This window comes from Paraburkholderia dipogonis, from assembly GCF_042680985.1.
In the GTDB taxonomy this organism is placed as follows: domain Bacteria; phylum Pseudomonadota; class Gammaproteobacteria; order Burkholderiales; family Burkholderiaceae; genus Paraburkholderia; species Paraburkholderia phytofirmans.
Genome location: NZ_JBHUFR010000018.1, coordinates 171,391 through 212,931 on the forward strand (window position 1 = coordinate 171,391; position 41,541 = coordinate 212,931).

Annotated in this window: 39 protein-coding genes and 2 tRNA genes (1 of these 41 only partly in view); 27 read left to right on the forward strand and 14 right to left on the reverse strand. The window is 64.9% G+C overall.

Going from position 1 to position 41,541, the window contains the following annotated elements; all coding sequences use genetic code 11:
* Positions 1-189: 189 nt before the first annotated feature.
* The 5 genes from moaA to ACFSNN_RS24405 all read left to right on the forward strand — a co-directional run bounded on the left by moaA (position 190) and on the right by ACFSNN_RS24405 (position 4,157).
* Positions 190-1,299: a GTP 3',8-cyclase MoaA gene (gene moaA / locus ACFSNN_RS24385; protein ID WP_134458209.1), complete on the forward strand. Its 1,110-nt coding sequence runs from the start codon at positions 190-192 to the stop codon at positions 1,297-1,299.
* A 10-nt stretch (positions 1,300-1,309) separates the two neighbouring features.
* Positions 1,310-1,924 (forward strand): molybdenum cofactor guanylyltransferase MobA, encoded by a 615-nt coding sequence (gene mobA / locus ACFSNN_RS24390; protein ID WP_134458207.1) that lies wholly within the window; start codon positions 1,310-1,312, stop codon positions 1,922-1,924.
* Positions 1,925-2,004: 80 nt separating this feature from the next.
* Positions 2,005-3,306 (forward strand): molybdopterin molybdotransferase MoeA, encoded by a 1,302-nt coding sequence (gene moeA, locus ACFSNN_RS24395; protein ID WP_134458205.1) that lies wholly within the window; start codon positions 2,005-2,007, stop codon positions 3,304-3,306.
* Positions 3,307-3,393: 87 nt separating this feature from the next.
* Positions 3,394-3,669, forward strand: a complete 276-nt coding sequence (locus ACFSNN_RS24400) for a hypothetical protein (RefSeq protein ID WP_006053283.1) — start codon at positions 3,394-3,396, stop codon at positions 3,667-3,669.
* A complete protein-coding gene (locus ACFSNN_RS24405) occupies positions 3,669-4,157 on the forward strand; it encodes a GNAT family N-acetyltransferase (RefSeq protein ID WP_134458203.1) in 489 nt (162 codons plus the stop codon). The genes ACFSNN_RS24400 and ACFSNN_RS24405 overlap by 1 nt, the downstream gene beginning before the upstream one ends.
* Positions 4,158-4,242: 85 nt before the next feature.
* On the opposite strand, the gene ACFSNN_RS24410 is transcribed toward ACFSNN_RS24405, so the two are convergent.
* From ACFSNN_RS24410 to pncB, 5 genes are all read right to left on the reverse strand, one after another.
* Positions 4,243-5,691, reverse strand: coding sequence for a DNA recombination protein RmuC (locus ACFSNN_RS24410; protein WP_134458201.1), 1,449 nt, complete (start codon positions 5,689-5,691; stop codon positions 4,243-4,245).
* Positions 5,688-6,677 carry a 2-hydroxyacid dehydrogenase gene (locus ACFSNN_RS24415; RefSeq protein ID WP_134458199.1) on the reverse strand — a complete coding sequence of 330 codons (990 nt, stop codon included), beginning with the start codon at positions 6,675-6,677 and terminating at the stop codon, positions 5,688-5,690. Before ACFSNN_RS24415 ends, ACFSNN_RS24410 begins: the two co-directional genes overlap by 4 nt.
* A 42-nt stretch (positions 6,678-6,719) precedes the next feature.
* The gene (locus tag ACFSNN_RS24420; RefSeq protein ID WP_134458197.1) at positions 6,720-8,150 is read right to left on the reverse strand and encodes a sodium:proton antiporter; all 1,431 of its coding nucleotides are present in this window, start codon (positions 8,148-8,150) and stop codon (positions 6,720-6,722) included.
* A 74-nt stretch (positions 8,151-8,224) separates the two neighbouring features.
* Positions 8,225-8,887, reverse strand: coding sequence for a LutC/YkgG family protein (locus ACFSNN_RS24425; RefSeq protein WP_134458195.1), 663 nt, complete (start codon positions 8,885-8,887; stop codon positions 8,225-8,227).
* A 141-nt stretch (positions 8,888-9,028) separates the two neighbouring features.
* On the reverse strand, positions 9,029-10,225 hold the full coding sequence (gene pncB, locus ACFSNN_RS24430) for a nicotinate phosphoribosyltransferase (protein WP_134458193.1): 1,197 nt from the start codon (positions 10,223-10,225) through the stop codon (positions 9,029-9,031).
* A 301-nt stretch (positions 10,226-10,526) separates the two neighbouring features.
* Here pncB and fdxA point away from each other — a divergent pair, with 301 nt between their 5' ends.
* The 8 genes from fdxA (at position 10,527) to ACFSNN_RS24470 (ending at position 15,343) form a co-directional block, all read left to right on the forward strand.
* The gene (fdxA, locus tag ACFSNN_RS24435; RefSeq protein WP_020069367.1) at positions 10,527-10,850 is read left to right on the forward strand and encodes a ferredoxin FdxA; all 324 of its coding nucleotides are present in this window, start codon (positions 10,527-10,529) and stop codon (positions 10,848-10,850) included.
* A 117-nt stretch (positions 10,851-10,967) separates the two neighbouring features.
* Positions 10,968-11,043 (forward strand) — tRNA-Asn (locus ACFSNN_RS24440).
* 77 nt (positions 11,044-11,120) lie between these two features.
* A tRNA-Asn gene (locus ACFSNN_RS24445) sits at positions 11,121-11,196 on the forward strand.
* A 223-nt stretch (positions 11,197-11,419) separates the two neighbouring features.
* Entirely contained in the window at positions 11,420-11,896 is a 477-nt protein-coding gene (locus tag ACFSNN_RS24450; RefSeq protein ID WP_134458191.1) for a CreA family protein, read from the forward strand.
* A 98-nt stretch (positions 11,897-11,994) separates the two neighbouring features.
* Positions 11,995-12,825, forward strand: a complete 831-nt coding sequence (locus tag ACFSNN_RS24455) for an AraC family transcriptional regulator (RefSeq protein WP_134458189.1) — start codon at positions 11,995-11,997, stop codon at positions 12,823-12,825.
* 375 nt (positions 12,826-13,200) lie between these two features.
* On the forward strand, positions 13,201-13,962 hold the full coding sequence (locus tag ACFSNN_RS24460) for an AzlC family ABC transporter permease (RefSeq protein ID WP_134458187.1): 762 nt from the start codon (positions 13,201-13,203) through the stop codon (positions 13,960-13,962).
* Positions 13,959-14,282: an AzlD domain-containing protein gene (locus ACFSNN_RS24465; RefSeq protein ID WP_106283783.1), complete on the forward strand. Its 324-nt coding sequence runs from the start codon at positions 13,959-13,961 to the stop codon at positions 14,280-14,282. The genes ACFSNN_RS24460 and ACFSNN_RS24465 overlap by 4 nt, the downstream gene beginning before the upstream one ends.
* A 284-nt stretch (positions 14,283-14,566) precedes the next feature.
* Entirely contained in the window at positions 14,567-15,343 is a 777-nt protein-coding gene (locus tag ACFSNN_RS24470) for a DUF4088 family protein (protein WP_012433913.1), read from the forward strand.
* A 169-nt stretch (positions 15,344-15,512) separates the two neighbouring features.
* Here ACFSNN_RS24470 and ACFSNN_RS24475 read toward each other — a convergent pair whose 3' ends face one another.
* The 3 genes from ACFSNN_RS24475 to ACFSNN_RS24485 form a co-directional block, all read right to left on the reverse strand.
* Entirely contained in the window at positions 15,513-17,657 is a 2,145-nt protein-coding gene (locus ACFSNN_RS24475) for an ATP-dependent helicase (protein WP_134458185.1), read from the reverse strand.
* Positions 17,658-17,894: 237 nt separating this feature from the next.
* Positions 17,895-18,158: a hypothetical protein gene (locus ACFSNN_RS24480; protein ID WP_134458183.1), complete on the reverse strand. Its 264-nt coding sequence runs from the start codon at positions 18,156-18,158 to the stop codon at positions 17,895-17,897.
* 102 nt (positions 18,159-18,260) lie between these two features.
* Positions 18,261-18,707: a hypothetical protein gene (locus ACFSNN_RS24485; RefSeq protein WP_134458182.1), complete on the reverse strand. Its 447-nt coding sequence runs from the start codon at positions 18,705-18,707 to the stop codon at positions 18,261-18,263.
* Between the two features lie 314 nt (positions 18,708-19,021).
* On the opposite strand from ACFSNN_RS24485, the gene ACFSNN_RS24490 reads away from it, so the two are divergent.
* From ACFSNN_RS24490 to fumC, 5 genes are all read left to right on the forward strand, one after another.
* Positions 19,022-19,240: an RNA-binding S4 domain-containing protein gene (locus ACFSNN_RS24490; RefSeq protein ID WP_011489423.1), complete on the forward strand. Its 219-nt coding sequence runs from the start codon at positions 19,022-19,024 to the stop codon at positions 19,238-19,240.
* 280 nt (positions 19,241-19,520) lie between these two features.
* Entirely contained in the window at positions 19,521-20,933 is a 1,413-nt protein-coding gene (locus ACFSNN_RS24495) for an MATE family efflux transporter (RefSeq protein ID WP_134458180.1), read from the forward strand.
* A gap of 321 nt (positions 20,934-21,254) precedes the next feature.
* Positions 21,255-22,214, forward strand: coding sequence for a ketopantoate/pantoate/pantothenate transporter PanS (panS, locus tag ACFSNN_RS24500; RefSeq protein WP_134458178.1), 960 nt, complete (start codon positions 21,255-21,257; stop codon positions 22,212-22,214).
* A 322-nt stretch (positions 22,215-22,536) separates the two neighbouring features.
* A complete protein-coding gene (locus tag ACFSNN_RS24505; protein WP_134459122.1) occupies positions 22,537-24,156 on the forward strand; it encodes a phospholipase D family protein in 1,620 nt (539 codons plus the stop codon).
* A gap of 15 nt (positions 24,157-24,171) precedes the next feature.
* On the forward strand, positions 24,172-25,572 hold the full coding sequence (fumC, locus tag ACFSNN_RS24510; protein WP_134458176.1) for a class II fumarate hydratase: 1,401 nt from the start codon (positions 24,172-24,174) through the stop codon (positions 25,570-25,572).
* Positions 25,573-25,710: 138 nt separating this feature from the next.
* Here the strand turns inward: fumC and ACFSNN_RS24515 are convergent, their stop codons facing one another.
* From ACFSNN_RS24515 to ACFSNN_RS24530, 4 genes are all read right to left on the reverse strand, one after another.
* The gene (locus ACFSNN_RS24515) at positions 25,711-26,217 is read right to left on the reverse strand and encodes an acyl-CoA thioesterase (protein ID WP_012433922.1); all 507 of its coding nucleotides are present in this window, start codon (positions 26,215-26,217) and stop codon (positions 25,711-25,713) included.
* A gap of 146 nt (positions 26,218-26,363) precedes the next feature.
* Positions 26,364-27,668 carry a GlxA family transcriptional regulator gene (locus ACFSNN_RS24520; protein ID WP_134458174.1) on the reverse strand — a complete coding sequence of 435 codons (1,305 nt, stop codon included), beginning with the start codon at positions 27,666-27,668 and terminating at the stop codon, positions 26,364-26,366.
* On the reverse strand, positions 27,668-28,924 hold the full coding sequence (locus ACFSNN_RS24525; protein WP_134458172.1) for an MFS transporter: 1,257 nt from the start codon (positions 28,922-28,924) through the stop codon (positions 27,668-27,670). The genes ACFSNN_RS24520 and ACFSNN_RS24525 overlap by 1 nt, the downstream gene beginning before the upstream one ends.
* A gap of 117 nt (positions 28,925-29,041) precedes the next feature.
* Positions 29,042-29,185, reverse strand: coding sequence for a hypothetical protein (locus ACFSNN_RS24530; RefSeq protein WP_012433925.1), 144 nt, complete (start codon positions 29,183-29,185; stop codon positions 29,042-29,044).
* A 224-nt stretch (positions 29,186-29,409) separates the two neighbouring features.
* On the opposite strand from ACFSNN_RS24530, the gene ACFSNN_RS24535 reads away from it, so the two are divergent.
* Together ACFSNN_RS24535 and ACFSNN_RS24540 are read left to right on the forward strand one after the other, a co-directional pair.
* Positions 29,410-30,129: an ArsR/SmtB family transcription factor gene (locus ACFSNN_RS24535; RefSeq protein ID WP_134458170.1), complete on the forward strand. Its 720-nt coding sequence runs from the start codon at positions 29,410-29,412 to the stop codon at positions 30,127-30,129.
* A gap of 182 nt (positions 30,130-30,311) precedes the next feature.
* Entirely contained in the window at positions 30,312-32,942 is a 2,631-nt protein-coding gene (locus ACFSNN_RS24540; protein ID WP_134458168.1) for a DUF6600 domain-containing protein, read from the forward strand.
* Positions 32,943-33,048: 106 nt separating this feature from the next.
* Here the strand turns inward: ACFSNN_RS24540 and ACFSNN_RS24545 are convergent, their stop codons facing one another.
* Together ACFSNN_RS24545 and ACFSNN_RS24550 are read right to left on the reverse strand one after the other, a co-directional pair.
* Positions 33,049-34,020 carry a thymidylate synthase gene (locus tag ACFSNN_RS24545; protein WP_134458166.1) on the reverse strand — a complete coding sequence of 324 codons (972 nt, stop codon included), beginning with the start codon at positions 34,018-34,020 and terminating at the stop codon, positions 33,049-33,051.
* Positions 34,021-34,283: 263 nt separating this feature from the next.
* Entirely contained in the window at positions 34,284-35,678 is a 1,395-nt protein-coding gene (locus ACFSNN_RS24550; protein WP_012433929.1) for a sigma-54 dependent transcriptional regulator, read from the reverse strand.
* Positions 35,679-36,212: 534 nt separating this feature from the next.
* On the opposite strand from ACFSNN_RS24550, the gene ACFSNN_RS24555 reads away from it, so the two are divergent.
* From ACFSNN_RS24555 to ACFSNN_RS24585, 7 genes are all read left to right on the forward strand, one after another.
* Positions 36,213-36,710, forward strand: coding sequence for a hypothetical protein (locus tag ACFSNN_RS24555; RefSeq protein ID WP_377689200.1), 498 nt, complete (start codon positions 36,213-36,215; stop codon positions 36,708-36,710).
* 88 nt (positions 36,711-36,798) lie between these two features.
* Positions 36,799-37,326, forward strand: coding sequence for a hypothetical protein (locus ACFSNN_RS24560; protein ID WP_134458164.1), 528 nt, complete (start codon positions 36,799-36,801; stop codon positions 37,324-37,326).
* A complete protein-coding gene (locus ACFSNN_RS24565; protein ID WP_134458162.1) occupies positions 37,323-37,958 on the forward strand; it encodes a hypothetical protein in 636 nt (211 codons plus the stop codon). The genes ACFSNN_RS24560 and ACFSNN_RS24565 overlap by 4 nt, the downstream gene beginning before the upstream one ends.
* Before the next feature lie 26 nt (positions 37,959-37,984).
* The gene (locus ACFSNN_RS24570; protein ID WP_134458160.1) at positions 37,985-39,376 is read left to right on the forward strand and encodes a hypothetical protein; all 1,392 of its coding nucleotides are present in this window, start codon (positions 37,985-37,987) and stop codon (positions 39,374-39,376) included.
* Positions 39,377-39,474: 98 nt separating this feature from the next.
* On the forward strand, positions 39,475-40,188 hold the full coding sequence (locus ACFSNN_RS24575) for a C39 family peptidase (RefSeq protein WP_134458158.1): 714 nt from the start codon (positions 39,475-39,477) through the stop codon (positions 40,186-40,188).
* A 7-nt stretch (positions 40,189-40,195) separates the two neighbouring features.
* Positions 40,196-41,023, forward strand: a complete 828-nt coding sequence (locus ACFSNN_RS24580) for a peptidase C39 (protein WP_134458156.1) — start codon at positions 40,196-40,198, stop codon at positions 41,021-41,023.
* Positions 41,024-41,157: 134 nt separating this feature from the next.
* On the forward strand, positions 41,158-41,541 hold the 5' portion of the coding sequence (locus ACFSNN_RS24585; RefSeq protein ID WP_465263559.1) for a hypothetical protein. The gene runs 1,026 nt beyond the window's last position; the window shows 384 of its 1,410 coding nt (coding positions 1-384); it begins with the start codon at positions 41,158-41,160; the stop codon falls past the right edge of the window.

Here is a 41,541-nt window from a genome sequence, read left to right on the forward strand (position 1 = left end):
AAGCCCGCCCTCACCGGCGGGCTTTTTGTTTTCATGAGCTCGCGCCGCAGCTCAGGCGAGCCGCGGTATGCCACTCCCCGTATACCCCGACACGGCCCGGGGTGCCCGCGCTGCCGGAATCATTTCCGATAGAATGAATATCTAGCTTTGATTTCAAGCACTAACCGACGTAATTCATCGAAGCAATTCATGTCCCGACGCATCATCCCTGTTGCCGATCTCAGCGCCGTGCCGGTTATCGCCGGCCCTGTGCAGACGCCCAGCGGCGCGCTGCACGACACGCTCGCGCGGCCGCTGCGCGACCTGCGCATCTCGGTCACGGATCGCTGCAATTTCCGGTGCGTCTATTGCATGCCTCGCGCGGTGTTCGACAAGGACTACACGTTTTTGCCGCACAGCGCCTTGCTGAGCTTCGAGGAAATCGAACGGCTGGCGCGGCTGTTCGTCGCACATGGCGTCGAGAAAATCCGTCTGACGGGCGGCGAACCGCTATTGCGCAAAAATCTGGAATTCCTGATCGAACGCCTCGCGCAACTGACCACGCCGGCGGGCCGTCCGCTCGATCTGACGCTGACCACCAACGGTTCGCTGCTGGAACGCAAGGCGCGCAGCCTGAAAGACGCCGGTTTGACACGCGTCACGGTGAGCCTCGACGCGCTCGACGACACCTTGTTTCGTCGCATGAACGACGCGGATTTCGCCGTCGGCGACGTGCTGGACGGCATTGCCGCGGCGCACGCGGTGGGCCTCGCGCCGGTCAAGGTGAACATGGTCGTCAAGCGCGGCACCAACGACAGCGAAATCGTGCCGATGGCGCGTCACTTTAAGGGCTCGGGCGCGGTACTGCGCTTTATCGAATACATGGACGTCGGCACGTCGAACGGCTGGAACATGACGGAAGTGCTGCCGTCCGCCGACGTTGTCACGCGCATTGCCGAGCACTTCCCGCTCGCGCCGCTCGAAGCGCACAGCGCCGCCGAGACCGCGCAGCGCTGGGGTTACGTGGACGGCGGCGGCGAGATCGGCGTGATTTCGAGCGTGACGCGCGCGTTTTGCGGCAGCTGCACGCGTGCGCGCCTGTCGACGGAAGGCAAGCTCTATCTGTGTCTGTTCGCCTCGTCGGGGCACGACCTGCGCGCGCTGGTGCGCAACGGCGCGAGCGACGCCGCCATCGCCACTGCCATCGCCGAAATCTGGCAGGACCGCGGCGACCGCTACTCGCAACTGCGCGGCAGCGCCTCCGCCGATTCACGCGCGCGGGATGGCCGTCGCGTGGAAATGTCGTATATCGGCGGCTGAGCGGCGGCGCATGAAGCCGGCGCGCGAACACATCACCGGACTGTTGCTCGCGGGCGGCCGCGGCATGCGCATGGGCGGCGCCGACAAGGGCCTGCAAATGCTGCACGGCGAACCGCTCGCCGCGCATGTGCTCAAGCGCCTCGCGCCGCAAACCGGCGCGCTCCTGATCAACGCCAATCGTCACCTCGAGACTTACAACACGCTCGGCGCGCCGTTCGGCGCCACGGTGGTGACTGACACTCTGACTGGATTTCCGGGCCCGCTAGCCGGCCTGCTCGCCGGGCTGCGCGCAGCCGCGACCGGGTACGTGCTCAGTGCGCCCTGCGACTCGCCATGGCTGCCCGTCAATCTGGCCGAGCGCCTCGCGTACGCGCTGGACTCGAACGCAGCCGACATCGCCACGGTCAACACCACCGACGCGCACGGCCAAACATCCTTGCATCCCGTCTTCGCGCTCTTGCGTTCAAACCTCGCGGACGATCTGTCGGCCTTTCTGGAAGCCGGCGAGCGTAAAGTTCGCGCGTGGTACGCGCGCCACAAGACGGTGGAAGTCGTCTTTACCGACGAGCGCGCGTTTTACAATATCAATTCGCTACAAGAACTCGCCGACCTCCAGCGTGATTGAGGCCCCGGTTGAAATCCCGCTCCGGCCGCACGGCAACCGCCGCTCCCGCACCCGCCGCCGGTCGCGACGCCCAGCTCTTCATGACCACGTCTAACGAATTTTCCCGCTGCGTCGCGCAGTACGATCCTCACGCGCTACCTGTCCCGGCCGCACAGGCGATTGTTCGTCAGTGGGCCGCGCCGGTCGCTGCGGTTGAACGCGTGGCCTTGCGCGACGCGCTCGACCGTGTGCTCGCGGGCGATATCGTGTCGCCGATCGACGTCCCTTCGCACGACAACTCCGCCATGGACGGCTACGCGTTCAACCGCGCGGCACTCGCCACGGGCGCGGCCGCTGTCGAACTGGCGATCGTCGGCAAGGCGCTGGCCGGGCATCCGTTCGCGGGCCGCGTCGAGACCGCGCAATGCGTGCGCGTCATGACCGGCGCCTGCATGCCAGCCGACTGCGACACGGTCGTGCCGCAAGAACTCGTCGAGCGCGGCGCCGATTCCGATTCGATCCGCTTTGCGGCCACCGCCGTGTCGGCCGGCGCAAACCGGCGCCTCGCCGGCGAAGACCTCGCGCGCGGTCATGCCGCGCTGCGGGCGGGCCGCATCATGCGCGCGTCGGACCTCGGTTTGCTGGCCTCGCTCGGTATCGGCGAAGTCAATGTCAGGCGGCGTCTGCGCGTCGCCTTCTTCTCGACCGGCGACGAATTGCGCTCGCTCGGCGAGCCGCTCGATCCGGGTTGCGTGTACGACAGCAACCGCTACACGCTGTTTGCCATGCTGCGGCGCCTGAACGTCGACACGCTCGACCTCGGCGTGGTGCGCGACGAGCCCGCCGCGATGGAAGCCGCCTTGCGCAGCGCCGCGGCGAACGCCGACGTGGTGCTGACCTCGGGCGGCGTGTCGGTCGGCGAGGCCGATTTCACCAAGCAACTCCTGCAAACTTTCGGCGACGTCGCGTTCTGGAGTCTCGCCATGCGCCCGGGGCGCCCGCTCGCCTTCGGCCGCGTCTGGTCCGGCGAGCGACCGGGTGCGGGGCTTCCCGCGTTATTCTTCGGTTTGCCGGGCAATCCGGTCGCCGTGATGGTGGCGTTCTATCAGATCGTGCGGGAAGTGCTGCTGCTGATGTCCGGCGCCACGCCGCAACCGCTGCCGGTCATCCACGCCATGAGCCGCCGGGCCATCCGCAAGCGCGCCGGGCGCACCGAATTCCAGCGCGGCGTCGCGAAACAGGACGCGCATGGACAATGGCACGTCACGCCGACCGGTTCGCAAAGCTCCGGCGTGCTGAGTTCGATGAGCGAAGCCAATTGCTTCATCGTGCTCGAGCACGATGACGGCGAAGTCGCCGAAGGAGAGCGCGTCGCGATCATGCTGTTCGACGGTCTCATCTGACGGCGCACGCGGGGCCGAGGCAACGCATCCCTCAGCGCTCATTGACTGCTTTACCCATTACCACTACGACACACGGGTTTGACTTACATGAAAAAACAGATCTCGTTCATTGCACCGGGACAGACGGCCAAAGCACTGATCCTCGTGTACCTGACGTTTTCGGTGCCTATCGTGCTGCTGGGCGTGCTGGTCGCGTTCGTGCGCTACGGTTCGGTGGAACTGAGCACGGTGTTCAGCGCGCTGCTGCTGAATGCGATTCTCGGTTTCATCCTGCTGTGGATCGCCTGTCATGCGTACAACTGGGTGGCGTCGCGCTTCGGCGGCATTGAAATCCAGCTGACCGACGCGCCGGAAGAGGCGTAATGCCCGCGACGATCCGCGCCGCCACGCCCGCGGACACCGGCGCCATCTTCGCGCTGACGTACGAACTCGCGCAGTTCGAAAGTCTCACGCACGTGTTCGTTGCGACCGAAGACGGCTTGCGCGACGCGCTGTTCGGCGCGCGGCCTTCCATTGAAGCGCTGGTGGCGGAAAGCGAAGGCCGCATCGTCGGCTATGCGCTGTTCTTTCACAATTACTCGAGCTTTGTCGGCAAACGCGGACTGTATCTCGAAGACCTCTACGTGCAACCTTCCCAACGCGGTAGCGGTCTTGGCACCGCGTTGTTGCAGCGTCTTGCCGCATTGGCGGTGGAACGGCAATGCGGGCGGTTCGAATGGACCGTGCTCGATTGGAACAAGCAGGCCATCAGCTTCTATGAAAAGTTGGGCGCGGCTGTCATGCCGGATTGGCGCGTGGTGCGTCTGGCGGGCGAAGCGCTGGAGCAGCTGGCGGCAGGCGCAAGCGCCTGAGCAAGTGCCAGGCGTGTTCTTGCGTTGGTTTCGCGGAGCCAACTTGCCGCGCCGCTACGAATAGCAAACCGCTCGCACGATTGCGTCATTGTTCGTCGGGATCCACCCCCGACAGCGCATCGCCGAGCAACCCACTCGCCTCTTCACCCGGCAACGCTTCGACATCGCGCAATCTTCGGCTCATGACGCGTGTGCGCGTTTCCGCCGCTTCAATGGACCGCGTGACGGTTTCCAGTTGCGCCTTCGTCTTGGCCAGCACGTCGCCGAATTTGCCGAACTCCGTTTTCACCGCGCCGAGCACCTGCCACACTTCGCTCGATCGCTTCTCGATTGCGAGCGTGCGGAAACCCATCTGCAAACTATTGAGCAAGGCGGTGAGCGTTGTCGGCCCCGCAATCGTCACCCGATAGTCGCGTTGCAGCAGGTCCGTCAGGCCCGGCCGGCGCAACACTTCCGCATAGAGCCCTTCAGTCGGCAGAAACAGCAGCGCGAAGTCGGTGGTATGCGGCGGCGACACGTACTTCTCCGCGATCGTGCGCGCCTCGGCACGAATCCGCGCTTCGAGCGCGCGTGACGCTTCTTCCACCGCGACCGGATCGGCGCGTTCCTGCGCTTCGATCAGACGTTCGTAGTCTTCACGCGGAAATTTGGCGTCGATGGGCAGCCACACAGGTGTGGCCGCACCGCCCTGTTCCGCGCGCCCTGGCAGCTTGATCGCGAACTCGACGCGCTCCGCGCTTCTCGGCACCGTCGCGATGTTTTTCGCGTACTGATCGGCGGTGAGCAATTGCTCGAGCAATGCTTCGAGCTGCACTTCACCCCACGTGCCGCGCGTCTTCACATTAGTGAGAACCTTTTTCAGATCGCCGACGCCGGCCGCCAGCGTCTGCATCTCGCCCAGCCCACGGTGCACCTGTTCGAGCCGGTCCGACACCAGCTTGAACGACTCACCCAACCGCTGTTCAAGCGTAGCGTGCAATTTTTCGTCGACGGTACGTCGCATTTCGTCGAGCTTGAGCGAGTTGTTCGCCTCGATATCCTTCAGCCGCTGTTCGATGGTCGCGCGCACTTCCGTGAAGCGGCGGTCGTTCGCCTCGGTGATCTGCCCCAGTTGCAGGCTCAACGTATCGCCAAACTGTTTGAGCGAGCGGCCTTGTTCGTCACGCGCCTGCTGAGCCTGCGCCTGCAGACTGTGGCGCACGGCGTCGAGCTGTTGCGCGAAGCCGTCGATCTTGCCGGCCTGCACCGTCGTCATGCTGCTGAACTGCGCGGCCAGCGTCTGCTGAAAATGCGCGAAGCCGCTGCTCTGCTCGGTGCGCGACACGCGCGCCGTCTCGGTGATGTCATTGCGCAATTGCCGCTCAAGCCGCTCATAGGCGTGCGCTTGCGCGTCGGTCGCCACGTCGATGCGTTCGTTGAGCAACTCGAATTGCTCGTTGTCCTCCGCCCGGCTATGCACGCGCATCAGCAAAGCCAGTGCGATAACCAAAGCGACCGCCAGCACGGTGACGGCCGCCACCAGATACATTGTCATGAACGCGCCTTGCCGATGACCTCGGGGTTGACCGGATTCGGCGGCCGCCCCGCGCGCGGACCTTCACCCAGGCCCGCGATCAGATTGTCGGCGGCGAGATTCGCCATGGCGCGGCGCGTGGCTTCGGTCGCGCTGGCAATGTGCGGCGTCAGCACGACATTCGGCACGCTGAGCAGATCCTGATTCAGATTCGGCTCGCCTTCGAACACATCGAGACCGGCGGCGGCAATCTGCCTCGAGCGCAACGCCTCGACCAGCGCCGCGTCGTCGACGATACCGCCGCGCGCGATATTCGTAAGCGTCGCGGTTGGTTTCATCAGCGCGAGTTCGGCCGCACCGATCGTGTGATGGTTCTCCTTCGTGTACGGCAGTACGAGCACGACATGATCCGCACGCCGTAACAGGTCCTGCTTCGACACGTACTCCGCGTTCAACTCTGCCTCGATCTCGGGCGCCACGCGCGAACGATTGTGATAAATCACCTGCATGTTGAAGCCCTTCGCACGACGGGCGAGTGCCTGGCCAATGCGGCCCATACCGATCACGCCGAGCGTCGAGCCGTACAGATCGCTGCCGAGAAACGCGTCATACGCCCATTTCTGCCATTGGCCCGCGCGCAGCCAGTGCTCCGATTCGGTGATGCGGCGCGCCGCCGCCATCATCAGCGCCCAGCCGAAGTCCGCGGTCGATTCGTTCAGCACGTCTGGCGTATTGGTGCCGAGTACGTTGGCCGCGTTGAAGGCGGCCATCTCGAAGTTGTTGTAGCCCACCGCCATATTCGACACCACGCGCAGACGCGGCGCCGCCGCGAGTTCGGCGGCACCGACCGGATCGCCCGCGGTCAGCGCGCCGTCTTTATCCGCGAGACGGCGTTGCAGTTCGTCGGCGGGCAACACGTCGCCCTGATTCCAGTCGACGTCGAAATACTGTTTGAGCCGTTCGATCACATCGGGAAAGATCGGACGGGCGACGAGGATCTTCTGCATTGCAATTCTCCGTAAAGCGCGTCGAGTTCGATTGCCTCGGCGTCAAAAAAAGAGCCAGCCGGTGACAAGAAAAAGCGGCAACAACACCACGGCTGACCAGCCTAGATACGCGAAAAAACCCGGCATGTGAACGCCGCGCGATTCCGCGATTGCCTTCACCATGAAGTTCGGCGCATTGCCGATATACGTGTTCGCGCCCATGAACACCGCGCCGGCCGAGATCGCCGCGAGCGTGTTGGCGCCGGTGGTCATGAGCGCCTGCGCGTCGCCGCCGGCCAGGTTGAAGAACACGAGGTAAGTCGGCGCGTTGTCGAGAAACGAAGATAGCAGCCCGGTCGCCCAGAAGTACATCAGGTCGTGCGGCTGGCCCGAGGCGTCGTTGACCAGATGGACGATGCCCGCGAACGCGCCCGCCTCGCCCGCGCGCAGAATCGTGATGACCGGCGCGATCGTCACGAAGATGCCGGCGAACAGTTTGGCCACTTCTTCGATTGGTGCCCAGTTGAAGTCGTTACCCGCGCGAGCCGCGCGCGGCGTAAGCGCCAACGAGAGCAAGGTGACGCCGATCAGTGCGGCATCGCGCACGGCGTTTTGCAACGCCACGTGCGTGCCGAACACGTCGAATTCCACGCCCGGTTTCCACAGCCCGCTCATCAGCACGAGCGCGATCACCGAGGCAAGCAGCACAAAATTAATTTTGCCGTCGATGCCGAGCGGCGGCGTGTCGGGCGTCGGATCGAGAAAACGCGAACGCTCCTCTTCGCGCCGATGAAAGTAATGCAAGTCCAGCGCATAGAACCCGACCAGCAGCACGCCGCAGACAAACAGCATCGGCAGCGCGAGATGCAGGGTGGTCCAGAAGAAACTCACGCCCTGCAGAAAGCCGAGAAAGAGCGGCGGATCGCCCAGCGGCGAAAGCGAACCACCCGCGTTGGCCACGAGGAAAATAAAAAACACGACCACGTGAACGACGTGCTTGCGATTGTCGTTGGCGCGCAGCAACGGACGGATCAGCAACATGGCAGCACCGGTCGTGCCCATGATGCTCGCGAGCAAAGTGCCGAGCGCGAGGATCGCGGTGTTCAGGCGCGGCGTGCCATGCAGATTGCCGCGCACGCAGATGCCGCCTGCCACGGTGTACAGCGCCGTCAGCAACACGATGAACGGTATGTATTCTTCGAGCAGCGCATGCACGAGCGTGCCGAATGCGACGCTGCTACCGTAGTTGAGCGCGAACGGCACGAGAAACATCAGCGCCCACGCCGCCGCGATCTTGCCGAAATGGTGATGCCAGAACGCCGGCGCGATCAACGGAAATACCGCGATCGACAGCAGCACGCCCGCGAACGGCAGTCCCCATAGCGCCGACAAGTTCGCGCCGTCGAGCGTGGCGGCAGATGCCAGTTGAGGCCAGCCGGCCAGCGCCAATGCAGCCGCGAGCGCCATGCCCGTCCAGACGGCACGTCCTTTCATAGGTTTGAAGTCCTTGTTATTGATTGCGACCGCACGCTGGAGCACGCGTTTTGCGGCACGGCCATGCTTGCCGCTCAGGCGCCCTGCACGACGATCACATGCACCCGGTAAGGCCCATGCGCGCCGAGCACGATGGTCTGTTCGATATCGCCGGTACGCGAAGGCCCGGAGACGAAGTTGATCGCGCGCGGCAGTTCGCCGCGTTCCTTGCGGATCAGTGCGAACGCCTCTTCGTGACCCGAGACGATGCGAGATGCCGGCACGATCGCAATGTGCGTTTCCGGCAGCAGGCCGGCCGACGCATAAGTTTCCGGGCCTGACAGCAGCACCAGTGTGCCGGTCTCGGCGGTCGCACAGAAGCAGCCGGTGAGACCGACTACGTCGCCGTCTTGCGGCTTGCGAAATTCGACGGTGAGGCCGGCTTCCGTCCAATGCAGATCTTGCAGCGTTTGCCAGGCGATGGCTTGTAACGGCAACGCATGCTGCGTGAGGTAGCGGTGCGCCGCGGCCGGAACGTCGTTCAGTGCTTCAACCGATTCCACCGTGGTGGCCATTTTTTGCGCTTCTTCAATGAAGCGCGCAACGAGGTCGGTCGGCATCTCCGGACGCGGGCCGGCAGGATGGCGCGCGCGATAGTCCGCGGCGGCCTCGCGCTCGGAAGCTGACGGCTCCGGCTCACGCCCTTGCGCCGCGCGGATGCGCGCCAGGATGTTGCGGCGTGCAAGCGATGTATCCATGTGCGAAATCCTCGTGTCGACAGCCGTGCGATATGGCGAGAATTATACCGGCCACCCTGCGCGCGAACACCCTGGCCGAACGGCCTATTGCCGCGCATCGCACGCGCGGCATAAGCTACTGACAGCTAGCGATCAACCGCGTTACTTGGCCGCCTCTTCCGCGGGCTGCGCAATGCCGAACACCTGCCGCAGATAAGCGAGATAAGCCTTGTCTTCGCACATGTTCTTGCCTGGCGAGTCCGACAGCTTCGCCACCGGCTGACCGTTGCAGCGGACCATCTTGATGACGATCTGCAGCGGGTTATAGCCAAGGTCGTTGGTCAGATTCGTGCCCACGCCGAACGCCAGCTTGCAGCGGCCGCGGAAGCGCTCGTAGAGTTGCAGCACTTTGGGAATGTCGAGCGCGTCGGAGAACACGAGGATCTTGGTGCGCGGGTCGCAGCGATTCACTTCGTAGTGCTTCAGCAGGCGCTCGCCCCAGTCGAACGGATCGCCGGAATCGTGGCGCGCGCCGTCGAACAGTTTGCAGAAGTACATATCGAAGTCGCGCAGGAACGCCTCCATGCCGTACACATCGGAAAGCGCGATGCCAAGGTCGCCGCGGTATTCCTTGGCCCACATTTCGAAGCCGAAGATCTGCGAATCGCGCAGCCGCGGACCGAGCGCCTGACACGCCTGCAGGTATTCGTGCGCCATCGTGCCGAGCGGCGTGAGGCTGTGCTTCATCGCGTAGAACACGTTGCTGGTGCCGGCGAACTGCTCGCCAAGGCCTTCCTTGAGCTTGAGGATCACCTCCTCGTGCCATTGCTTCGAGAAGCGGCGGCGTGTGCCGTAGTCGGCAATCTTGCAGTCGGCGAATTCCGGACGCGCGCCGAGCAACTGGATCTTGTCGACGAGGCGCCCGCGCCCTTCGCTGTAGTCCGGCTTTTGCTGCGTATTGCGAAAGTAGACTTCGTTGACGATCGCGAGCATCGGAATCTCGAACAGGATCGTATGCAGCCACGGTCCCTTGATCTCGATGTCGATTTCGCCATTGCCCTTCGGCGACGGTTGGATCGAAATGTATTTTTCGTTCAGATGGAACAGCGCGAGAAACTCGATGAAGTCGCCCTTGATGAAGCGCATGCGCCGCAGGTAGTCGAGTTCGCCGTCGGTAAAGCGCAGCTGGCAGAGCTTGCGTACTTCGTCGCGAATCTCGCCGATGTACGGTACGAGATCGACATTCGGCGTTCGGCAGCGGAAGCGGTACTCCACGTTCGCCGCGGGAAAGTGATGCAACACCACTTGCATCATCGTGAACTTGTACAGATCGGTGTCGAGCAGCGAAGTAATAATCATGATGGTGCGAACTGGACTGCGGAGAAACGGAAGGCCTGACACGAAGGCCCGACTCACCCATGCGCGACGGCACGCCCCGTGCGCACCGGCCTGTCGCATGTTACCCGAATGCGCCGGTATTCAGCGCGCCGGCAGACTCCCGCGCCGGGCGCTCGGAGGAGCCGCCGGGCGGAGGCCATAAACTAATCACGAAAACGTATAAACGGTCTTGCGCGATGCTGCATGCGCCTCTTGACGTTACGATACAATAGCGCTTTTGGCGTTTCCGCCTCCCCAGATACCGCATGCAGGAGCTGCCTGAATGACTCACGTTGTGACCGAAAGCTGCATCAAGTGCCGCTATACCGACTGTGTCGATGTGTGCCCGGTGGACTGCTTTCGCGAAGGTCCCAACTTCCTCGCGATCGACCCCGATGAATGCATCGACTGCGCCGTGTGCGTGGCCGAATGCCCGGTGAACGCCATTTATGCCGAAGAAGACGTGCCGGGCGACCAGCAGAACTTCATCGAGCTGAATGCCGATCTCGCGAAGAACTGGCCGAGCATCACCAAGACCAAGGCGCCGCTGCCGGAAGCCGACGAGTTCAAGGACGTGAAGGAAAAGCTCGCGCTGCTCGCACGTTGAGCCTCGCTGCCTGTCGCGTCCGCAACCGAATTCGAATGAAATCGAGATGAACGCAGGGTATTGACAGGCGCTTAACCTCCTCCTACAATTTCGTTTCTCTGCTGTTTGTTGTTCTGTTCCTCGATAGCTCAGTCGGTAGAGCGCCGGACTGTTAATCCGTAGGTCCCTGGTTCGAGCCCAGGTCGAGGAGCCAAGAATTGCAAAAGCCCGTTAACCAAGACGGGCTTTTTTATGTAGATCAAGCTGTAGTTAATCAAGTTGTACTGCTGTTCCTCGATAGCTCAGTCGGTAGAGCGCCGGACTGTTAATCCGTAGGTCCCTGGTTCGAGCCCAGGTCGAGGAGCCAAAAAATTTGAAAGGCCCGCATCCGTGCGGGCCTTTTTCTTTTTGCGCGCCGCACGCTGCCAAACCATGTCGCCCTGCCCTGGTCGACGCCGTGCTCGCGCCGATACGACCGGCGCGTCGGCTGGATCATTGGCCATCTGACCTGCCCGCCGTTATACGATGACGATTTCCTGGCGCACATCCCGCGCCCAATCCACGCGCTCAATTTCCGGCAAGCTCATCCCATGAAACCCACTTTGTTGCGCATCTCGCTTGCGGCGACGGCCGCCCTCCTGCTGCCCTCGGCACACGGCGAAGAAGTCGGCAGCGTCAATACCAATTTCCGCGTCACGGGTTCCGACCGCGTGGTCGTCGAGGCCTATGACGATCCGGTGGTTCAAGGCGTGACTTGCTATGTGTCGCGGGCGCGTACCGGTGGCGTCAAAGGTACGCTCGGCATCGCTGAAGACCCAACTGAAGCGTCGATTGCCTGTCGGCAGGTCGGTGAAATCCACTTCACGGGTCCGGTGAAGAAGCAGGCCGACGTGTTCTCGGTGAGCATGTCGTTCATCTTCAAGTCGCTGCATGTGGTGCGGGTGGTCGACGCAAAGCGTAACTCGCTGGTGTATCTCACCTACAGCGACCGCGTGGTCAGCGGCAGCGCGAAGAACAGCGTGAGCGCCGTACCGATGCCGGCCGGTACAACGATCCCGGTCAAGTAGACCCTGCCCTACGGCAAAACGCAGTCGGCCGGCACATCAGCGCATGACGCGCCATGGTCGCGACGCGCTACACTGACCGGTCCAGCCGGACTTTTATCATGACCGCAGCACACCGTTTCCAGGATTCCGCCCGCTACTGGCGCACGCCGCTTTTGCCCGGCGCGGACCTGCTCACGGCCGAATATCACGATCACGAGTTCACGCCGCATTGGCACGACGCGTACACGATTCCGGTGATCGTGGCGGGCGCCGAGGGGTATCGGTATCTCGGTTCCGACTATGTCGCCGAAGCCGGCAGCGTACCCATCATCAATCCCGGCGAGTTGCACACCGGTTCGAAGGCGGTCGAGGCGGGCTGGCGGTATCGCGTGATGTATGCGCCGGTGGATTTCATCCACGCCCTCGCCAACGAGGTCAGCGGCAAGCCTCAGGCGTTGCCGTGGTTTGCGCCGGGTGTGATCCGCGATCCGGATCTGGCCGTGCGGCTGGCGCACGCGCACCGTCTGCTGGAGGCGGGCGGCGACGCGCTTGCCGCCGAAGCCGCCATGTTCGACGCCTTGTCCACGCTGCTGGTGCGCTATGCGCAGACCCAACCGGCGCGTTCGCGCCTCGCCGCCGACGACGCTCGCGTGACGCTCATGCAGGATCGCCTGACGGGCGACCTCGTCGAACCGGTCACGCTCGCTGAAGTGGCCCAGGTCGCGGGACTCTCGCCGTTCCACGCGGCGCGTCTTTTCACCCAGACGACCGGTCTGCCGCCCCACGCATGGCGCAATCAGGTGCGCTTGCAGCGCGCGCTCGCGCCGCTGCGCGCGGGCGTTTCCGTCACGGAGGTCGCCGCCGCCAGCGGCTTCACGGACCAGAGCCACTTCACGCGACACTTTCGTCGCATGTTCGGCGTACCGCCCGGGCGCTGGCAGGGCGTTTGACGCGACGCGGGTGTGTGCGTTGCGGGCGCACTGTGGGACCTGCGACCTCAAGCACTCCAGCCGCGCGACACGACGCAAATGCGAACTTTGCCTACGGCCTATCCCGCTCGACCGCCTCGGCCATCCCATGTGCTCGCAAATACGCGAGCGGCTGCCTCCGGCGCGGCGCGGCCCCGATCAACCCAGCCGCCGGACACGACGCCAACATCCACATTACCGGCGACCTGCGCATGCCATGTCATTTGCTCATTCCGGCCGCATGTCATGACACGGCCTGGCGCGCGCCGCCTCCGCATCGAACCATTGCCCATCCGCAAGAACGTACAAGCCCCGCCCGGCCACCGCCGCTATGCTTCCCGAACCAAGGAGGCTAGATTGACCCATTCCACCGCAGACGGGCCCACGGGCCCAAGCCATTTCAAAGAACTCACCGCAGGCGCGCGCGACATCATCCCGATGATGGTCGGCGCGGCGCCTTTCGGCGTCATATTCGGCACTCTCGTCGCGTCCGGCCCGTTGCATCTATGGCACGGCCAGTTGATGTCGCTCGTCGTGTTCGCGGGCTCCGCGCAGTTCATCGCGCTCGGCCTGATTGCCGGACACGCGAGTTTTGCCGTCGTCTGGGCGACCACGCTCGTCGTCAATCTGCGCCACGTGCTGTACAGCGCCACGCTCGCCCCGCACGTCGCGCATCTGCCGGCACGCTGGCGCTGGGTGCTCGGCGCGCTGCTCACCGACGAAGTCTTCGCCGTCGCGTGGGAACACTACCGGCATCGGGAGCCCGGCACGATCGGGCCGCATTACTTCTTCGGCGCCGGCTTGGCCATGTACCTGAACTGGCAGCTCTGGACCGCGGCCGGCCTGCTGTTTGGCGCGGCTTTCCCGGGCCTGCAATCGCTCGGCCTCGATTTCGCCATGGTCGCCACATTCATCGCGATCGTCGTGCCGCAACTCGTCGCGCTGCGCTACATCGCGGCGGCCGTCACCTCGGGCATGCTGGCCTTCTTCTGGCAGGCGTGGCCGTACAAGCTCGGTTTGCTCGGCGCGGTGTTCGCGGGCGTGGCGATCGGCGTGCTGCTGACGACGTCGCGGCCCAATTTGCGCGGCAACGGCAAAACCGCGGAGGCATCGCAATGAACTACGTCGTTCTGATTCTCGGCATGGCGGCGATCACGTGGGTGATCCGCGCCGCCGTCTTCGTGCTCGGCGACCGGCTGGTGTTTCCGCCGCTGGTGCGCACCGCGCTCGGCTTCGTGCCAGTCACCGTGCTGACCGCGATCATCGTGCCGATGGCGGTTGCACCGCACGGCGGCGACGCCGAGTTGACCTGGCGCAATCCCCAGCTGGTCGGCGCATTGGCCGCGGTGCTCGTCAGCGCGTTGACACGGCGGCCGCTGCTGACCATCGCCGTCGGGCTGACGGTGTTTTTTGTCTGGCAATGCGTCGTGCTGAAATAGACGCGCACTGCTTTCAAGGCCGCGACAGCGTCGCCCGGCTCGCACCATGTCTGCGCAAGCCGGGCGATGCTTCCCTCTAAAGCGGGCGCCCCTGCCCCGCACTCCCTTAAGTTTCCCCCCGATCCGCCGTTATGCAGTCGAGGTCCGCTCGTCGGGATACGTCCCGCTGGTGATGCGGCATCAGGCAGGAATCAAGCGCGCCGGCGTCGAACGCCGCGTCTGCCAAGGCCCGCGCGGCCGGGCGGTGTGGCGAGGCCGCGCGGCAGGACCAAACGGGATAACACATGGGTCAAATCACCCTCACGCTCAAAGACGAGACCATCGCGACGCTGCGCAAGGATTTCGACGCTTTTCTGCGGGTATCGCTGAAGCTCGATCCGCAGTTCGCGACGCCGTCGTTTGAGGATTTTTTGCGCGCCAAGCTGCTCGACAATATGGTGCCGCTGACCGAACACGCGGTTCAGCGGATGTTGCAGGGCGGCCAATACGCGTGGGCCAAACGCACTTTGGACAAGGAGTTTCCGGATGTCGTCGCGATTCTGATGCGGCAGGCGGGCGAGTTCGGCTTCGGCTTCGCCGCCCGCTCGGAATGGACGCCGGAGGAACTCGCCAAGCAGTGCCGCGACTGGGCGGCGGCGATCGTCAAGGAAGCGGAAGGCGACGCCGCGTTGATCGACCCGCTTGCCGCGCAGATCAAGAGCGCGGCGCAGGATATTCAGGCGCTCGAGGAAGTCATGCAGACGCCCGCGTGGCGGCTGGTGGAATCGCTGCGTCAGCGCGTCTACGAGGCCAAGGTGGCGTGCGAAACGAGCGTGGGCAGCACGGCTCGCGAGAAGCTGGGCGAACTGCGCGGGCTGCTGCGGCTGGGTATTTCACACGGCTCGTTCCAGAAGCAGGAAGCGCAGCAGATCATGGAGTTCCTGCGCCTGCTCAAGCCGGAAATTTTCGTGGAAGAGCCATACGACGTGTTTTCGCGGATGGCGGCCTGGCTGCGCAATTTCTTCGTGCCGCCGCGTCCGGCGCCGCAGCAACAGCAGCAGCGGCAGTCGCAGCCGCGCTGAGGCGGAAGAGCTTCGGAATCCGTCACTGAGTCCGGTGGCCGACAGCGGCAACCGTTCCCGCTCGAGAGACATTGCGCAGAACAACGGACTGGGCCGGCGATCTAGCCACGTCGTTTCGGTGGGCGTGAATCGCGTCTCGGCTGTCACGCACAGGAGCGCGCCGCCACTCTCAATCCCACATCTTCCTGAGTTTCGCGCCGATCTCGATCTTCGCCTGCGCCGCCGCGGCCAGACCGGCCGCCGTCGGCGCGCTCGGCACCGGGACGCGCGGCCATGCATAGGCATCGAACAACGGCATCAGATGCGCGGGAATGAAGCGCGTGCGCGATGCCCACACGTGACGATCGCCCATATGCGTCTGGTTGTGCACGTAAAAGCGCTGCGGCACGACGATATGCAGGTCCTCCTTGGCGCGCGTCATCGCCACATAGAGCAGACGGCGCTCCTCGTCGATCTCCTCTTCGCTGCCGGTGCCGAGATCGGACGGAATGCAGCCGTCCACGCCGTTCAGCACGAACACGTTGCGCCACTCCTGGCCCTTCGCCGAATGGATGGTGGACAGGATCAGGTAGTCCTCGTCGATCAGCGCCACGCCGGATTCGTCGCTGGTGGCGTCGGGCGGGTCGAGCGTCAACTCGGTCAGAAACCGTTCACGCGATGCATACGTGCCCGCGATACTCTCCATCTGCAACACGTCCGCGTGACGGATGGTCGAGTCTTCGTGATTGCGTTCGAGATGCGGCTCATACCAGCGGCGCACCATTTCGAACTCGGCGGGCCATGGCGTCTCGCGCCCGTAGACGCTCGACATCAGCTTGACGAACGGATGCCAGTCTTCCTGCGCCCGAGCCGGCGCGGTGAAGGCGGCCAGCGCGCCGCCGGCGGTGTCGGCGGGGTTGCCGCTGCCCGCGCGCGCGACGACCTCGTCGAGCACCCTGGCCGCGGTGGCCGGCCCCGCGCCCGGCAGCAACTGCACGACACGAAAGCCGGCCACGCGATCACGCGGATTTTCCGCCCAGCGCAACACGGCAAGCACGTCTTTCACGTGCACCGAGTCGAGAAACTTCAGGCCGCCGAACTTCACGAACGGAATGTTGCGCCGGGTCAGTTCGATCTCCAGCGCCGCGCTGTGGTGCGCGGCGCGGAACAACACCGCCTGCGACTTCAGCGTCATGCCCTGCTCGCGCGCTTCCAGCACCTGCTCGACGATGTAGCGAGCCTGATCCGCCTCGTCGGCGACCGTCACGAGGCGCGGGCGCTGCGCCGACGCCTTGTCGGTCCACAGATTCTTCGTGTAGCGCTCGCTGGCCAGCTCGATCACCGCGTTCGACGCCGCCAGGATCGGCGCGCTCGAGCGGTAATTGCGCTCGAGCGTGACCTGTTTGGCCGGCGGATCGAAATGCGCGGGGAAATCGAGAATATTGCGCACGGTCGCGCCGCGAAACGAATAGATGGACTGGGCGTCGTCGCCGACCACGGTGAGGCCACGGCCGTCCGGCTTCAATGCGAGCAGGATCGACGCCTGCAGACGGTTGGTGTCCTGGTACTCGTCGACCAGCACGTGATCGAACCGTCCGGACAGATCGGCGGCGATGCCCGGCTCGGCGGCCATGTGCGACCAGTAAAGCAGCAGATCGTCGTAGTCGAGCACGCTCTGCTTCTGCTTCGCTTCGACGTAAGACGCGAACAGCATGCGCAGATCGGCCTCCCATTCACGGCACCACGGGAATGCTTTGTCCAGCACCTGGCCGAGCGACGCGCCGGTGTTCACGACGCGCGAGTAAATGGCAAAGCACGTGCCTTTGGCCGGGAAACGCCGCTCTTTCGCCGACAGGCCGAGCTCGTGCCGCACGAGGTTCATGAGATCGGCGGAATCCTCGCGGTCGTTGATTGTGAAGGCCGGCGCAAGACCGATCAGATCCGCGTATTCGCGCAACAGCCGCGCGCCGACGCTATGAAACGTGCCGGACCACGTCAGCCCCTGCGCGAGCGCGGCTCGCGAACCGAGCGCCGCGCCGGCGATGCGCGTGACGCGACGGGTCATTTCGAGCGCCGCGCGGCGCGAAAAGGTCAGCAGCAGGATGCGGCGCGGATCGGCGCCCTTCACCACCAGATTGGCGACCCGGTGCGCGAGCGTATTGGTCTTGCCGGAGCCGGCGCCTGCAATCACCAGCAACGCGCCGGGCGGCGCGGTGGGCGTGTCGGCGCCGTAGTCGACGGCTTCGCGCTGGGCGTCGTTGAGCTTCGCCAGCCAGGCGGCGGGGTCGGGCGCGGAGGGCGTCGGGGACGGTGCGGATTCGGCGACGGAGAGCACGATCGATTTGGGCGTTGGATGGATTCAGAGTGGCGACGCATACTGTATATCCATACAACCGGCGCCGACAAGCGCCCCTTTTTTAGCAGGATGCGCTGTCCACGTTTTCCCGCCTGTCGTGCGAGCGAACAGGAGCACAAAAAAATGGCCCGTCGCACGAATGCACACGAGCCATTTTTCGCAGGCACAACGTCGGGACGCTCACGCGCCCCGCGTCAGCCGCTGCCGCGAAGCCTGCTATTGCTTCTTCGCGTCCTTGACATTTGCGTCGGCGCTGGCCTTGTCGGCGTCGGCCTGGGCATCGGTCTTTTTCTTGTCGGCCTTGGCCTGCGCGACCGCAGCCTTCTTGTCCGCCTTCGACTGTTCCTTGGCTGCCTTCTTGTCGGCATGCGTAACCGGCGCCATAGCCGGGTCGCTAGCCTGCGCGAATGCAGCCGACGACAGGCAACCCGCGATCAACGCGGCAACAAGCGTGGTCTTCGTGGAATGGGCGATGCTCATGCGATACCTCCCTTGAATCGAAATGCCCGGACCCGAAAGTCCGGTAAAGCGAGGGCCGCGGCGGCTAACCGAACCGCCACCCCGCCTGCTCAAAACCCGGCCTTAATGCTTGACGTCGGTGCCGTCCGACTGGTCGCCCGTCTGGCCTTGCATGTTCATCTTCATTTCGTTGTTGGCGGTCTGCTTATCCGCCTTCTGATTGATCTTGGCGTCGCGCACCTGCTCCTTGTACTGGACCTTGGCGGCCTTCTGCTGATCCTTCAACTCCGCCTTGGATGCCTTCTTCGACGCGCGATATTCGGCGTTAGCCTTCGCGTTAGCGTCGCGCTTCTGCACCAGCGGGTCGGTCGAGCCCGATGCCGTCAGACGCGTCGGCGCCGGCGTCACCGGCTGCACGCCCTGCGCCGCGGGCGCCGCGTCATTGCCTTGCATCTGAACCTGCGGCTGGCCTTCCGTACCCGCTGCCGGTTGCGCGGTCTGTGCGAACGCGGCGGTCGAAGCAAGGGCCGTCAGGGCGGTACCGATCAGAAGCGTACGAATCTGGGTCATGGCTAATCCTCTCCAAGTTGTTGTGACGCGGGCGACCTGTCTGGCGCTGCGCATTCGAGCCCGCATGAGCGCGCTCTGCGTGCCTCGCCGGTCTGCTCGCTGCCAGATAAAAATCCAGCAGGCTTTCCCTACTGACCTGCACTTTACGAGTGAAGATTGGGTTTTACGACCATCGTTACGGAACGTTTCACTTTCTGACAAACGCATAACATCTGCTTGCAGATACTCACACGACGGCGGCGCACACCGCGAACTTCATCCAGGGCAAGCTTCTGGCTTATGATGCGAACCCTTTGCCTGGAGGCGCAAACGCCATGCCCAACCTCGATTTCACGCTCACCGGCGACTACGTCGAACTGCACAATCTCCTGAAGATAACGGGGCTGGCGGACAGCGGCGGCTCGGCAAAAATGATGGTCGCGGACGGCGCAGTCACCGTCGACGGCCGGGTCGAGACGCGTAAAACCTGCAAGATCCGCGCGGGTCAGGTCGTGCTGTTAGGCGATACGCGGATTGCGGTCCACGAGGCCTGACTCAACTGGCTGATTCACGGGACTAACGCACGGACTGAAGCACGATCCGCAGTCCGAAAACTCGGAGGAACGGGCGCACCAAAATTGTGCCGATTCCATCGACATCGCCGCGCCTAAGCAATAAGCTGTCAGTTTCAACAAACCAACAATCGGCTGACACACCCGGCCGGCGGCTGCCTCGAGCGTTCGCCGAGGCTCATCGAGCCGCCGCCCTCGCCTCCGCTCGCGCGCACGTCGCGCCCGCCGTCGCGCTGTCGCCACTTCCGCCGCCAGGCGCTCCATGACTCAATCCGGCATCACCCGTGTGGCCTCCCGGCCGCCAACCCTGACCCGCCACGCGGCGGACACCGCGCGCCTCGCCGCGCCGCTCGCCATCGCGCAGCTCTCGCAAATGGCGATGGGCGTCACCGACACGATCCTGCTCGGCTCGCTCGGCCCCGACGCGCTCGCCGCCGGCGGCCTGGGCGCGAATCTGTTTTTCGTGGTGGTCACGCTGCTGCAAGGCGTGCTGACCTCCGTCAGCGTGAGCGTGTCGCACGCGCGCGGCGCGCAGGACGAAGGCCGCGTGCCGCACATCTACTGGACGGGTCTCGTGCTGTCCGTGCTGCTGTCGGTGCCCGCGTTCTTCCTGCTCTCGTTCGCCACGCCGATCCTGCTCGCGTTCGGCGAACCCGCGCTGCTCGCGCACAACGTCGGCGAATATTCGGCGGTGCTGCGCTGGGGCTCGCTCGGCAGCCTGATCGGGGTCGGCCTGATGCGATCGTTTCTGCCGGCGATCGGCGCAGCCAAACGGCTTTTGTGGGTGTCGCTAGTGAGCGTCGGCGTGAACGGTTTTCTCAATTACGGCCTGATCCACGGCGTCTACGGTCTGCCGCGGCTCGGTTTTCTCGGCTCGGCGGCCGCGACTTCGATCACCGTCTGGCTCAGCGCGCTCGTGTTGATGGCGCTGCTGCATTTGCGCCCGCGTTATCGCCATTTCGTCGTCGCCACGCGGCCGAACGTGCCGCTGATGGGCGAACTGTTCGGCATCGGCTGGCCGGTCGCAATCACCTACGGCGTCGAGTCCACGCTCTTTCTCGCCACCGGCCTGATGGTCGGCCTGCTCGGCGAGTCGCAACTGGCCGCGCATCAGATCGCGCTGAACGTCGCCTCGGTGGCTTTCATGGTGCCGCTGGCGATCGGCCAGGCGGCCAATGTGCGCGTCGGCTTCTGGTCCGGCGCCGGCCAGCCGCTCGCCGCGCGCCACGCGGGTTTCGTCGCGCTCGCGCTCGGCGTCGCTTTCATGACGCTGTCGGGCCTCGTGCTGATCGCCGCGCCGCACTGGATCGTCGGCCTCTATCTGCATCTCGACGATCCGGCCAACGCGGCCACGGTCAAGCTCGCGAGCTCGCTGCTCGGCGTGGCGGCAATCTTCCAGATCGTCGACGGCATGCAGACGGTCGGCTCCGGCTGTCTGCGCGGCCTGAAAGACACGCGCGTACCGATGATCGCCGCCGCCTTCGGCTACTGGGCGATCGGTTTTCCGACCGGCTACACGCTAGCGTTTCACTTTGGCCTCGGCGCGCGCGGCTTGTGGTGGGGACTCGCCGCGGGCCTCGCCAGCGTCGCGCTGCTGATGACGCTGCGCTTTCACAAACTGAGCCTGCGGCGCGTGCCGGCCGCGCCTGGCGTGTCCCCGGTCAAACCGGTTTGACGCAGCGCGCCCACACTCGCCACGCCGCCGCCCCAACCCCGGTAGAACGCTACGCGTCTGGTTGCACGTGCAACCATCGACCCACGAGCAATTCACCACGAACGGTAAAATACCGTGCTCCGGCGTAGACTCGCGCACCCGCCCCCTACGCCGAAACCCATTCGCGCGCCTCAAAAAGGCCAGCGCGGCCCGAAGGCCCATCACCCGCCGACAAGGCTTGCCGCGTTCGCGCGGCAGACTCCCGCAAGCGCGCGCCGCCGGTGGCGCGCCGCTCGACCGACCCCGCTTCTCGCCATAAAACATAATCAAGGACCACCCGCCATGCTTGCCCGCGTCACCCGTCTTTTCCCGCTCTGGGCCGTGCTCGTTTCGATTGCCGCTTACTTCTCGCCCGCCTCGTTCGCAGGCGTCGCGCCGCACGTCACCACGCTGCTGACGATCATCATGCTGGCGATGGGCGTCACCCTTTCCGTGGCCGATTTCCAGCGCGTCTTCACGCGTCCCGCGCCGGTGATCGCAGGCATCGTGCTGCACTATCTCGTCATGCCGCTCGCCGCCTGGGTGATCGCCAAGGCGCTGCGCATGCCGCCCGATCTCACCGCCGGCATGGTGCTGGTGGGCAGCGTGGCAAGCGGCACGGCGTCGAACGTGATGATCTATCTGGCGCGCGGCGACGTCGCGTTGTCGGTGACGATCAGCGCGCTGTCGACGCTCGTCGGCGTGTTTGCGACACCACTGCTCACGCGTCTTTACGTGGACGCGTCGATCGCCGTCGACGTGCACGGCATGCTGATGAGCATTCTGCAAATCGTCGCGTTGCCGATCGTGGTCGGCCTGATCGTCAATCATCTGTTCGGCAAGGTCGTGCGCAAGCTCGAACCGATCCTGCCGCTGATCTCGATGGTCGCGATCGTGCTGATCATCGGCGCGGTGGTGGGCGGCACGCAGAAGAGCATCGCGTCGGTCGGCCTCGTGGTGATGCTGGGTGTGGTGCTGCATAACGGCATCGGCCTGCTCGGCGGCTACTGGGGCGGCCGTCTGCTCGGTTTCGACGAAGCCGTGTGCCGCACGCTCGCGATCGAAGTCGGCATGCAGAACTCGGGCCTTGCCGCAACGCTCGGCAAACTCTATTTCACGCCGATCGCGGCCTTGCCCGGCGCGTTGTTTTCGGTGTGGCACAACCTGTCGGGCTCGCTGCTCGCCGGCCACTGGGCAGGACGTCCCGCGAAAGGTTCGACGCATGTGGATAGCGGACAGGTGTTGAACGCCGAACGCGGTTAGCAAGCAGGCCGCGCGCGTCGGGCCGTTTCGGGATCTCGATGTGCACGTCCTGCACGATCGTGCATTCGACAACCGCTCCTGCCGTTGCGTCCACGACGTAACGGCAGCGCCCCCTGCGCGCGTGGTCCAACGCGAATGTCCCGTCGCCGGGACCATCTGCAAGAACAAAAGCCCATCAGCCTGATTCCCCTTAGAATGCATTTCTCGACAGCGTGAGCCACTCACTCGCTGCCGCCATGAGAAGCCTGCAAACTAGGGGAAACGCGTGCCGTCGCATCGAGATCAAAGCCGGGCCGCACTGCAACGCAGGTGCGCGTCCGGCATACCCGGAAGGAAGTCCGCTTGGGGAACAACGAGACATTTCCTCCTGCTGTGTTGCGCAACAGCATTTCTGACTGCCTGCGCGACAAGACCGCCCGCCACCGCATTCGACCGTCAAGTCACCCACGCACTTCCCGCCACGGAAAAAACACCGCTGCATGCGGCGCTCGCGCCGCTCGAAGCAGCGCATCCGGATCAGTCCGGTTTCCGTGTGCTCGCAAGCGGCACCGACGCCTTGCAGATGCGCATCGCGCTGGCGCGCGCCGCGACCAAAACCCTCGACATGCAGTACTACATCGCCAACGAGGACACCACCGGCAAGCTGCTGCTTGGCGCCGCGCTCTATGCGGCCGACCACGGCGTGCGGGTGCGCATGCTGGTCGATGACCTGAACTTCAAGGACATCGACCGGGTGATGGCGGGTTTGAACTCGCACGACAACATCGAGATTCGCGTCTTCAATCCGTTCGGCAGCGCGCAGCAAGGCGTATTCGAACGCACCACCAACCTGTTCACGCAGATCGGCCATTTCACGCGGCGCATGCATAACAAGGCGATGATCGCGGACAACCAGATCGCAATCGTGGGCGGCCGCAATCTTGGCGACGAATACTTCAGCGCGAGCGAAACGCTGCAATTCCGCGATCTCGACGTGCTGGCCGCCGGCCCGATCACCGCCGACGTCTCCGCGAGTTTCGACGACTACTGGAACAGCAGCATCGCTTATCCGTTGCGCGTGCTGAACAAGCAGAAGTTCGACGCGAAGGAATTGGACCAGACGCGCGACGACTTGCGTCAACACTGGCGCACCAACGCCGATCCGTACAACGCCAAGCCGCTGAATGCGACGCCGCTCGCCACGCAGATCGCCAACGATCAGCTCGGTTTGACCTGGGCGCCGGCCGAGTTCAAAGCGGACTTGCCGGAGAAGATCGTGCATCCGTCGCCGGATTATGTGAGTCCGCCGATGCAGCGGCTTCACGAGTTGATGCAGGACGCGCAGAAAGACTTCCTGATCATTTCACCCTACTTCGTGCCGCATGATGCGGGCGTCAGGGCGGCTGGCGAGCTGACGCATCGCGGCGTGCGCATTGCCGTACTGACCAATTCGCTCGCCGCCACCGACGCGGTCGCCGTGCAGGCGGGCTACAGTCCGTTTCGCGTGCCGCTGCTGAAACAGGGCGTCGAGTTATACGAATTCAAGCCGCAGCAGGACACGCCCAACGCGGGCGTGGCCGGCTCGCAGTCGCGCGCCAGTCTGCATGCGAAAACCTATGTGATCGACCGCAAGATTCTGGTGATCGGCTCGATGAATCTCGACCCGCGCTCGGCCAATCTGAACACCGAACTCGCGCTCGTGATCCACAGTCCGGCGCTCGCCGAACAGGTCGCGGGAATTTTCGAACGCGCCACGGCGCCCGAGGAAAGTTATCGCGTCACGCTCGCCGACGACGCGCAACTCGCCTACCTGCGCTCGATCGGCGCGCCGCTCTCGCCGCTCGTGTGGACCGACGTCGAAGACGGCAAGCGCCGCACCTACATATTCGATCCGCAGGCCGGCTTGTACCGGAACGCGCTAACAGGTCTATTCTCCTTATTGCCCGTTAACGCAGAACTTTGATCAGCGGAGTGGAACATGACTGAAGACGTACGAATGGAGCGGGACACGTTTGGCGAGATCGCCGTGCCGAACGCCCGGCTATGGGGCGCGCAGACTCAGCGCTCACTGCAGAACTTCCGTATTTCGACCGAGAAGCAATCGCCCGAACTGATCACTTCTCTGGCGGTGATCAAGCGCTCCGCCGCCGAAGTCAACCTCGGCCTCGGCGTGCTCGACGAAAGCAAGGCGAAGGCAATCATGCAGGCCGCCGACGAGATCATCGACGGCAAGCATCCGGATGAGTTTCCGCTCGCCGTCTGGCAGACCGGCTCCGGCACGCAGACCAACATGAACCTCAACGAGGTGATCGCGAATCGCGCGAGCGAGTTGCTCGGCGGCGTGCGTGGCGAAGAACGCAAAGTGCATCCGAACGACGATGTGAATCGCGGCCAATCGTCGAACGACGTGTTTCCGACCGCCATGCACGTGGCCGCGGCGTACGCGATCGTCAAGCATCTGCTGCCGGCGCTGAAGACGCTGCGCGATACGCTCGACGGCAAGGCGAAGGCGTTCGCCGGCATCGTCAAGATCGGCCGCACGCACTTGCAGGACGCCACGCCGCTCACGCTCGGCCAGGAGTTTTCCGGCTACGTCGCGCAACTCGATCACGGCATTCGTCACGTGGAAACGGCGCTGCCGCATCTGTACGAACTGGCGCAAGGCGGCACCGCGGTCGGCACCGGTTTGAACGCGCATCCGCAGTTCGCGGACAAGGTGGCGGCCGCTATCGGCAAGCTGACCGGCTTGCCGTTCGTGTCGGCGCCGAACAAATTCGAAGTGATGGCCGCGGCCGACGCGCTCGTATTCGCGCACGGCGCGCTGAAGACGGTGGCGGCGAGTCTGAACAAGATCGCTAACGACGTTCGCTGGCTCGCAAGCGGCCCGCGTTGCGGCCTGGGTGAATTGTCGATTCCGGAGAACGAACCGGGCAGCTCGATCATGCCGGGCAAAGTCAATCCGACTCAATCCGAAGCATTGACGATGCTGTGCGCGCAAGTGTTCGGCAATGATGTCGCGGTGAATATCGGCGGCGCGAGCGGCAATTTCGAGCTGAACGTGTTTCGGCCGATGATCGCGCACAACGTGCTGCAATCGGTCCGCCTGCTCGCCGACGGCGCGCGCAGTTTCAACGACAATTGCGCGGTCGGCATCGAACCGAATCACGAACGCATCGATACCTTGCTCAACGAATCGCTGATGCTGGTGACGGCGCTCAATCCGCACATCGGCTACGACAAGGCCGCGAAGATCGCCAAGAAGGCGCACAAGGAAGGCACCACGCTGAAGGCGTCGGCGCTGGCGCTCGGTTTCGTCACCGAGCAGCAGTTCGACGAGTGGGTGCAGCCGAAGGATATGGTCGGCAATTCGGCGGGTTAGGCAACTGCGCGCTCACGCTCGGGCGGCCCGGCCGGCCAGGCTGACCTGCAGGCCGCAAGCCCGGCGTGCTTCAAGACAACAGCAGTCCGCGCGGATTTCAACTTCGCGCGGACCGCGAGCGGCACCTTCAGGCGCCGCTTAAACCTTCCCTTGCGCCACTTCTTCCGGCTTCAGTTCGACAATCGCGTCGAGCGCTTCCTTCACGTCGATCGCGTACCTGGCGAGGCGCTTCTGTTCGTCCGTCTCCGGCACGAAGGCCGGCACCGGCACCGGCTGGCCGTTTTCGTTGACGGCGACCATCACGATCAGGCAATCCGTGGTTTGCAGCAGTTCGCCGCCCTTCGGATCGCCCGCCTGCACCGAAACATGAATGTGCATGCTGGTGCGGCCCGTGGCCACGACCCGGGCGCGCAGCTCGACCAGGTTGCCGACCAGAATCGGCCGGCGAAAGCGGATATTGCCCACGCTGACCGTCACGCAATAGCGACCGGACCACACCGCCGAGCACGCGTACGCGGTTTCGTCGATCCACTTCATCAACGCGCCGCCGTGCACCTTGCCGCCGAAATTGACCGAGCTCGGCTCGGCCAGAAAGCGGAAAGTGGTTTCGGAACGATCCAGCGGCGCTACGGAAGGGTTGCTCATCTTGACTCCGGTCAATCGGATGCATTGAAAGGAGGCGATTATACGAGCGCAATATTGACCCGTCGTGGCTGGCATGCGCCACGCGGGCGAAGTCCTGTGGGAGCGCGGGTTTGGCTTGCTGGGAGCTTTCGTTGTGGATGCCGCGATCAGCTCGCCTCGGCAACCTCTGAGGCGGCCGCGGAAACAGGCCCGTTCCGCGGCGCGGCCGCCGACATGAAGCGCTCGCGATAATCAAGCGGCAGCACGCCGAAACGTCGCAGAAAAGCCCGCCGCAGGTTCTGTTCGCTGCCGAATCCGCAGTCGAGCGCGATCCGCTTGAGCGGCCGGCGCGATTCGGCGAGCGCGCGCGAAGCCGCTTCCAGGCGCAGCGCCGAGACGGTTTTAGCCGGCGTGCGGCCGACCTCGTCGACGTAGCGCCGCGCGAAGGTGCGCGGGCTCATCCGGGTTCGTTCGGCGAGCCGCTCGACCGACAGGTCGTCGCGCAAATGCGCCGTCATCCAGCTGTGCAGCGCCTCGAACGGCCCGTTCGCCGAGGCCTGCGCCGCCAGCGCCGCGCTGTACTGCGACTGCCCGCCCGGCCGCTTCATGAAAACCACCAGCCGCCGCGCCGCCTGCATCGCGATCGCGTGACCGACGTCCTCCTCGATCAGCGCCAGCGCCAGATCGATGCCGGCCGTCACGCCCGCCGACGTCCAGACGACGCCATCGCCTTCGTGACGTCCGGCGTCGCGGATAAAGATCGGATCGGCATCCACCTGGACGTTGGGAAAGCGGTGCGCGAGGCGCGGCGCGTCGCGCCAATGCGTGGTCGCTCGGCGGCCGTCGAGCAGGCCCGCCGCCGCCAGATAGAACGCGCCGGTGCACACCGAGCACACGCGGCGGGCACGCGGCGCATGGCGCCGGATCCACGCGACGAGTTCCGGTTGCAGTGTGCAATGTTCGTCGACGGGGACGCCGGGAACGATCAGCGTGTCGATCGGCCGGTCGTCGAGTGAGTCGAGGCGTTCAGTGACGATCGGCAAGCCGGGGAAAGTCTGCAGTATGCCGCCGTCGATCGAGGCGACGGTGGTGTGGTATGCCACTGGCTGGGGCAGGCTGCGACCCGGGCTGGGTGAAGTGGCCGAACTAGCCAAACTGGCTGCACTAGTTGCACTGTACGAATTAGCCGTGTCGTTCGAACTAGCCGAACTGGCCGCACCGGTCGCACTGTACGAATTAGCCGTGTCGTTCGAACTAGCCGAACTCAGGGGCTTACCCGCACCAGCCGAATTCGCCGCACTGCCTGATATGCCCGATCGGCCCGCGTCGCGGGCGACTCGATCGTCGCTGGCTCCCGCTCCCGCCGTCCCCGCGACCGTCAACTCCGCGCGCCAGAACGCCTCCAGCGGCCCGCAGGCGTCTAGCAGCACCAGATCCGGTGCGACCGCGAAAACGATATGACGCGCCGCCATCAGGACACCTCCGCCATTAACCGCCGCTTGCGCGACCACGCGTACCCGAGCGTGGCCAGCGCCGCCGCCGCAAGCAGCGGAAATATCGCGGCATTGATCGTCGCCCAGCCGAAACGGGCCAGCAATTGACCGGCGAACAGCGACCCCAGCGCGGAAAACGCGAACGTCGTGAACTCGCTGGTGGCCTGCGTCTTGGCCCGCTCCGACGGCCGGTACGATTGCGCGAGCAGCGTCGAGCCGCCGACGAACATGAAATTCCAGCCCACGCCAAGACAGGCCAGCGCCGCGTAGAAATGCGGCAGATCGGTCGAACGCAACGCGAGTACGCCGCACAGCGCCGACAGCGCAATGCCCGCGCCGATCACCCGCAGCACGCCGAAGTATTTGATCAGCCGCGCTGAGAACAGCGACGGCGCGAACATGCCGACCAGGTGCCACTGGATGATCTGCGCGCCGTCGCCAATCGTGTGGCCGCAGGCGACGGCGGCGATCGGCGTCGCGGTCATCACGAACATCATCACGGCATAGCCGAGCGCGTTGTTGGCGAGCGCCGCCGCGAAGATCGGCTGCCGCACGATCTCGCCGAGCAGCCGCGCCGTCTCGTGGGTCGCCGCCGTGCTCGCGATGGGCGCCGCGTCGCGATACAGCAGCGCCAGCAACGCAATCGATAAGAGCCCGAAACCCGTTACCAGCGCATACGAACCGGCGAATGCGACCGGTGCCAGCCAGTCCTTGCTCCACGCGGCAAGCAGCGGGCCGCAGACGGCGGCCACCACGCCGCCCGCCAGCACGGTCGAAATCGCGCGGCTTTTATCGTCGATGCCGACCGCGTCGGCGGCGGCCAGGCGGTAATACTGCGCAAACGCCTGGAACACGCCGACCGTCGACGTGCCGGCGCAGAAGGCCCAGAAACTGTGGTGAAAAATCGCCCACACCGAAATCGCGCCGCCTAGCGCGCCGACGCCCGCGCCGAGCACGAACCCCGCGCGGCGGCCGATGCGCGCCATCAGGAACGACGCGAAGACCGTCGTCAGCGCGGCCGCGACGGTGATCAGCGAGAACGGCAGCGTGGCGAGCGCTTTGTCGTCGGCAAGCGTGTAGCCGACCAGACCGGTCAGCGTCAGATCGATCGATACCGACGAGGTGTACAGCGCCTGGCACACGGCAAGCACGCGCGCGGCACGCCGGTCGTGCGGATCGGTGTCGCGCAGGCCGGTTGAACGGGCTGGAACGGTGGAAGCGGCGGACGGTGGCATCGATAGGCCGTTAGGCGGCGGAAGTGGGGTGACCCGATCGTTACATGAGCGCCGATGGCAGAGTTGCCAATGATGCATCAATTTCTGCCAACGGTGATCAGTCGCCCGGCCCCTCGCCTATTTGCGGACCGAGATGCCTTCGTCGATGGTGCCGTACATCGTGATGCTGCCGGTGCCCGCGCCCGATCCCGACGCCGCGCCGCCCTGCGCGCATGCGCCGAGCAGCAAGGCCGCGGCAAGGACGGCAAGAAGAGTTTTCATGGCTGCGTGTTTCCCGCTAGGACAGGCTTCGATTCTAGCCTGGCGGTCTTGGGCGGCACCGAAGCACGGGTCGGGGTCAACCCCAAACCCGCGATCTGCTCCATGCGCCAGGTTTTCGTAGCAGTCCGATTCGACACTTCACGCTAAGCTGAAACATCGAATCACGCAGCCCGCTACAGTGGACTACATGGCGCGACGAAAGCGCCGCTCTCCGGAGACCTCAGATGCCCGCCATCCTCGCAGACGAACAGAACCAGAGCCATTTCCCCGGCTTGAGCCGCATCGGCGCCCTGCTCGCCGATCCCGGCCGCGCCGCCATGCTGTGGGCGCTGATGGACGGCAGCGCTCGCCCGGCCGGTGAGCTGACGATGATCGCCGGGCTCTCGCCATCGGCGGCCAGCGCCCATCTCGCGCGCCTGACCGACGGAGGCCTGCTCGCGCTCGAAGTGCGCGGCCGGCATCGCTATTTCCGGATCGCGTCGCCGGATATCGCCGCGTCGATCGAAGCGCTCGCCAACGTCGCGCAAGTCAGCGCGCCGCAGCGTCCCGTGCCGCGCCCGGTGCGCACCGTGCCGCTCGACATGCGCTACGCGCGCACCTGTTACGACCACATGGCCGGCGAATTGTCGGTGCGCGTGTTCGAGCAGCTGGTCGAGCGCGGCCTGCTGACGCTGCACGGCACGTCGCTGGAAGCCACCGCCGACGGCGTCGCCCGCCTCGCCGACTGGGGCATCGACATGTCGGCCCAGAAAACCCGGCGGCGCCGCTTTGCGTGCACCTGCCCCGACTGGAGTGAACGGCGGCCGCATCTCGGCGGCGCCCTCGGCGCGGCGCTGCTCGATTCGTGGACGTCGCACGGCTGGGTCGAGCGCACCGAGCGGCCGCGGATTCTGCGCATCACGCCGGCCGGGCATCGTCATTTCGACGCGTTTCTTGCTGTGTGACACGCGGCTGACTGCCCGGCGCGGTTACAGGAAATCGGCAACCAGCTTACGAATCGCCTTATCGAGATCTTTTGTTACACGGTGGTGAGGCGGCCTTACAAAAGTGGGGGTCTTGAAACAAACGCCACGGGTACAGTGACTGCACGGACGCCGCACGATGCCGCGTCCGTCGGAGATAAATCATGAGAACAGTCACCCCACACCGCTATTCGAACCGCCGGGTTATCGGCTATACGCTGATCGCAGCCGCCACCTTCCTGCTGGCAGGCCAGGCCACCTTCGCCCAGGAAATCGAGGCGGCGCCGCAGAGCGCCGCCGCCACGCAGAACACCGACCCGCCTGGCCGCGTCGCGCGCCTGAACTACACGGCGGGCGCCGTGACCACCGAACCGGCCGGCGCCACCGACTGGTCGTACGCGCAGATCAACCGCCCGCTCACCACCGGCGACCAGTTGTGGAACGATCAGAACGCCCGCTCGGAGCTCCACATCGGTTCGACCGCCGTGCGCCTCGGGTCGTCCACCAGTCTCGATCTGCTCAATCTCGACGACAACAGCGCCCAGCTCAAAGTCGCGCAGGGCACGTTGTCGGCGCGCGTGCGCGAGCTCGCGCCGGGTTCGTCCTATGAGATCGATACGCCGAATCTCGCGCTCGGCCTCAACGGTCCCGGCGACTACCGCGTCGACGTCGCGCCGGACGGCAGCAGCACGACCGTCACCGTGCGCAGCGGCGGCGCGACGGTGTACGGCGACAGCGGCCAGGTGCCGGTTGCTGCCGGCCAGCAGATCCGCTTTGGCGGCTCCAACCTCCAACAAGTCGCCGACAACGGCGCGCCAGGACTCGACGCCTTCGATCAGTGGGCCGCCGGCCGCGACGCTGCGGAAGACCGCTCGGTGTCGGCGCGCTACGTGTCGCGCGATATTCCCGGCTACCAGGACCTCGACGCCAACGGCACGTGGCAAAGCTCGCCGCAATACGGCGAAGTGTGGGTGCCGCGCGGCACGCCCGCCGGCTGGGCGCCCTATCGCGACGGCCACTGGGTCTGGCAGGCGCCGTGGGGCTGGACCTGGGTCGACGACGCGCCGTGGGGCTTCGCGCCCTACCACTACGGCCGCTGGGCGCAGGTCGACGACACGTGGGCATGGGTGCCGGGACCGGTTGCGGTCAGCGAGCCGCCCGTCTACGCGCCGGCGCTCGTCGCCTTCGTGGGCGGCGGTGGCGGCGGCGTGAACTGGGGTGTGGATCTGGCGATAGGCGGAGCGGTCGCAGCCGGCGTCGCGTGGTTCCCGCTCGGGCCAGGCGAGCCGTGGCATCCGCATTGGGGCGGTCACGATCACTGGAGTCCCGGCTACTACAACCGCGTCAACCAGACGACGATCGTCAACAACTACAACCGCAACGTGAATGTGACCAACATTCACAACACGTACGTCAACTACCGCGCGCCGGGCGCCGTGACCGCGGTGCCGGCGACGGCCTTCGTGCACGGACAGCCGGTCGGGCGCTTTGCCCAGAAGGTCGATCCGCGGCAATGGCGCAACGCGCAGATCAATCCGGGCGGTCCGGGCATCGCGCCGGTGCGGGAGAGTTTCGGGCCGGGCCAGCGCAACGCGAATTACCGGCCGCCGGCGGCTGTGATGGCGCGTCCGGTGGTGGCGACGCGTAGTCCGGCGATGCCGGCGGCCTACCACGACAGCCTCGCGCAGCGTTTCGCGCAAAGCGGCGGACGGGTGCCGGGCGGCGGTCAGCCGATCGTGCGGACCTCGGTGCCGGCGCACATGGCGGGCGGACCGAGCGCGCTGCCGGTGCAGAACGTGCGGGTCGTGCAGTCCCATATCGCCGGGCGTGCGCCGGGCATGGCCGCGGGCGCGCCGGGCGGACCGAATGGGATTCAGCAGCGGCCGGGCGAAGCACCGCGCGGTGGCGAGCAGCAAGCGCGTCCAGGGATGCCGCCGGGTGCGCCGGGCGGAGCGGGCGCCATGCAACAGCAAGCCGCTCAGCGGCCGGGTGAAGCGCCGCACGGCGGCGAATTGCAAGCGCGACCGGGCATGCCGCCGCAGATGGCCAACCAGCGGCCGCAGCCTGGCGAGGCGGGGCGTCCGTCGAACGGTGTGCCGCGTCCGCCGCAAGCGAACGGCGGCAATCAGGCGGGGTTTGCACAGCAGCAGCAGCGGGGAATGCCGCAGCAGGCGGGTCAGCAGCCAGGCGTGAACGAGCGTCACGAGCCCGGCTGGACTCAGCCGCACACGCCGATGGCGCAGCAAGCCCAACAGCATGGCGGTCCGCAGCCGCAGGCCGGACGGCCGGAGTTCGCGCAACAGCCCGGCGCGCAGCAACACGGCGCGGCGCGTCCCGTGGAAAATCCGGCGGCCCAGCAGCAACAGCAGCAGACGCGTCAGCAGGAAATTCGGCCGCAGCCGCAGCAACAGGCCCAACTGCAGCGTCAGCCTGAGCCGCAGGCGCCGCGTCCGGCAGAAACCCAGGCGCAGCAACAGCCGCGTCAGGAATACCATCCGCAGCCCGTCCAGCAGCCGATGCAGCAGCCGCGCCAGGAGCCGCGTCCGGAACCGCGTCAGCAGCAGGCACAGCAGCAACCTCGGCCGGAGTTTCATCCGCAGCCGCAGCCTCAACAGCAGCCGCGCCCGCAGCAGGCGCAACAACAGCCCAGGCCGGAGTTTCATCCGCAACCGCAGCAGCCGCCGCACCAGGAAGCGCGTCCGCAGCAGGCGCAGCAGCCGCGTCCTCAGGTGCAGCCGCAGCACGGCGACCAGCATTCTGGCGGCGGCAACCACGACGAGCATCGCAAAGGCTGAGCGCCTCGCGTCTGAGAGCCGGCAGAGAGCGTAAAAAAACCGCCGCGATTCGCATCGCGGCGGTTTTTCTTTATGCGAATGGGCCGCTTGCCAACCCGGCCGACGATCAAACAGCCATTGGCGCCGTGAGCGGCTCGTGATGCCGGTAGCCGACCAGCGAGAAATCCGACGGCTCGATCTTTTCAAGCCATTCCGGCTCGTACACGCCGGTTTTCGCATACTCCGGCACGCGCTCCGAGATCGCGAAGGTGGGGCTTTCGTAAGGCTCGCGCTTGAGCTGCTGCTGCAACATGTCGAGCTGGTTCTCGTAGATGTGCGCGTCGCCGATGAAATAGGTGAACCAGCGCGGCGTGTATCCCGTCAATCGACCGACCAGATGCAGCAATGCCGCGCCTTCGGTCAGATTGAACGGCGTGCCGAGCCCGATATCGTTACTTCGAATGTACAGGCACAGCGAAATCTCTCTGGTCACGGCATTCGGCAGGAACTGGTACAGCAGATGGCAAGCCGGCAATGCGATCTGATCAAGCACCGCAGGATTCCACGCATGAAACAAAATGCGCCGGTCCGCGGGGTTCTGCATGATGGTGTCGAGACATTGGCGCAGCTGGTCGATCGCTTTGTACAGCAGGATTTTGTTGCCGCCGTCTTCCTCGAATTCGGTCACCACCTGGAACCCGCGCGCGGTCGCGTCCGCGAGTTGCGCGCCCGCGCTCGCATCCAGCACCTTGTAGGCGGGCCACTGGCGCCACTGCACGCCGTACACGTCGCCGAGATCGTCCGGACCTTGCCGGTAGGGATTGGCGAGCCATTGCGGATTCTGGTTGGCATTCGCGTCCCACACCTTGCAGCCGAGATCGCGGAAATCCGCCGCGCTGCGCGATGCGCGCAGGAACCCGACCAGTTCGCCCACCGCCGATTTGAACGCCAGCTTTTTCGTGGTGACCGCGGGAAAACCTTGCTGAAGGTCGAAGCGCAACATCGCGCCCGGCATGCTGATGGTGCGGATGCCAGTGCGGTTCTCCTGCCACGTGCCGGTGTCGAGAATCGTGCGGACGAGGTCGAGGTATTGTTTCATTCGGGTTCCTTCGACGAGACGCTGACCGGCTTGATCCGGGCGCCACGGAGATTGAGCGGAAAACCCGATTTTAACAAGCGCGGCGGGACGACGTCCGGGCGTGACGCGCGGCATCGGAAAGATCGACAGAAATATGAGGCGAGGTGGCGCGAGATTGGCGCGAGCGCACGGCATGAAACCGTTCGCAGAATCGCTCGATACGCTGGAGGGTCCTGCTGAAATCGTTTACCGGCCCACGAGACCCGCGAGGCCCGTCAAACGATCTACAGATGCGGCACCGAAGCCGGCAATTCGCCGTGCGGCGCGGCGAGCGGCTCGCCTTCCATATGGCGCATGCCATGCGAGCAGAGCAGCCGATACAAGGTGACGCGCGAGATGCCGAGTTCCTGTGCGGCGTCGCCAAGACGCCCGCGGTGACGCAATAGCGCCAGCTCGATAGCTTGACGTTCGGCCGCTTCACGCGCCTGCGCGAGCGACACCGGCACGATCTCCACGTATTCGGCGAGCTCGAGATCGCGCGCCGTGATCGCGCGCCCTTCCGACATCACGATCGCACGCCGCACGCGGTTGATCAGCTCGCGCACATTGCCCGGCCAGCCGTAGTTATGGAGCGCCGCGATCGCGTCCGGCGCGAAGCCGCGCAAGCGACGGCTTGCATCCTTCTTGAAACGTTCCAGCATATGCCGCGCGAGCAGTTCGATATCCTTACCGCGCGCGCGCAGCGGCGGTTCGTCGATCTGCAATACGCACAGACGGTGATAGAGGTCGGAGCGGAACCGTCCTTCGATCATCGCCGCGGTCATATCCACGTGCGTGGCCGAGATGATGCGCACGTCGACGTCGATCGCGCCGTGCCCGCCCAGCCGCTCCACCTTGCGCTCCTGCAGGAAGCGCAACAGGCTCGCCTGGCTTTCGAGCGGCAGGTCGCCGATTTCGTCGAGGAATAGCGTGCCGCCGTTCGCCGCTTCCACCCGGCCGATCTTGCGCTGATTGGCGCCGGTAAACGCGCCGCGTTCATAGCCGAATAGTTCGGATTGCAATAGATGCGGCGGGATCGCGCCGCAGTTGATCGGCACGAAAGGCGCATTGCGCCGCGCCGAGCGTTCGTGAATCGCAACCGCCGTCAGTTCCTTGCCCGTGCCCGATTCGCCCGAGATGAAAACCGGCGCGTCGGTCATCGCCACTTTGCGGATCGAACGGAACAGCGCGAGCATGGCGTCGCACGAGCCGACCATTTCGCCTTCGGCGCCTTGCGATGCATCGTTGGAAGCCGTTTCGCCGAGCGAAATCATGCCGTACGCATGACCCACCGAATCGACGATCCTGTCGCCCGAATATGGCACCGTGACGTAGTCGAAACAGTAGTCGCGCACGAGCCGGCGCAACGCGGCGTCTTGCAGTTGTCCCGGCATGGTGGCGGCGACCCAGCCGACGTTCGGCATGGTCAGGCAGGATTCGAAGGCGGCGATTTCGTGTGGCTGAAATTCGCTAGACAGGTCCAGCAAGCCGCCAGCCGCCATTCCGGCGCGAACGGCCCGGCGCACGTCGCGCGCCGACCCCACGACTTCGACATGCCAGCCGCGCTGGTGAAACCGAGTATTCAGCTCCGCGCTCGGATCGCGCGAAACGTAAATCAGTTGCCGCGTTGCGGGTTCCATTATTCAGATCCTCTCGTCAACGAACGTTAAGGATGACGCACGCACCTGAAACATGTTCAGACACGCTGACTCATTCGGGATTCGCGATATAGCAAAAACCGAACGGCCATTCCATTCCGTGCGGACAGCTGATCCCCAAGAAAGCGGCGTGTGTGTTTGAGACGGCCCGTTAGCGGGCTTTTTTAAATCTGAAGCTCTTTTTCGAGAGCTTACTATACGCGCGCCGCTTGGAAAACAATTATGCGAATTTAATCGCTCACACCTTACCCAGCGCGCCTCCGCGGGCGATAAACAGTTATTCAGCCGACGAATAAAACATTAGTGGAAGCGCTTTTCCTGGCGTTGACACAAGGTAGTTCATACCGCCCGAATTAACGAATTACAGGTATTTTCTGCTCGCCGTTTCAGCGCTGAAACGTTTTTGCCCGATTTCTCAATTGTGACTTCCGCGTTTCGACTCGCATCCTGATCCATCAATGGATTGCGAGCGATGGCACACGTTTCGCTAAATGCCGTGCACCAAGGAGACACATCATGCGACTCGCTTTCCGCATCGATCTGGGCAGCGTTGCACCATGCGCGGCACTTTGCACCGCAATCGCGCTCGTCATGCTACCCGTTGGCGCCAACGCACAGGAAACCGGACAGGCTCCATCCGCCACGCTGACGGAATCCGCCGATGCAAGCTCCGCCACCGTCCCGAACGCCTCGCTCGCCCCCCTCGCTTCATCCGATACGACGACGCGGGCCGCCACCCTGTTCTCCCAGCTTGCCGCCAACGTGCTGAGCATTCCGGCCGATGGTGCATCCGTGAACGATTTTTCGCTCGACGACCAGATGCTCTCGCAGCAACGCGGCGGCGCGGTCGGCATGGTGATGGTGGCCGCGACGCCGCAGCTCATGCGCGGCAACGGCGGCAGCGGCAACAACGTGACGCTATGGGACGAGATCGCCCCGCCCTCGCCTTTACCGATTCCGATCGACGCGGCACGCGCCGCCCAGGGCAACGTCGCCAACTATCAAAGAAAGTAGCCAACGAACTAAGCAAAGCAGACAGGGGTGGCGGTGCGGCGAATGCACCGCCCGCAGGCAAGACAACAAGACATAAGCAAGGACCGACATGACTGCCTCGAACCGGACGCCGCGCGCACGCAGGTCGCGGGCGTCGTCGCTCACCTTGTTGCCGGCGGCGCTGGCAAGCGTGCTGGTCCTGGTCAGCGCCTCGTTTGCCGTCGACGCCATGGCGCAGCAGGCCGTCAATCCTGGCGACATCATCGTCGAGCGCACGGTTACGCCACGCGACGCCTTCGTGCCGGTGCCGAGAAGTCAGGACCCGGTCGCCGTGCGCGCCACCACTTTCCCGGCTAACTCGTTCAATCCGGCCGTCGCCCAGATCGTGGGCGATACCGATCTGACGAATGCGCACGGGTCGAGCGGCGTCGCGGACAGCGGCGTGCTCGGCGGCACCGGTATGCAAGCGGTGACCCAGATCCTTAGCGGCAAGGCAACCGGCAACAACGTGGCGCTCAATTCCGGCGGTATCGGCCTGCCCGCGCCGGGCATCGGCGGGACCATCACCTCCACGGTGACGGGCTCGCTGGCGCCACTGTCGAATGCGCTCACCGGCGCGCTTGGAGGAATGAAATGAGCCCGCTCGCGCATCCCCTCAAGCTTCGGACGCTGCAGGCGGCGCTGTGCGTCTGCATGGGCGCGGCCCTGCTGGCGAACCACGCGCACGCGCAGTCCGTACCGACGATCGGCGCCACTTCGATCATCGCCAACGGCGCGGCGGCCGGCGTGACGGGCGCGTTCGCCGTCAACGAAACGGCCGGCCTGAACAACGCGCAGGCCAATCAGATCACGGTATCGAACGGTGGCATGGCCGGCAACGACAACGCCAGTGTGCAAAGCGCCGCCGTGGCCGCGAAGGTCGCGAGCGCGCGGGCGTCGATCGAAGCCAATGCTTTTTCGAATTCATCCGGTGCGGTGCTGGTGAACCAGTCCGCCGGAGCAGGAAATCTGCAGCGCAACAGCACCCAATTGGGCACTGCGGCGCTCGGAGTCGAGACCGTCGCGGATGGGGAGCTATCCGCGACGGCCGCGAAAAACGGAGGTCTGGGGCAATCAGCGGGGATTCACAGCGTCCGCGAAGCAACGATTTCAGATGATGCGTTCAGAAACATCAGCGGGATCGTGCAGATCAACCAGACGGCCGGCGCCGGTAATGCCACGGCGAACAGTTTTGTGCTCCGTCCCCCGGCGGGCACTTTTTTTAACTGACCAACCTTAAAGTATCGGAGCGAATCATGAAGCGCACTCTTATTGCCGCAGCCGTTCTCGTTGCCGCATCCGGCAGCGCGTTTGCCGCACCGCAAAAGGCCTATCTGTTCAATGCGACGCTGGTCGGCGAAGCGGTCGGCATCGAAGGTCTGGTCGGCCTATATGGTTGCGTCCACGTGTCCAGCACGGCCGGCGCGGTCGTCAACAACAACCAGTCGGTCAACATCAATGCGACGCTCAACCCGCAATCGCAGAGCTACACGACCGGCCGCGTGACGACCACGTACAACAACAATAGCTCGTCGATCAAGGGCGGCGGCTCGGTGTTCGCCGTGGCATCGCAAAGCCATTCGACTTCTTCGTCGAGCGCGCAGGGCTATCAGGCATCGGGCGGCTATGTGTATGGCAGCCACAGCAGCTCGGTCGCGGGCGGCGGCTATCAGACGAGCCAGCAGGCAGCGGCGATCACCGGCGGCTTCACGCACACCAGCCAGAATTCTGGCGGCCACATCGCAGCCGGCGGTTCGATCGGCGGCAACTACAACTATTCGGGCATCAACACGCCGTTCGGCGGCGGCGGGTCGTTCCATGCAGCGGGCGGACTGCAGGCCGGCTACCGGGAATCGAGCTACGCCAACTCGTCGGGCGTGGCCGGCGGCTTCGAGGCATCGGAAGCATCCGGACAGGGCAAGGTGTGGGGCTACAAGGCCAGCGAAGGTTCGGGCTTCGCGGCGGTCGGCGAACAGTCGTCCGGCTACACGAGGAGCCGGACCTCGTCCAGCGACGCTTATGCCGCCGCATTCGGCGTCGACGCAAGCCTCACCACGACCGACGTGACGACCCGTGGCTCGGTGACGCAGCACATCAACACGCAAGCGGCCGGCACGCTGAACGCCACCACCGGCGCCAACGCGGCCAACGGAGTCTCGGGCAACCTGGGCATCAACATCGCGGAAGGCATCGGCAACGCCCAAAGCAATGACGTGTCGCTCGCCTCGGTCGACATCGGCAACGTGTTCGGCAATGCGCAGATCTTCAGCACGCAAGCGTCGAGCGGCAACGCCCGGATCAACAACTTCAATCTGAATGCATCGATCGGGGACGGTTCGCTGTCGGGGGTGACGGGCAACGTCGGGGTGAACGTCGCCTCGGGCATCGGCAACGTGCAGAACAACAGCCTCGCCGGCGCCGTGACGACGACCAAGGCGGGCAACGCGCTGACCACGGCGATGGTCGCCACGGACGACAACTCGCAAACCGCCGGCATGACGGTCACGGGTCAATTCCAGGGCACCGCGATGCTGGGTTCCAACGCGCTCGCCAACGCATCCGGCAACATCGGCGTGAATATCGCCGGCGGCGCGGGCAACCTGCAGCACAACGGCCTCGCGATCGCTGCGCTGAACAGCGGCCATTAAGCCGGCGACAGGCAGAAGAAAGAAGCCAGCAAGCAGTTGGGGGAGGACGCGCCGGCAGCCATCGCAGCGGCCGGCGCGTATAGAAGGGGGAGACCAGCATGTTGGGGTTCCGGTGGTACCCGGCGCTACGGTTCGCCGTAGCGCTGGCCAGTTGCACGCTGTGCGCGGGCCAGAGCTACGCGCAGTCGAGCATCGACACGTCCACGCTGGCGGGCGTCCCGTTGAAAAAGACGGTGCGCTCGATGAAGGACATCCGCTACAGCCACATCGTCAATCAGCAGTTCGACTACAGCTGCGGTGCGGCGGCGCTGGCTACGCTCCTCAAATACGGCTATGGCATCGATATTCCGGAAACCGAACTGATTCGCCGGATGATGGTGTTCTCCACGCCCGAAGTCGTTGTCAAGAATGGCTTCTCCATGCTCGACATGAAGAAATTCGTCGAGACCATCGGTTTGCGCGGCCGCGGCTTCCGGGTCAACGCCGACGCGCTCCAGCACTTGCAGATTCCCGTGATGGTCCTGATGAACATCGACGGGTACGAGCATTTCGTGATCGTCAAGCATGCGCAGGACGGCCGCGTGTTCATCGCGGATCCTGCTCTCGGCAATCGCATCGTGCTCGAAGAGGACTTCATGCGGACCTGGAACGGTCTGGTGTTCGCGGTCCTCGGCAAACCCTTCAGGGAGGATTCCCCGCTCTTGCAGGACAACGAGTCGCTCGCGCTCAAGCTGCGCGCCAGCGCGCTGGCCAACGGCACCGCTGCGACTCCCTTCGTCGAGTACGGCTTGATCAAGGCAGACCTGTTCTGAACCAACCATGAAGCAACACCTCACCCAGTTCGGGCTCGCGCTCTGCACCATGATGTGCGGCTTGAGCGTCGTAAGCGGCAGTGCCCAGGCGGCATCGGGCGCCGCCTCGCCGCCGTTGCCTGAATTTCTCGCTTCTCATGACAGCGGTTCCGCCGCCGTCAAGGTGCAGATGGTGGACGACGAGGTCCTCGCCGGACAGACCGGCAAATACGCCGGCGCCACGATGATCTCCGGTTTCGTGCTGAACATCCTCTCGCAATGGCAATTGCCCAACGGCGTGACCGCCCTCGCCCAAGGCACGCTCGGCGCGACCCGGAATGCGCTCGGCCAGGTGACGACCTCCGTCAGCACGCTCGCGAGCGTGAGCGGCGGCGGCCCCGGCAGCCACACCAATGCCGCCAGTTCGGGAGCCAATCCCAACGCTCACGTCAACGGTGGCCAGAGCATCACGGTCAACGGTGTTTCACAAGTGACACAGGTCGCGGGCGACCGTAACAGCGGCGCCAATTCCGCGCTCATCGATTTCAACAACAACGCCGCGACGCTGGCGGGCACCGCCAATACCCCGTCAGCCACGGCCAGCAATTCGACCGGCTCCGTCAAAGCCGGCATCTCGTTCGGCAGCAACGGCATCAGTGTCGCGCTGCAGACGCCGGCTGGGCTCGCCACCCAGACGGTCACGCCGGGCAACGGGCAAATTGCCCAGTTGCTGCAGATCGCAGGCAATAACCAGCAAGTCGCCAACGCATTGCAGCTGCATTTGCAAACTCAGCCAATGTCGGCCTCGATGATCCGCCAGCTAGGCGTACTACAAGCGCTGCAAAACAGGAGGTGAGCACGCGGGCCGCCACCCGCCGACCGTAGCAAGGCAGTACACGTCAGGCCGCGCATCGTCAGGACCGGGGCTGCGCGGCCCGAACACCGGGGGAATACAAAATGAACAGTCTTTCGTCGAAGAAGGTGCCGCGCATGGCACTGGCGGCCATTCCGGCCGCCGTCATGCTGCTGGCGCTTTCGCAAGAAGCGGGCGCCCAGGCGCTCGCTGGACAATCGGTCGAAGAACGTCTGAACACGTTGATGCGGGTCGTCGACGAGCAGCAGCGGCAAATTCATTCACTCGAGCGCCAGGTGACCAATCTGGAGATGTCGCAACGCGGCCGAGGCGTACCGGGTGCCGGCGCGCCGGCGGGCAGCGAAACCGTGGCCGAACAGCCCGGCGCCGACGGCTTGCCGGTGCCGCTGCCGCCGCTCGCCCAGGTCAGTCCCGGCGCGCCCGCGACCGGCGGCAACACGGGCACGGCGACCGGCGTGCCCGTCTATCCGCCGACGCCCGCCGGCAGCAGCGCAGGCGGC

What these genes read in the sequence shown, in the direction of transcription:
- moaA (WP_134458209.1), top strand. Translation starts at nt 190, where the DNA reads ATGTCCCGACGCATCATCCCTGTTGCCGATCTCAGCGCCGTGCCGGTT.
- mobA (WP_134458207.1), top strand. Translation starts at nt 1,310, where the DNA reads ATGAAGCCGGCGCGCGAACACATCACCGGACTGTTGCTCGCGGGCGGC.
- moeA (WP_134458205.1), top strand. Translation starts at nt 2,005, where the DNA reads ATGACCACGTCTAACGAATTTTCCCGCTGCGTCGCGCAGTACGATCCT.
- ACFSNN_RS24400 (WP_006053283.1), top strand. Translation starts at nt 3,394, where the DNA reads ATGAAAAAACAGATCTCGTTCATTGCACCGGGACAGACGGCCAAAGCA.
- ACFSNN_RS24405 (WP_134458203.1), top strand. Translation starts at nt 3,669, where the DNA reads ATGCCCGCGACGATCCGCGCCGCCACGCCCGCGGACACCGGCGCCATC.
- ACFSNN_RS24410 (WP_134458201.1), bottom strand. Translation starts at nt 5,691, where the DNA reads ATGACAATGTATCTGGTGGCGGCCGTCACCGTGCTGGCGGTCGCTTTG.
- ACFSNN_RS24415 (WP_134458199.1), bottom strand. Translation starts at nt 6,677, where the DNA reads ATGCAGAAGATCCTCGTCGCCCGTCCGATCTTTCCCGATGTGATCGAA.
- ACFSNN_RS24420 (WP_134458197.1), bottom strand. Translation starts at nt 8,150, where the DNA reads ATGAAAGGACGTGCCGTCTGGACGGGCATGGCGCTCGCGGCTGCATTG.
- ACFSNN_RS24425 (WP_134458195.1), bottom strand. Translation starts at nt 8,887, where the DNA reads ATGGATACATCGCTTGCACGCCGCAACATCCTGGCGCGCATCCGCGCG.
- pncB (WP_134458193.1), bottom strand. Translation starts at nt 10,225, where the DNA reads ATGATTATTACTTCGCTGCTCGACACCGATCTGTACAAGTTCACGATG.
- fdxA (WP_020069367.1), top strand. Translation starts at nt 10,527, where the DNA reads ATGACTCACGTTGTGACCGAAAGCTGCATCAAGTGCCGCTATACCGAC.
- ACFSNN_RS24450 (WP_134458191.1), top strand. Translation starts at nt 11,420, where the DNA reads ATGAAACCCACTTTGTTGCGCATCTCGCTTGCGGCGACGGCCGCCCTC.
- ACFSNN_RS24455 (WP_134458189.1), top strand. Translation starts at nt 11,995, where the DNA reads ATGACCGCAGCACACCGTTTCCAGGATTCCGCCCGCTACTGGCGCACG.
- ACFSNN_RS24465 (WP_106283783.1), top strand. Translation starts at nt 13,959, where the DNA reads ATGAACTACGTCGTTCTGATTCTCGGCATGGCGGCGATCACGTGGGTG.
- ACFSNN_RS24470 (WP_012433913.1), top strand. Translation starts at nt 14,567, where the DNA reads ATGGGTCAAATCACCCTCACGCTCAAAGACGAGACCATCGCGACGCTG.
- ACFSNN_RS24480 (WP_134458183.1), bottom strand. Translation starts at nt 18,158, where the DNA reads ATGAGCATCGCCCATTCCACGAAGACCACGCTTGTTGCCGCGTTGATC.
- ACFSNN_RS24485 (WP_134458182.1), bottom strand. Translation starts at nt 18,707, where the DNA reads ATGACCCAGATTCGTACGCTTCTGATCGGTACCGCCCTGACGGCCCTT.
- ACFSNN_RS24490 (WP_011489423.1), top strand. Translation starts at nt 19,022, where the DNA reads ATGCCCAACCTCGATTTCACGCTCACCGGCGACTACGTCGAACTGCAC.
- ACFSNN_RS24495 (WP_134458180.1), top strand. Translation starts at nt 19,521, where the DNA reads ATGACTCAATCCGGCATCACCCGTGTGGCCTCCCGGCCGCCAACCCTG.
- panS (WP_134458178.1), top strand. Translation starts at nt 21,255, where the DNA reads ATGCTTGCCCGCGTCACCCGTCTTTTCCCGCTCTGGGCCGTGCTCGTT.
- fumC (WP_134458176.1), top strand. Translation starts at nt 24,172, where the DNA reads ATGACTGAAGACGTACGAATGGAGCGGGACACGTTTGGCGAGATCGCC.
- ACFSNN_RS24515 (WP_012433922.1), bottom strand. Translation starts at nt 26,217, where the DNA reads ATGAGCAACCCTTCCGTAGCGCCGCTGGATCGTTCCGAAACCACTTTC.
- ACFSNN_RS24520 (WP_134458174.1), bottom strand. Translation starts at nt 27,668, where the DNA reads ATGGCGGCGCGTCATATCGTTTTCGCGGTCGCACCGGATCTGGTGCTG.
- ACFSNN_RS24525 (WP_134458172.1), bottom strand. Translation starts at nt 28,924, where the DNA reads ATGCCACCGTCCGCCGCTTCCACCGTTCCAGCCCGTTCAACCGGCCTG.
- ACFSNN_RS24530 (WP_012433925.1), bottom strand. Translation starts at nt 29,185, where the DNA reads ATGAAAACTCTTCTTGCCGTCCTTGCCGCGGCCTTGCTGCTCGGCGCA.
- ACFSNN_RS24535 (WP_134458170.1), top strand. Translation starts at nt 29,410, where the DNA reads ATGCCCGCCATCCTCGCAGACGAACAGAACCAGAGCCATTTCCCCGGC.
- ACFSNN_RS24540 (WP_134458168.1), top strand. Translation starts at nt 30,312, where the DNA reads ATGAGAACAGTCACCCCACACCGCTATTCGAACCGCCGGGTTATCGGC.
- ACFSNN_RS24545 (WP_134458166.1), bottom strand. Translation starts at nt 34,020, where the DNA reads ATGAAACAATACCTCGACCTCGTCCGCACGATTCTCGACACCGGCACG.
- ACFSNN_RS24550 (WP_012433929.1), bottom strand. Translation starts at nt 35,678, where the DNA reads ATGGAACCCGCAACGCGGCAACTGATTTACGTTTCGCGCGATCCGAGC.
- ACFSNN_RS24555 (WP_377689200.1), top strand. Translation starts at nt 36,213, where the DNA reads ATGCGACTCGCTTTCCGCATCGATCTGGGCAGCGTTGCACCATGCGCG.
- ACFSNN_RS24560 (WP_134458164.1), top strand. Translation starts at nt 36,799, where the DNA reads ATGACTGCCTCGAACCGGACGCCGCGCGCACGCAGGTCGCGGGCGTCG.
- ACFSNN_RS24565 (WP_134458162.1), top strand. Translation starts at nt 37,323, where the DNA reads ATGAGCCCGCTCGCGCATCCCCTCAAGCTTCGGACGCTGCAGGCGGCG.
- ACFSNN_RS24570 (WP_134458160.1), top strand. Translation starts at nt 37,985, where the DNA reads ATGAAGCGCACTCTTATTGCCGCAGCCGTTCTCGTTGCCGCATCCGGC.
- ACFSNN_RS24575 (WP_134458158.1), top strand. Translation starts at nt 39,475, where the DNA reads ATGTTGGGGTTCCGGTGGTACCCGGCGCTACGGTTCGCCGTAGCGCTG.
- ACFSNN_RS24580 (WP_134458156.1), top strand. Translation starts at nt 40,196, where the DNA reads ATGAAGCAACACCTCACCCAGTTCGGGCTCGCGCTCTGCACCATGATG.